Below are 57,052 nucleotides of genomic sequence, written 5' to 3' on the forward strand. Positions count from 1 at the left end.
GAACAGCGCCAGCGCGGGCGTCATCATGAGGACCAGCGCCGTGCAGCCTAGCAGAAAGGCGGTATCGCCCGGTTCAATTCCTCTCATCAGCGCTTCCTCCAACTTTTACATCTTCGATTCCGAGGCCGGACTATGGTCGCGTAACGGATTCTATGAACTGCGGATCTTTCCTACTCTTTGCGGGCTGGGATGTTTTTTTACCGATCTCAAACAGTTGTGTATCTTCTGTGGCTAATCCGCCGTCCTGATCAGATGAGGCGCCGCAAAAGATCAATGCCGATGACAATTAGCAGCAGCGCATAGGTAAACTGCAAGGTTCGCTCGTTCATCTTGTGGCTGGCACTCACGCCGATCGGCGCGGCAACCATGACTGTCGGAACCATCACCAGGAATATGATAACGTCGACATAGCCGAGTGAGTAAGACGGAAGCTCCTTGGCATTCCAACCGCTGATGATGGCTCCGATTGAGGCCGCCGTGCCGGTGATCAGACCGGTCGCGGCAGAAATCGCGAGCGCGCGTTCCAGACGCATATTGAAGGCCGAGAGGATCGGTGTTGTTAGCGTGCCGCCGCTGGTGCCGGTCATCGCAGCGATTAAGCCGACGACCGAAGAGAGGCCGACCATCTTTGCGCCCTCTGGCGGCCGCTGGCCGAAAAAAAAGCGCCCGTGATTGAACGCGATGTAGAGACCTACCAGGACGATATAGATCGAAAACAGGGCCTGCAAAATCTCGGTCGACCCGAATGGCAGCAGGATCGATCCGATCACAACGCCGACAAGAAGGCCGACGGCCCAGGTCTTGAAAAATCCCACATCTAAATCGCCGAGCTTGTAGTGCTTGCGGCTCGAACTGATGGCGCTCGGTATGACGAGTGCCATTGAGGTCGCGGTTGCTACATGCATCATCACCGGATGGGCAACGCCGAGCCAGGGGAACAGGTAGATGAAGATCGGCATGCGGATGGTGCCTCCGCCGATACCGAACAAGCCCGCGAAGAAGCCCGATATCAACCCAACCACTATGAAAATCACGACGCGTAGGAGAACGTCATCCATCCGGTGGCCTCCTCTGCTCTTGCTTTCGAGCGCTGGTGCGGGTGATGCCTGCCGGCCCATGCCGGAACGGGTGCCTTAGCAGAGAGGGGGTAAACCGGCGCGCAGCCGTCACCTGCAATCGTTGAGCGCCAGATCGGTCGACAAACGCAACCAGCCTCGCCCGCTCTCTGCGCTCGGCTATTCCACGCCCAAGGCCCATCCCGCCAACCTCAGCAAGGCGCTCCAGCTTCGAACCGGATTATAGTCGAAGCAACGGCAGAGGCCGCATTCGTCATCGACCTACTCGTCTCTGAAGCATGCGATGTGAAATGACCGGGCCGCGGGCTTACCGCTCACGTCAAATGTATGCACCTGCATCTGACTTGGATCTTGCGTCAGTCCAACGGTTATGAAGCCGGGTTGGACTTCCTCTTCCATCGCGCTGCCGATCGTGCCCGCGAAGTTAGTCTTGGCCTCGCCCTGCAGCGGGATCTTCCAGCTGATCAGATATTCGTTGTCGCCCTTCTTTTCGCACTTGTCGATCATATAGCCACGCGCGATCGTGCCGTCGGATTTGATCACACAAGCCAATCGATTTTCGAACTTTGCCACGGTGCTTCTCCTGTTTTTTCCGCGCCGTCCGATGAGCCGGGGCATCTTCTGCCCTACGTCCTCGGCGCCAAATCACGGTGAGATCATCGTTACGGCGATGGACCTCAGGTTCATTGCCGTAACGATGAAGGGTCAGATCAACTAACGCGCATTCGGCCTGCGTCGCCGGCGGTCACAGCACGCCCGGAAACAGCACGCCTTCGATTTGTCCGACGAACAGCGCCAGCCCCATGCCAGCCACCACGCCGCCCGCTAGGCGCACATTCATTTGGCGAGCAGGGTGGCTGACCATCACCCAGCGGGTTACGAGACCAGCGAACAGGGCGATGGCCAATTGGATAAGGGTGAAGCCAGTGAGATAGGCGACGAGCGGCATCTCCTGCGCGCCTAGGATCGACCCGCCGTACGCCCACCCATGAAACAGCCCTGCGCCCGCAAAGAGCGTGCCGAGCATGATAGCGGGAAGCTGGCGATTGGTGGCGATGATTGCGCCGAGCAGCAACACAGTCGCAGCGATGACCAGTTCGGCGACGGGCAAGTTGATGCCGGCGACATGCACCAGGCATCCCCCAACGGCTCCGACGACGAAGGAGACCGCCAGCGGCCACAGGCGGCCAGCCAAGGCGGCTGCAATACCGACGGCGACGACGAAGGCGAAGTGGTCAATACCAATCACCGGGTGCCCCAGACCGGAAAGCAGGCCGTCCCCGAATGTCATCGGAGTCTGACCGCCTGTCGGGTGATGGGCGAATGCCGGGGTGCCCGCCAGAAAGAGAGACGCTGCACAGGCGGCACGTATAGCGTGAGAGCGATAGTTTGCCATGATAAGTCTACCTCTTTGGGTCCTACACGGCTTCGAGCCGGTCCCGGACGGTGCGAATTTGGCGGGCGAGTTCTTCCTCGGTCACCAGACCTCGACTGAGCATGATGTGCGCGAGTGAGAGCAGCTGGCGTTCGGGGTTGGGGATCTCGCTGTACACCGTCTCCAGCTCGTCCTCAGCGTGACGGCGCTCAAGCGAATCTAGCGCGCCGACCGCCGACAGAGCGTCGCAGGTCGCATCGAGGCAGACCTTCCATGGCGGTTCCGGGTTGGTCACCGACCAACGCGCCGCCAGCCGGTCCCAGGTTTGATCCTCGTCCTGAAGCGCCTCGAGCAACTCGACAGGCCTCAGGTCAACGTGCTGCCCCTCGCCGTGACCGTGAGCGGCGCCGCTCGCCCCACTCATCGCGCTGCCTCCGCCGGCCTGCCGCCGCTATGCACCGGCCGGCTGGCCTTATGGATCGGCCTGGGCCCGTCCGATGTCCTGCCGGGCTTCGGTTGAGCAATGCCGATCATGCAGTCGCGCGTGACGATTTCGGCGAGTTGATCCTCCGACCAGCCCTCCGTGCCCTCGGGCCGCACGGGCAGGACCATGAAGCGGCTCTTCGCGTTGGAATCTTCCACCCGCACCTCGACTTCGGACGGAATGACCAATCCGAACTCCGCCAGCACCTGGCGTGGCCAGCGAACGATCCTGCGGCGGTAATTGGGCGCGCGGTACCAATAGGGCGAGTGGCCCAGCAGGGGACGTGGATAGCAGGAGCACAGCGTGCAGACGATGACGTGATGCAGCGTCGGCGTGTTTTCCAACACGGTCAGGTGCATATAGTCGCTGGTGGTGCCAAAGCCGCTCGGCTCGGCCCAGTCGACGCCCACTTCCTTGCTGGCATTCAGCGGGTCGGAAAAAACCCGGGCCTTGTATTCGGGGTCCAGCCAGGCCTTTGCGACCATGCGCGAACCTGCGGCCGGCGATCTTGCATCGTTCCATTCGGAAAAAACGCGGTGATCTTCGGCAGTGAACAGGCCTTTCTCGATGGCCAGTTCACGAACGGCTAGCTCCAGAACTTCGAAGTCGGAAATCTCATCAACCATCGGGGCGGCTCCCGGATGGTCGTGACCATCGTCGTGCGAATGGTCGTGGTCGCCATGATTGTGTGTCGTCGCCATATCCTGCTCCTATGACTAGGGCTAAGTCTTCAGTTACTCGACGGGCTCGAGCCACATGTCCGGATATTCGCTTTGAAGCGTGTCGTTTTCGAACGGATATTCCGCCCAAAGCTCCTTCTGTGGAAAGCGGACGATGTAATATTGCTGCTGTGGCTGATCGTAGCGGTCCCAAGCCTCGTCGGCGGGAACAAGGTCCGGATAAGTCAGAGCAGCGATCGTGCCCGTCATGTTCCGGGCATACATCTGTGTCCGGGTGTAGAAGATCGCCGGCAAATCCTTCACGCGTACCTTGTCGCCCACTTTGAAGCGGCCCGGCAGGGTCTCACCCGTGGGCTCCCATGGCGGCTTTGGTCCGTAGTCGGGACGCCCGCCGGTCCGGGCCCGACCGGGGTTTCCGTTATGGGTGGTAATGTTGACGTGAGCGCCCGCGCTCACGTTTGACCTAGCGTGTCCGTCGCGGGCGGCGTTGACGCCCAGCCGCTCCCGAACCTCAGCAATCTTCTCCTGCAGCTCGAGCAGCGAAATGTAGTTCTTGTCGACCAGCATCTTCGCTGCGCCCCAGATCCAGCGCGCATTGTAAGGAAAGCCATAGTAAAGCGTCATGCCGATATCATTGGCATAGCGGCGGCGCCGTTCTTCGGCGTTCCACATGCCCCTGAATCCTAATACCTCGCAGGTGATGTAGACGTTGTTCTCCCACTCCTCATCCTCTTTCTCTTCGAATATTTGAGGAGGGCATGGCTGTCCGCCGACATCATGTGTCGGCCAGATATAGGATTCGTAAAGCGTGTGCGGGACCTCATAGGGCCAATCCCGCTCTTTATGGATCGCCGGCATCAATTGCGTACCGGTTTCGTAGATATGCCGGGTTTCTGAGGGTGACGGCATCGCGCTATCTCCGTTGTTTCGAGTCGAAACTGGCAGCTCTGCATCGATCGCGATCATTCGCTTGAGCAACGCCACAATGTTGCGTCGCCAGCCCGATCTCGCACGGAGCGAACCCACTCCCGCCAAAGCTGCTGGTGGCGTCTTTTTTTTCTAGGAGGGGTGAACCACGCGCTAAATACGCAACTTCACTAATGCCGAGAAATAGCGACAAATTCATTGAGAATTGACTGTTGCGTCTCGAAGCCAAGCACCCCCTCCGACTACCCCTCGCGGGAGAGCGTCATGCGGCCAGCTTCATTCCTGGATCGCGCATGCAAGAACGAAACTGCTCCTGACTGGAGGGCGAAGCATCATGATTGCCCTGCTTCCTGTCTCACGCTGCGGAGCGCGCATAATCAGAACTCGGCGCGAACACCCAGACGCAGCGTACGCGGTTCGACCACACGGCTCAGGCGGCCTTCAACCGGCCCGTCTTGGTCAAACGATGGGATATAGGACTCGTAGAAATAGACTATGTCCTTGTCCCGGCTGTTCAGGATGTTGAGCAGCTCGCCATAGACCTGGAACCGTCCGATCTTCCGCGCCGCGCGAAAGTTGAACACGGTGCTTCCGCCATCTCTGACGCTATTGTCCTCGATCAGCGGATAGGGCCCAAGATGGCGTAGACGCAGGCTGGCCTCCCATGGGTCAAGCACAAGAGCGATGCCGGCAGACGCCGCATCCTCGAACGCATTGGGGATCCGGTCGCCATTGTCATACCGTGAGCGGCTGGCCGTGTAGTTGCCGTCAATCGCCAGCCAGCGCAGCGGCCGCCAGAACGCAATCAGTTCATAGCCGCGCCGCTTGCTCGCGCCGGTCGGCTCGACGGCGTTAGAATCGCCGACGAAGCGCAGCTCGCTGTCCACGTCCAGCCACCAATACGTGGCGGTCACCGTCAGCGAGGACAATTGCCAGCGCGCGCCCACTTCCTTGCCCTCGCCGCGCACCAGCACCGGCACGGGCGTTTCGATATTCACCGCGCCGCGAACGTCGTTGGAGTGAAAACCCCGCCCCCAATTGCCGTACAATTCCAGGTTCGGCGTCAGCGAATAGGCGACCGAGGCCTTGGGGGAGAGGATGGAATCATGCCCATTCCCCGTGCCGGCCTGCGCTGCGGCCTCGTCGCGTGCACGGACGGAATAATGGTAATAATCACCGCGCAGGCCGCCGATCAGCCGAAGGCCAGCCAGCGGCTCCCACGTCGCCTCGCCATAAAGCGCGGCCGACGCTTCCTCGACATGGTACCGGCCGAGCGAGAACAGAAACCGGCGCTCACTCGTGCGCGACACACCGACATTACCGATATGATCATATCGCGCCTCTGTGCCGAGCGTGAGCGTCAGCGCCTGGGACACCGTCCAGTGCTTCTCGCCGCGACCACCGATGATCCATCGCCGGTCGAATTGGCGGATCTGCGCGCTGGTCCCGTCCGGGTCGGTATAGGTCGGGTTGGACGTCATCGCCCAGTCGTAGAACTGGCCATAGATGTTCGCGCGCCAGTCCGTCTGGCGGAACGCGATATTGCCGACCAGCCGTGTGGTGCGCCCGCGTGCGGACGGATCGGGCGAACAGAAGACATCGGGGCAGATCGGCGATCCGATGACTCGCTCGGGGATCTGCTCAGTTGGACGCCATGTCGCGTGATAGGCATTGAGCGACGCTTCGATCGTTCCCTCGCCAAGTGGCGCGACATATTTGGCAAAGCCGGACGCGTGGCGAAGATGCTCTGGCTCCTGCCACGGCCCGTCATAGATTTTCGCTTGGCCGGCGAGCGTCAGCTTGCCCGCGCCAAGCCCGTCGGTCGTCCCGCCCGCCGCCAGCCGAGCATAGCCATAGGAACCGCCTTCCAGCGACACCCACGGGGCATCGAAGCTCTCGATCGTCGTCATATAGGCCGCGCCGGCCAGCGCGAAGTCGCCGCCATCGGCGCGGTACGGCCCTTTGCGGAAATCCTCCCGCGCAATGATCTCCGGGATCAGGCCGTTGAGGTCGAGATAGCCCTGACCGTGGCCATGGGTCCTCAGGTTCATCTGCACGCCATCGATGTAGGTGGTGAAGTCCGACCCGTGATCCAGGTTGAAGCCGCGCAGAAAGTACTGGTTGGCCTTGCCGCTGCCGGAATGCTGCGCGGCCACCATGCCGGGCACTGCTTCAAGCAGTTCCGAGACGCGCAGCAGCGGCCTCACCAGCAGGTCCGCACCAGCCACAGTCCCCTCGCTGGCGGCATGGGCAACGCCGATCTTCGCCTCCCCGCGACCAAAGACCACGATATCGGCACCCGCCGGCTCGGTCGACGCCGGCGTCGGCTTGGCTGCTGGCTGTCCGCTCAGCTGAGCCTCGGCCGGTACGGTGAAAGCGCAAGCCAACGCCGCCAGACACCCCCTGAAGATAGTCTTCATCGACCTTCCTTGGTGTGGGAAAGAGTTCAGCGATTGTGCCCCGCCGATCTCGTGCTTCGATGATTCGACAGGAGAGGAGAGAGGTTCCCAGCGACGATCAATGTAGTACGACAAAGGATGACTCCGCGCGCTAGGAGGAGAAATTCGGCGTTAGGCAGTATGTTCATCAACGCAGTGCGCTGTTCGTTAAGCTTAATCGTCGAATACTTCTCAACGAGCATATGATACTCGTCGATTCGTGACTTTACGTATGATTACAGATAACCTTTCTGAAATACGCGCTCCTAAATCCCCCTATTGTTCTCTTTGGAGGCTGGTGGGAGGGTTGAGCCTCTTCAACGATGCGGTTCACCTAGCAAGGCCAACTCACGTCTTCATGTGAGTGCCGCTTTCCTTCCACTTGAAATGCTATCGCCACAAAAGCGGCATGAGGATGGGCATTCCGCAACCATTTCGCCATTGATCAAGAGGCGCGATCGTCATTGCCTACTGCTTAGCAAGGGAAAGCTGCGACCCCGGGGCCATTACAGCGTCTGTCAGGTCCCGCGCCGATGCGGAACTTTAGCGGCTATGCGGGATACGTTCATGAAGCTCGCGCGGCCCGACGCTTTTAGATTTACCCGCCACCACCCGCCAAGACCGCTGCCCCACAGCCTTCTTTCCCTGCCATCGCGCTCGCCGCCACGTTCATCAGCTGCTTCCATCAGCGAGTCCGCTGATGGAAGCGACTGCCGCACCGACCCGCTAGAAGCCACAGGCCAAGCTGAAAACCGTATCGCTTCACCTTCGTCTTTCAGGGAGCCCTTTAGGGCCAAGAGCGCGCGCAGGAGCGCGTCATGCCTTCTTTACGCCTCGGTGCGGCTGGTTGGCGCCGGCCTGCGTGAGGGTGCGGTCGAGTAGCTGTTCGTAGATTGGCCTGCCTCCCAGCCCGCGCGCCACTAGGCTGGCGGACAAGCAGGTGGCAACGAGCGGCAGCGTGACTGCGTAGGCGCCGGTCAGCTCTAGTGTCAGCACCACCCCGACCATCGGCGAGCGGACTGAAGCGGTGAACAGCCCGCCCATCGCAGCGATGGCAAATGCGCTGGAAACTGGAGTGCCTGATGGAACGATCATGTGAACCGCCCCGGCAAAAGCCAGTCCGATGCAGGCCGCCAGAGATAGGATGGGCGCGAAGATACCACCGGGCGCGCCGACCGAATAGCTAGCAATTGTGGTGCAGAAGCGGATTGCCGACAACACCAGCAGCGCGAATGTGCCGGGGTTCGCGCGGGCCCACTCAGGGATTAATGCCTCTCCGCCGGTCACTGCGTCCGGCATCAGCGCCAGCAGCACGCCGACCGTCAGTCCGACCGCAGCGGGGTAGAGATATGGTGCTCTCTTTCCCAACGCGCCCGCCAGGGCAAGGGCACGGAGAATGCCGGCGTTGAGCAGAACGCCGATCCCGCCCAGCAAGCATCCGAGCAGGACGAATAGCGGAAGGGTGCTGAGCGGCATCTCGGTTGCCGGCATGGAGAGATCTGCACCTGTGCCGCCGATCAGCTGGGTCATGACTGTCGCCAACAACGCCGCCAGGATAACCGCCATGTAGGTGTCAAATCGATAGGGAAACTGGCGCCTCGTCTCCTCGATCACGAACAGAACCCCGGCAACGGGTGCATTGAAGGCACAGGCAAGGCCAGCCGCCGCTCCAGATGCGAGCAGGCCACTTTGCCCGGTCGCGTCCAGTCTGAATCGCCCCGCAAGCATGGACGCGATCGATGCGCCGATATGGATCGTTGGCCCTTCGCGCCCCAGCACTAGGCCCCCACCGATCGCGGCGATTCCGCCGAAGAACTTGACCGGCAGCACCCTTGCCCCATGCACTTGCCGGAGCCCAGCCATCGCCCCTTCCACTTCCTGAACGCCGCTGCCACCGGCTTCCGGCGCGAGATGGCGGACCAACGCCACTGCTGTGACCGTCGCGATCATCGTGAGGAGCGCAGCTGTCGTCACCAGCAGGAAGCCACCCAGCTGCGACCGAAGCAGCATTGGCCATTGCTGAAGCGAATTGAGCGAGAGGTGGAACAACGATCCGATGGTGCCGGTCACCACCCCCACTATCGTCGCGAGGACAAGATAGTGGAACAAAGCTCCACGAGCTTCGGCTGCCGATTTTGCCGGAATAGGGTCGTTCATGTGCCCACCCCATGAGTTCACATCGTTGCGGCAGCAGGCACCAACGTTGCTTAACTCCACTGGTTCATCGGGCGGGCCGATGCACGGTGAAGTGAATGCCCGCGCGCTGCCCGTTTCAAATGTCGTTGATCACAGCCAGAAGGTGAACGTGGCGGCGCGCGCCAAGGCAGAGAAGAAGACGGAGGTAGTAAGGGATCGCGTTAACGGAGCGATCCGCGCCGAACCTAAACCGTTCTCGCCCCCTACTAGGCTCAGCTGCTCACAGCGCGCCTTGAGCGCAATGGATGAGTGGCGGCTTTCACAATGATTGTGGAGGGAAGCGGACGCCGCCCGAAGGGTCGTTCCGACTGAACTTCCTGCGTCGCCGATAGCTGAACCATACCGATCTCGCGCCGTGCAACGCGAGCTGACGCGGCTGGAATAAGCGATAAGCGCTTCTTGTCTGCTCTCCAGTCCTCGTCCTAGATCGCTTTGCTGATGCGGTCGCGAGTGCTCCGGCGCGCTGTAGGCCGTCAGCCCCTAACCCGCCCGAAAACAGTCGGGCGAACGATGAGCCGCCGCGCCAGATGCAGGGCTTGGCGGGAGCGGGATAACTCGCGAGCCCCAGCTATCTTCGCTGTCATCTGCTCCTAGACCGGCAGCTTGGGGCTTTCGCCACCTCGGCCCGCAGACGTCGGAACCGCAGCGCATGGGCGCGGTCGGTTGATCTACCTATTCTTGCGGGTTCGAGGCAGGAGTAGTGTGATGAGCGTAGCCGAAGGTGACCGTTGTCAATGCGGGCACCACGCCGGGAGTGCTAGGTGGAGAACGACCGTGCTCGACATGTCCAACCCTCCGCCCTGAACCAAGGACGCCCTCACCCTCCGCTATGCGCATGTCCTGCGGACAAGCTGGCCGGTCTGATCGAGTTCGGTCAGGCAACCCGCCCGATCTCAATCCCCGCGGGTTGAACTTGATCGCTGGGGTGACGAAACACCATCTCTTCGATGATCTGTTCCCCGAATAGCACCGTATCTTCAACCAGCAGGTATTCCTGACTGCAGGGATAAGCGCTTCCTTCCCGGGTGCCGGAATAATGGCGGCGTCCCGGGGAAGGCACCGACTTGGACAGGAGAATTCTTCAATGTCGTGGTCAATTATTAGGGCGTCGCGTCCGCTTGCCGCCTTCACTTTTTCATTGATGCTCGGCACCGCCGTGGCCGCTCAGGAACAGACGACCTCGCTCGGTGGTGGCTCGCAGAAGGCGCCTTTGTCGGCGGCGGCATCCGACCCGCGCGTGATGGGCTGGATGCAGGGATTTCCCCCGCCCAAGGACAAGCTGATCATGCAGCCGCAATCCGATTACTTCAGCTTTCCCAAGCTGCGCTGGTCGGTCTGCCACATTCGCCAGCTGCTGCCGACGGTGGAGATCAACCGTGGCCTGAAAGACGCCATTCCGCTGACGTATCTGCCGCCGGCGGAGCTTGCACGAACGGCAAAGACGATCAACGCGCTGGCGTTCACCCCGCTCAATTCGAACAAGCCGATGACATGGGAGCAATCGCTTGGCGTCAACTACACCGATGGCATGTTGATCTTCCACAAGGGGCGGGTTGTCTATGAGTGGTATTCCGGCTGCCTGGAGCCGGACGGCAAGCATGCCGCCATGTCGATGACCAAGTCCATGACCGGGCTGTTGGCGGAAATCCTGGTCGCGGAGGGTAAGCTCGATCCGAATGCACTGGTGACCCGCTACGTGCCGGAAGTGGCAAAGAGCGCCTTCGGCACCGCGACGGTGCGCGAAGTGATGAACATGACGACCGGGCTGGATTACTCGGAGGATTACGCCGATCCCAACGCAGGGGTATGGAAATATGCCGCTGCCACCAGCCCCCTGCCAAAGCCCGCCGGATACAAGGGGCCGAACGGCTATTTCGAGTTTCTGGAACAGATCAAGCCGGAGGGGAAGAACGGCGAGGCCTTTCACTACAAGACGCCGAATGCTGACATGCTCGGCTGGATCATTTCGCGCGTTAGCGGCAAATCCGTAGCGAACCTTGCGTCCGACCGGCTGTGGCGGCGGATGGGCGCGGAGCAGGACGCCTATATGACGGTGGACGCCTATGGCACGCCGTTTGCCGGCGGCGGGCTTAGTGCGGGATTGCGCGATGTCGGCCGGATCGGGCTCCTCGTGCTGAACGAGGGGGTGATCAACGGCGAGCGGCTGTTCCCCGCCGCGGCGGTGCAGGCGCTCCGGGCTGGGGGCGATCCGAAGAAGTTCGGAACGGAATATCCAGCGCTCATTGGTGGTAGCTACACCGGCCTGTGGTGGATCTATCCGGGCAACGGCAAGATCATCGCTGCACGCGGCGTCTATGGCCAGACGATCTATGTCGACTTCGACACCGACATGGTGCTCGTCAGGTTCGCGTCGATGCCGAACGCCGCCAACAATCTGAACGACCCGACGTCACTGCCGGCGTATCGCGCGGTCGCCGCGTATCTGAGATCGCTGCCTCATAGGTGACACGTGGGACGCCGTATTGGTAAGGGTCAGGACGCGCAGATGTTCTTCCGCATGCCGCGAGGGCGATTCTGCCTGCTTTCTCTTAGTTCTTTCAGCAAGAACACAGCACGCCGGCTCGATTTTTAATAGATGAACGGCGGCTTTCGGGATTAAGCGTCGGCCGGCCGAACGACTGAAATTGGGCGCTTTGCAGACCTAGCACTTCTCACAATCAGCGCGGCGGTTCTAGGTACGGGAGCGGACCGGCGGCTTTCCGTGGAGAGCATCCCGGTACGGGGCTTTCGGTAAGTGAAGCCGGGCTGCCGAAGCAGCACTGATACCAGCGCGCCTGCATGTCGCTCGGCTTCACGCCGCTTTGGCAAGTCTCCACCTGAGCTCTCGGGCTTCGTGGCGATCCTTTCGGCCATATGGACGAGCTTGGCGGCTCAGCGTTCCTACGGCAACGCTAAGCAACTCAGCCCGGCCCAGGGTCGGAGTGTAGCTGCCGCCTCCGGCGGTTGCGCTCGTTCAAGCTCGAAGTGAACTTCGAGCTTGAACGAGCGCTGCGATGAATAGCACTTCTATGCCACGCGACTTAGCAAGCCAGAGTCCGGCCTAACGAGACGTCCGAGTTACGTAAACACTGTACCGTGCCGAACCCAGGGCCAGGGCCGAATGTTTACGAAAGATCTCTACTGAGAGCATGGTTTCAACGATTTAATGAGGAAATACGCGCATTTCGAGACAATGTTTACGGTATCCACCGTCACATACTGTCAGTAACGCGCCGGGCAACCGAGTGACGATGGACGGGGCAGTGCCGGGCTGAAGGGCCTGCCTGCCCCGTTTCCTTTTTGGTGGCCCTTTCCTCTTCTCTCTCCGGCCCCGATCGCGCGCTCGGGCGACAAGCCCGGAGCAAGCTTCCGATCGAGAGAGAAGCTGCAAAGCCGGCCCGTGTCAGGTCGGCTCCCGTCCGACGGCATCCCCGCCAATCACCTCCACATCATCAGCGGTCATCGCACCGACGGCTGCGTTATGCCCCGCCGGATCGTTTGATCGCCGTCAATGCCTGTTCCTTCGCGCTCGATAAGGTGCGCCGAGAAGGAGTTTTGCGCGTGATGAGGCATGATCGCTCTGCCGGGCTTGTGGTCGCGTTCTCGCGCGGATGGCAGGTCGTGCAGGAGGTGGACCTGATGCGCATCGTCGCTGATCATGCGAGCGTCGCGGCGCTGTGCGATGCGCTGGAGAAATGCGCCGACGCCCTCCCCGCCCGGCCCGATGAAGCCACCGCCGCGCGTCTGTGCGCGGGGCTGGAGCGAGTGACCGCCGCGAGCCAGGCCGACGAATGGGCGCTCGCCACGCTGCTACGATCGATCGCCACCGACGATCTCCCCGTCGCGCTGCTTCGGCTGATCGATGCACGACGGTCGGCCAACGCCGGCTATGCGCAAGAGCTTCTCGGCGCGCTTCGGCCCGGTGACGGCGACCAGCATACCGATCCACATGTGCTGGGCTATATGCTGCGTTGCTTCTTCACCGGCTGCCGATCCTCGATCGAGCTGGAACAACTCGCAATCCTGGCAGTGGCGCATCATCGCCTCACCCCGGACGGCCGGGCGTTGCTGGTCGACGCACTAAGCAGGCGCGCGGCTTAGACCGCGCCGCCCGTTAACCGTCGCTCGTCAGGCCGCCTGGGCGCGCTGTTCGAGTGCACCCTGGTCGGCGATGGTGATTCCCCGGCCGCCCGGCAGCGCGATCACGCCCGCGATCTTCAACTTCGTCATCTGACGGCTAACCGTCTCGATCGTCAGCCCCAGCACGTCGGCGATCTGCCCACGCGTCAGCGGCAGGTCAAAGGTGAGCGGCCCACCGGGCGTGGCGCGGCAGCCGGTCGTGCCGGCGCGAGAAGCCATGTCGAGCAGGAAGCCCGCGATCTTCTCCTCCGCCGACTTGCGCGCCAGCGTCAACATCCGCCCGCGCGCCTCGTTCAGGGCGCGCAGCGTGCGCTGAAGCAGCAGATGCTCCATCCGCGCATGATCCTCCAGCACCCGCTCGAAGGCGAGCCGCGGAAAAACGCACAATTCGGCATCGGTCAGCGCGGTGACCGTGAAATCGGCCTGATCGGCATAGGGATGGCCAACGAAATCGGCCGCATAGAGCAGGCCGACGATCTGCTCGCGCCCGTCTGCGGTCGAGGCAACGAGCTTCAACACGCCGGACAATAGATTGGCACAGATGACGCTCTCGTCGCCCGCCCAGACGACGGTCGATCCGCGCGGCACGCGGCGGCGCTGCCCAATCGAATTGAGCGCGACGAGTTCCTCGTCGTCGAGGCTACCGCACAGCGCCTGATCGCGCACGGCGCAATCCGCGCAAATGTCCCTGGAGAGCATGGCCGGCGCTATAGATCGGCGGCGCCCCGCTGTCGCCCCTGCCCCACATGCAAAACAGGCCGACGCGGTTGCAGCGCGTCGGTCCGTCTTTTCGCACTTAACGGCGCGCCGGCGCCTCTTCGTCATCCTCGATCGGCAGATGGAATTCATGCCAGATGCCGTTGAGGATGCCAAAGCCCACCGCGAGGCCGAGGCCGAGGACCCAGGTGAAATACCACATGATATCAGCCTCCTGTCAGTAGAAGTCGGGGTTGGTGCGAACGTCTTCCGTCGTCACCCGGCCGAACATCACCTTGTATGCCCAGGCGGTGTAGGCGAGCACGATCGGCAGGAAGACGGCTGTCACGAACAGCATGATGCCCAGCGTCCGCTGCGTCGACGACGCGTTCCACACCGTCAGGCTGGAATGCGCGTCGATGCTGGACGGCAGGATGAACGGGAACATCGAACAGCCGACGGTGGCGATGATCCCGAGCGCGGCGGAGGAAGACCCCGCGAACGCCAGCGCCTCTGCCCCGCGGCGAATGCCGACAAATGCCAGCGCCGCGCCGGCAAAGCCCATCAGCGGCGCTGCCACCATCCAGGGATAAAGCGCAAAGTTGGTCAGCCAGCCGCCGGACACCTGCTCGGCGGTGGTGCGCAGCGGATTGGACGGCCCAAACGGATCGACCACGCTGGTGATGCGATAGCCGACATTGCCATAAGCGACGAAGGCGTAGCCGGCGGCGAACAGCAGGATGGTGGCGATCGCCGCGATGCTGCCGATGGCTCGCGCACGGTCGTGCACCGCGCCGCGCTCGACCTTGATCGCCAGCCACGCCGCGCCATGCAGCACCAACATCGCGAGCGACAGCAGGCCGCACAGCAGCGTGAAGGGGGTGAACAGGTCAAGGAAGCTGCCCTCGTAGAAAGAACGCAGGTCGCTATCGATGCGGAAGGGGGCGCCCTGAAGGACGTTGCCTACCGCCACACCAAACACCAGCGCGGGCACGAAGCCGCCGACGAACAGCGCCCAGTCCCAGCGCGTCCGCCATGCGGGGTCGGGCCGCTTGGACCGATATTTGAACCCGACCGGGCGCAGGATCAGCGCCGACAGCACCACGAACATCGCCAGGTAGAAGCCTGAGAAACTGACGGCATAGACATGCGGCCACGCCGCGAAGATCGCACCGCCACCCAGAATGAACCACACTTGGTTCCCCTCCCAGGTGGGGCCGACGCTGTTGATGACCATGCGCCGCTCGGCATCGGTCTTGGCGACCCAGGGTAGCAGCGCCGCTACCCCAAGATCATACCCGTCGGTCAGCGCGAAACCGATAAGCAGCACGCCCATCAGCGCCCACCAGATGACGCGCAGCGTCTCATAGTCGAACATGGTTCGATCCTTTCGTTCAGGCGGTAAGGGGCACGGCGGGGATTGCCCCCGGTGCGGGCTGATCCGGCTCACGCTCGTCCGGGCCGTGCTTGATCGCGGCGAGGACCAGGCGCACCTCAATCACTGCCAGCGCGCCATACAGCGCGGTGAAGCCCGCAATCGTGGTCCACAAGGCGCCACGTGTCAGCGTACTATGCGCCAGGAAGGTCGGCAGGACGCCCTCGATCGCCCATGGCTGGCGGCCTAGCTCCGCGACGACCCAGCCCATCTCCGCCGCAATCCACGGCAAGGGTATGGCGGCCACCGCAAGCTTCAGGAACCAGCGGCTGTGCAGATGCAGACGTAGCGAGCACAGGACGAACGCCGCACCGAACAGTGCAATCATGGCAAAGCCAATCAGCGCCATGACGCGGAAGCTCCAGAACATCAGCCCGACGTCAGGCACCGTGTCCCAGGCCGCAGCCTCGATCTGCGCCGGCGTGGCGGTACGCGGATCGTCCAGATGCCGCTTCAGCAGCAGGGCATAGCCGAGGTCGCGCTTGTGCGCCTCGAACCGGGCGCGCTGCTCGGCATTGGTGGGATCGGTCTTGAGCCGCTCGACGGCGTCATAGGCGACGATGCCCGACGTGATCCGATCCTGCGCCTTCAGCACCAGTTCGGACATGCCGGCGACAGTACCGTCCAGGCTGCGGGTGGCGATCAGCCCCAGCAGCCACGGGATCTCGACCTTGTAGCGGGTCTCGCGCGCAACGGAGTCGGGATAACCGATCAGCGTCAGCCCGCTGGGCCCAGGCTCAGTGTGCCAGACCGCCTCGATCGCGGCGAGCTTCATCTTCTGGTTATCGGTCAGCGCATAGCCGCTCTCATCGCCCAGCACGACGACTGACAGCGAGGAGGCAAGGCCAAAGGCTGCCGCCACTGTCATCGAACGGCGAGCGACGGGGATGAAGCGGCCCTTCAACAGATAATAGGCCGACACGCCCAGCACGAGCGTGGAGGCGATGACATAGCCTGCGCTGACGGTGTGGACGAACTTGGCCTGTGCGATCGGATTGAACAGCACCGCGCCGAAATCGCTCACTTCCATCCGCATCGTCTCGGGATTGAAGGTCGCGCCGACCGGATTCTGCATCCAGCCGTTGGCGATCAGGATCCACAAGGCCGACAGGTTGGTGCCCAGCGCCACCAGGAAAGTGACGATCAGATGGCCCAGCTTCGACAGCCGTTCCCAGCCGAAGAACATGATGCCGACCATCGTCGCTTCGAGGAAGAAGGCCATTAGCCCTTCGATCGCCAGCGGCGCGCCAAAGATGTCGCCGACATAATGCGAAAAGTAGGACCAGTTGGTGCCGAACTGGAATTCCATGGTGAGGCCGGTCGCCACACCCAGCGCAAAATTGATGCCGAAGATCTTGCCCCAGAAGCGCGTCGCCACCCGCCAGACTGGGCGGTTCGTCATCACATAGATCGACTCCATGATGACGAGCATGAACGACAGGCCGAGGGTAAGCGGCACAAAGAGAAAGTGGTACAGCGCGGTCAGCGCGAATTGCAGCCGCGACAGGTCTGTGACCCCGAGGTCCATTGAAATGTCTCCCCCGTGGGGACGGAAAGCCGACCCCTGGATGGGGGCGCGGTAGGACCATGGCGCACGCGCAACATTGACCGTGGTCAAAGACGGCGACCTGTTCCGCGCCGACCTGCCGGGAATGACCTCGACCTCATCGACCAAGACCATGGCGCGCACGCGCGGCCGCTGGCTCACTGCCGCCGCCGGCAAGGGGGCAGGACGCGCCGGCGCCGTGCTGTTGCTGGATACGGTGGCCGCGATCGGCTTTGCCGGCGGGCTGGCGGGGGGCGTGGTGGCAGTCCCGCACGGCATCGCCGCCGTTCTTCCCTGGGCATTGCTGGTCGCCATCTCCGGGGCCGCGCGCGGGCTTTGCGCGATGGCGGCGGCGCGGATCGGCGCGGCGGCGGCGGAGCGTGCCAAGGCGCAGGTTCGCGCCCGCGTGATCGACGCCGCGCTCCATCGTGCGCCCGGCGCGGCGACCACGATGGGCGGCTGGATTACCGCCGCCGTCGACGAGGTGGAGGCGCTCGACGGCCATGTCGCGCGCTTCCTGCCGGCGCGACTTGCCGCGGTGCTGGCCCCGTTGCTGGTGCTTGGCGCGACGGCGATCGCCAGCCCGGTGGCGGCCGCGATCCTGCTGGCGACGCTGATCCCGTTCGTCATTGCCATGGCGCTGGCTGGCGGCGCGGCAGCGGACGAATCCCGCAGGCAGTTCGTGGCGCTGTCCCGCCTTTCCAGCCGGTTCGCCGACCGGGTGCGCGCCCTGCCGGTGGTGCTCGCCTTCGGGGCCGAACAGCGGGAGGCGGCGGCACTGGGCCGCGCAGCGGACGAACTGGCCAAACGGACGATGCGCGTGCTGCGCGTCGCCTTCCTCACCTCCGCCGCGCTCGAATTCTTCGCCGCGCTGTCGGTCGCGATGGTGGCGGTCTATTGCGGCTTCAACCTGCTCGGCCAGTTGCCCTTTCCGGTGCCGGAGCAGCTCGACCTCGGCCGCGCCTTCTTCGTGCTGGCGCTCGCCCCCGAATTCTACGGTCCGATGCGCCGGCTGGCGGCCGCCTACCACGACAAGCAGTCGGCGGAGACGGCGGCGGAGCGGCTGATGGCACTCCCTGCCCCATCGGCCACGCCGCGCCCCCGCCGGGTCGCGGCGCCTCCGGCGCTGGCGTTTGTCGGTGTTTCCATCCGCTATCCGGAAAGTGACCGGCCCGCCGTTGCGCGCGCCTCGTTCACAGTGGAGCCGGGCCAGACCGTTGCGCTCGTCGGACCTTCCGGCAGTGGCAAGTCGAGCCTGCTGCACCTCCTGCTCGGCCTTGCTCCACTGGAGAGCGGCACGGTGCTGGTAGACGGCGTTCCGCTCGATTCGATCGGGACGATCGCGCCGCTGGCGAGCTGGGCTGGCCAGCACCCGCTGCTCCTCGCCGGCACCATCCGCGACAATGTGCTGCTGGCGAACCGGCCGGCCACCCCGCAGCAGCTCGCTGTCGCGGTGGAGGCGGCCGGGCTCGGCCCCATGCTGGCGCGCCGGCCGAACGGGCTGGAAAGCGTCATTGACCCGCGCGGCAGCGGGCTTTCAGGGGGTGAGCGGCGGCGGATCGCCCTCGCACGCGCCCTGCTGAAACCGGCGCCGGTACTGCTGCTGGATGAGCCAACCGCACACCTCGACCACGCCAGTGAAACCGCGCTGATCGCCACCATCGCTGCGGCCTGCCGTGGGCGCACCACGCTGATCGCCACGCATAGCGAGCGCCTTGCCGCCATTGCCGATCATGTCGTCCGCCTGGGAGATACCGAATGATCCTCGACCAGTTGATCGCCGCCGAACGGCGGGCGCAGCGCCGCCTGCTCGTCCGCGCGGCGGCGTTCGCGGCGCTGGTCGCCGCCGCCTCGGTCGTTCTCCTCGGCCTGTCTGGGTGGTTCATCACCGCGGCGGCCATCGCCGGTGCTGCCGGGCCAGCGGCGGCGCTAGCCTTCAATTACATGCTGCCCTCCGCCGGCATCCGCCTGCTGGCGATCGTCCGCACGGGCGCCCGTTACGGCGAGCGGCTGGCGAGCCATGAGGCCGCGTTTGGCGCGCTCGCACGCATTCGACCCGCGCTGTACCGCGCACTGGGTAGCGCTCCGATCGAGCAGTCACTGGCGCTCGGCACCGGCGAGGCGACTGCGCGCCTGGTTGACGACGTGGGCGCTATCGAGACGCGCTTCGTGCGCTTGTCCGCCCCCTGGGGCGTGGCCGCCGCGCTCGGAGCGGGGCTGTGCCTGATCATTCTGGGCGGGCTTCCTGCCGCGCTGTCGACCGCCGCCTGCGCTGGCGCGACGCTGCTGGGTGCTGCCGGTCTGTCGCGTCGCATGGATGAGCCCGGCCGCGCCGTTCAGCAGGCGGCGGGCACGCTGCGGGAGGAAGTCGCACGGCTGGTCGATGCCGCTCCCGAACTGCGCTGCTTCGGGCTGGAGGCATGGGCCGCCGAGCGGATCAATGTCGAGGCAGCCGCTCTCGGCAAGGCGCAGCGTGCGCATGGAAACGCGGCGGGCTGGTTCGAATGGCTCCACGCGACCGGCATCGGCATCGCCACCGGCAGCACGCTGGTGCTCGCCGCCCCGGCGGGCGCGCCGATAGCCGCGCTCGCCGCGCTGGCCGCCGCGATGACACTCGATGGTCTTGGCCCGGTGCTGCGCGCGATGATCGAACAAGGTCGCGTGCGCGAGGCGGAGGCGCGGCTCGATACCGTGTTGAGGGCAGGCGCCCCGGCGATCGTCGCGTCGCCGATCGACAGCAGCGCACCCACGATCATGCTAACGGCGCCGCTTTCCACCACCCTTTGTCCGGGCGATCGCATCGCGTTGGTCGGCCCCTCCGGCGCGGGCAAGACGACGGTGCTGGAAACGCTGCTCGGCTTGCGTCCCCTCGCGCGCGGTCAGATCACGTTCGACGGCGAAGATGCCGCGACCATTTCCCCTGCGCGGCTGCGGCACTACTTCGCGTGGGCGCCGCAGGATGCTGAGCTGCTCTCGGGCACGGTGCGCGACAATCTGCTGCTGGCGGATCCCGCAGCGACGGATGAGACGCTGTGGCATGCGCTGTTCGACGCTTCCATGGACGGTCGGGTGCGCGCGCTGGGCGGGCTGGACGCATGGGTGGGAGAGAATGGCGCGCGATTATCGGGCGGCGAGCGCCGCCGCCTGGCACTCGCCCGCGCCTATGTCAGCCCGGCCCCATGGCTGCTGCTCGACGAACCGAGCGAGGGACTGGATGCGGTAACCGAACAGATGGTCGCGACCCGCCTGACCGATCGGCTGGATCGTACCGGCCGGGGACTGCTGCTGGTCAGTCATCGCCGGGCGATGGTCGCCGGCTGCGATCGTCGGATCGAACTGGCGCCCGGCAACGACTTCCGCGCGCTACGGGCAGCCTGAGCCGGATGCGCGCGCCGCGGCTCAACCGGCGATGCGCGCCAACCCGGCGGGGTCGAGCAGGCGTACCTGCCGCCCACCCGGCAGCGCTATGAGCCCGGCGGATTTCAGCGCCGTCATCTGTCGGCTCACCGTCTCGATCGTCAGCCCGAGTATTTCGCCCACCGCGCCGCGTCCCATCGGCAGCTCCACCTGGTCGCCGGTGCCCAGCCGGCGATGCATATCGAGCAGGAAGGCGGCGACCTTCTCGGGTGCATGGCGCCGGCCCAGCATCAGCATCCATCGGCGCGCCTCCGTCAGCGTTCCCATCGCCTGCCGCAGCAACAGCGCCTCTGCGCCCGGTTGCGCGGTCAGCGCGGGCTCCAGCGCGCGGCGCGAATAGAGGCACAGGTCAGCATCGACCAGCGCGATCACTGTCTCGCTCGCCTGTTCCACGAACAGTTCGCCGACGAAATCACCGGGGAAGAGCAGGCCGACGATCTGCGTCCGTCCATCCAGATCCTCGCGCACGACCTTCAGCACGCCCGATACCAGATTGGCGCACACGCTGCTGGGGTCGCCGGCCCAGATCAGCACCTGCCCTGCGTGCAGCGTGCGTCGTCGTCCGATCGCATGCAGCGCGGAGAGTGCGCCGTCGGTGAAGCTTGCACATACCGCGACCTCGCGCGCGGCGCAGGCCATGCAGCGTGGGGTGGCGCAGCCGGGATCGTTCGCCGCAAGGCGCACCGCCGTCACACCGCGCTGCTGAAGCGGGCGGGCTCCTGTCCTCGATAGGCGTCGAGCGTGGCAGCGATCACCCGCGAGTACGGCCGCGCGCCTTCCTCCAGCACCAGCCGGTCGCCCTCCCACCGAGCCAGCCCACGCTCAACAAACGGAAGCAGCCGCGAGCGCAGCGCGGTGCGCTCGGGATAGTCGGACAGCTCCGCTACGCCGCGCGCGAGGATCGCCTCGATGGCTCGGCCGCGCATCCGATCTTCCGCGCTGCGCCACAGCCCGCGAGTCGTCGCAAACCGACCCGAACCGATCGCCAGATGATAGCGTCCGGTGTTCTTCTCATTCTGTAGCAGTCGATCGGGAAACTCGCTGATCGCACTGGCACCCAGCCCGATGAGCGTTGCGGCCTGATCCTCGGTGAACCCCTGGAAATTGCGCCGCAGCGTGCCCGCCTCGGCCGCCATCGCCAGGGCGTCCTCTGGTCGGGCGAAATGATCGAAGCCGACCGCCCGGTATCCGGCGCCGGTCAATGTGTCGTGCGCCAGTTCGGCGTGGCGAAACCGCGCCGCTGCGTCGGGCAACATGCTGCCGTCGATCCGCCGCTGCCGCGCGATCAGATGCGGCACATGCGCATAGCCGAAAACGGCGAGCCGCTCCGGCGCCATGGCGAGGGCAGTGTCCAGAGTCGCACGCAGGCTGTCATCGGTTTGCCCGGGCAGGCCGTACATCAGGTCAAAGTTGATTGAGGAGATGCCGCCATCGCGCAGGATGGAGACCGCCTCTTTGATTTGCGCCTCGGGCTGAACCCGTCCGATCGCCGCCTGGATCGCGGGATCGAACGTCTGCACGCCAAGGCTGCCGCGGGTGACCCCCGCGGCTCGCAGGACGGCCGCCCATTCGCTGCCGAACCCGCGCGGATCGATCTCCACGGACAGGATCGCATGGTCGCAGCGAAACGCCGCGCGGACATGTTCGACAAGGTCACTGAAGGCATCTGCGGAGATGGCGTTGGGGCTCCCGCCACCAAAGGCAATTCGTCCGATCCGACCGCGCCCGTTCAGCCGACGCGCGACGAGCGTGATCTCCTCGCGCAGCTGCGCCATATAGTTCGACAGCCGCGCGCTCCGGTTCGCCGCGCCGGTGTTGCACCCGCAGTACCAGCAGATCTCCCGACAATAGGGGATGTGCAGATAAAGCGAGATCGCCTCGTCCGGTGCGACACGATCGAGCGCTGCCGCCATGTCATCATGCCCCACCGTGTCGCCGAACTCGGCGGCGGTTGGATAGCTGGTGTAGCGCGGTACCGCGCGGGCGAGCAGGTCGGGATGATAGGTCCACATGCTCGCGGCGTGCGCGACCGCGCATCGCCAATCCTTGATCGCGGTCAAAAACTTGTTTGGCGGCGATCAACGCCCGCCCCGCATCGCCGCCCTAGGCCGCTTGCATTCGAACACATGATGCAAGGGGAACGACGATGACGAAGCGGATGCTGGCGGTGCTGGGCGCGATGCTCGCCGGCGTGGCGGCGATGCCCGCTGAGGCGCAGGACGACGCGGCCGAGCGGATCGGCACGCGGGCCGGTGACGTACTGCTGCGGGCGCGCGCCATCACGGTCGCGCCGAACGAGCGGTCAGGAAGCATCCTGCCCGCCTTCCCAGGCGAAAAGGTGCTGATCGACAACAGCGTCATGCCCGAACTCGACCTTACCTATATGGCGACGGACAACATCGGCTTCGAACTGATCGCCTCGACTACCAAGCACCACGCCGATGGGCGCAGCGGCACCACCGGCTCGATCGGGCGCTTGGCATCCACCTGGGTGCTGCCGCCAACGCTGACCGTGCAATATCACTTCATGCCGCGGTCCACGGTGCGGCCCTATGTCGGTGCCGGGATCAACTACACGATCTTCTGGAACGAAAAGGCGTCGTCCGGCCTCGAGGACGCGGTCGGCCGCACCCGCGTGCACATGAGCGACAGCGTCGGCTGGGCCGCACAGGCGGGGATCGACATCGACCTGTGGCGCAAGGTGTTCCTCAACCTCGACGTCAAATACATCGATATCGACACGACCGCCCGGCTCGATACCGCCGCGATCGGTACGCAGAGGGTGCGGCTGAACGTGGATCCGCTGGTCTTCGGTATTGGGCTGGGCCTGCGTCTCTGACCCGCGCCGCCTTCCTTACCGACGCTCCAGCCGTGGCAGTCCATCCGGGCTGCCACGATGGGGCAGGTAATGCCGCTCACCCCGCCGGCAGAGTGTAGCCGACCGTCGCCTGCGCCACGATGCCGGCCTCGCTGCCTTGCCAGATCCTGACGTCCACCGTCACCAGCCGCCGCCCCATCTTCAGGATGCTCGCGTCCGCAACGATCCGCTCGAATCGGCATGCGCGAAGAAAGCTCATCGTCAGCGTGTGCGTGACCGCCATCAGCATCGGGCCGGTGTGCGCCAGGATGACGGCATAGGCGACATGATCGGCCAGCGTCATCAGCGTGGGGCCTGAGACGATATTGCCCGGCCGCGCCATCGCCGGGGTCGGATCCAGGATCATCCGCGCGCTATGGCGCCCAAGCGCCTCAACGACGCCTGCCTCACCCGTCCGGCCGGGAAAGGCTCCCGCAAGCAGCGCGCGCAGTTCTTTCACCGACAGAATCGGTTCGCCTTGTCCTTCGCCCCGCGCTGTGTCGCCCTGCCCCATTTCCAAAATCCTCCGTGACGGCCGGTCATCCGGCTCCCGATCCGGCTTTGGCAAAGCGGTAGCAGGCCGAGAAGGGGTTTTGCGCTTCATGGGCGGCGCGTCTCGCACCAGGGAAAGGTGCGGCATTCGCCATTGCGCAAGGGGCGGGTCAGGCTGTAACCGGCCGATTGGTCCGGAAACGAAAAAGGGGCGGCTTTCGCCACCCCTTGTTTCCTCCAAACATCCCTTTTGGGGAAGTTGGCGCGCCCGGAACGATTCGAACGTCCGACCCTCAGATTCGTAGTCTGATGCTCTATCCAGCTGAGCTACGGGCGCGTTGGAGTGGCGCTGATAGAAGCGACTTTTGGATTAGGCAAGAGCGTTGCGCATAACTTTTTCGCTACCTAACACATTCTCATGCCGCTTCGTGCTCTCCCCGCCCCGCTCGCCCTCCTGTTCATCCTTGCTGGGTGCACCTCACAGGCCAACTATCCCTCGCTCCTCCCGCGCCCTGCGGAAACGCAAAGCTTGGAGGAACCAGCACCGGTCGCGCCTGAGCCGCCGCAACCGAATCCAGCACTGGATGCGCAGATCGCCACCGCGCTTGCGACGCTTGCGGAGCGGGTCAGCGCCTTTGACGCGGCGGCCAACCGTGCGGAGCGACAGATCAAGGGCGCGCGCGGTGCTGCGGTCGGCAGCGATGCCTGGCTCGACGCGCAGGTCACACTGGCCGAACTCGATTCGCTGCGCTCGTCGACCGGCGATCTGGCCATTCAGCTCGATGATCTGGCGCAGGAGCGTGCGGTGACGCTCGGAACTGAATATCCGCCGCTGACCGCGGCTTCGGCGCAGGTGCGCGCCGCGGTGGCCGCGCAGGTCGCGCGAATCACGGCGTTGCAGGGGCAACTCGCCCCCGCTTGAGGGCGCCCGCCCCGGCCTTAGCGTGCAGCTTCGGCCAAGGGGCGAAGCGCACCGTTGCGCAGGTACATGGCGGTGACGGTAATTTCGGTTACCCCGTTCCCGACATGCACTGCCGTTACCTTGGGCGACGGTTTACGGCCGAGGATGAAATCCAGCAGCGTCACCTTCGGGTCGCCCGATGCGCCGCCACCATCAGATTTATCGGTCTCGCCATTGCCATTCATGTCGTGGCGCAGGTCGACCGCATAGGTGCCCGGTGCCGACACCGGCAGGCAGATCCGCACCGGACCGGCACTGGGCGTCGGCACTTCGACGCGGGTGAGCCAGCCCTTCTTCTCGAACCAGGTTGACGTAGTGCCGCCAAAGGTGCGCGCACGAAGCGCCCCGGCGCGGTTCTTCAGTCCCACGACGTTCACCAGGATCGACGGTTCGTTCCCGGCGGCGCAGCGCGCCGCATAGGGGCCCAGGATGGTGCCCTTGCCCTGCGCCGCCACTGACGGGGCAAGCAGCAGGAGAGCGGCCGAAGCAATGATACGCACGGTTTTCATACCTCTCCTTTGCATCATCTCGTGGCGCAATCAGGGCGATTCATCGACGAAACCGGACGGCAGCAAGGCGACACCGCTTTTGCGGCGCCATGCGAGCAGGAGGATGGCGTAGAGCGTCAGTCCCGCCACCAGCGCGGCGAGCGGCATCCGGTGCAGTGCCAGCACCGCGCCCATCGCCACCGCGCCGATCGTCAGCGGAATGGCGGTGACTCCGGGCTGCGGCACGATTCCGAAGGCGCGGCGAAGCACGATCCGCCGCACGCCCGCGCGAAGCGAATAGCCGCCGAGGACCGCGCCCGCAGCACCGGTCATCCCCAGCGGCCGGATCAGCATCATCGCCAGCGCCCCTGCGGTCGCCACGCCCAGCAACGTCACCATCAAGCCGAGCCGCGGCCGGCGATAGGCGAAGATCAGATCCGCCACGCCAAAACTGTTCTGTACGATCTCGGCACTGGTCAGCAGTGCCAACGCGGCCGCCCCAGCGCCAAACCCGGCACCGAACAGCCCCAGCAGCGGCTCGCCTACCGCCACGAACACGATCAGCAGCGGTATTTGAACTACAAGCAACAGGCGGATGGCGGTCCTTATCGCCCGCCCCGCCTCAATCTCGCCCGCCTGCGCCACCGTTCGCGCCACCAGCGGCACCAGCATCCCGTCGATGCTCTGGCGCACCTGCCGCGGCACGATCGCGATCTGCTTCACCACGCCATAGACGCCGGCGGCGGACTGACCGAGCAGCACGCCGACCAGCCACAGGTCGAGCCGCGCGACCAACCCGTCGCTAACCTCGCTCGTCATGGTAGGCACGCCCTTCGCCGCCATCGCCCGCAGCCGCGCCGCCTCCGGGTGATATGGTGTGCAGCTCGGCGGCAGCACGCGCCGCGCGGAAGCGAGCGCGTAGGTCAGCACGACGATTGAGGCGACCAGATAGGAAAGCGGCAGCCCCATGCCCCGCGCGCCCGCCCCCCACGCCAGCAGCGCGACCGCAATGCCCACCCATGGCTGGATCACGCTTTTGCCGATCACGTCATAACGGATCGCCCGTCCCCAGCGGGTGGCGGCGAGCAGCAGTTCGATCAGCACCTGGATGAGAATGGTCGGCGCCAGCAGGAGCAATGCGGTCGCCGTGTGCCGCGCCAGCACCGGTTCGGGCACCAGCAACGCCCCCGCAGCGACCAGTGCCGACAGGATCGCCGATGTTCCACCCGCCAGCAACGCTGCGTCCATCACCACATGCCGTGGCGGTCGGCCGGGTTCGCGCTCGTCAATCCAGTGGTAGATCAGCCACCGCCCGCCCATGCCGCCGGCCGTCACTCCCAGCTCGACCACCGCCAGCGCGATCGCATAGGCGCCGAGCAGCGACGCGCCGTACAATTGCGCGCCCGCGAACAGGAAGCCGAAGCGGGCGACGAAGCGGATTACAAAGCCGAGCGCATTTGCCCCGCCGCCGCGCAGGATCAATCGTCCCGCGCGGTCGCCCGGCGGCTGAATGGCGTCAGGCGCTGACGGGAGCACCGGGACCGAGCGCCGCCTGCTCGATGAACAGCGACTGATAAGCGGCGATCATCGGCTCCATGCCAAACGCCTCGATCCGGTGCGGGCCAGCACTGCCAAGCCGTTCGGCCAGCGCCGTGTCTTTGATCAGACGATCGATCCCGTGTTGGATGCCGTGGACATCAGGCGTGACGCACCAGCCCGCCACGTCATGTCCCACCAGCTCACGCGAACCAAAGCGGCAGTCGGTGACCAGCGTCGGCCGGCCAAGCGCCAGCGCCTCCCCCGCGGTGGTCGGAAACCCCTCCCACCGCGACGGCAACACCACCAGCGCAGCGCGCGCCATCCAGGCCCATGGATTGTCGTCAAACCCGACGAAGCTGACGTGGTCGGCAATGCCCAGCGCGGCCGCCCGCCGCCGCAAGTCGCCCTCGCGCGATCCACGGCCGACGATCACCAGATCGTGCGTGCCTCGCGCTTGCCCTGCCGCGTAAGCGGTCAACAGCATGTCGTGGCCCTTCTGATATTCCAGACGGCCGACCGACAGGATGAACGGCCGTGCGTCGGGCGCACGCGGGATGGCGGCTGTGGCCTCGCGGCGGACGCGCGCCGCGTCGATCGGATTGCGGATCACCCGCAGCCGCGCGCGATCCAGCGCCAGATCCTCGATCAGCCCGTCCGCCATATGCTGCGAATTGGCCAGCAGCACATCCGCCGCACGATAGGCGCGCGCGGTGTGCCAGGCGACCAGCCGCCGAGCCATCGGCGATTTCAGCTCGTCACCGATCACCGCCAGCGTGTTGTTGCCTTCCCGTGCGATCCAGCGCGGCCGCGCCGGGCCAAGCCCGCTCAGGGCAAGCTGAGTGATCAGCGTCGTTCCCTTCAGGAAGCTCATCACCACGTCGGGCTGCCAGTCGCGGATCATTCTCCGAAACGCGATCGGCGCTTGCAGCGTCCCCGCGATCAGCCGGTCGGGTCGATAGAAACCGGCATTCGGCCCTTCGAAGACGAACCGGCGTTCCCCTTCGGGCGCCACCATCAGTCGGGCCGGGTCGACGTCCTTGACGAAGGGGCCTGCGGCGCGAAGCAGACCGATGCGCACATCCACCAAGGTCGGATCGCAGCGGTTCGCGAGATGGACGGCGACGCGTTCTGCTCCACCACCATGGAGCGACGTCAGCAACAGCAGGACGCGTGTCGGAACGATCCGCCGCCTGTCATCCTCCTCGCCACGCCCCATCGTGTTTCCTTGGCTACCCCCGCACGCTACAACCAACCCGCTCACGTGCCGCAAGGTCCGGAAAAAATCCCGGTACTGTCGCACTTTGTTGGGGGGTGGTCCCGGGTTGGTCAAGCATCAGCTGCTCGTCGGCGCGGCCGAATTCTGGAGTGCGGCGGCGGCAGACATCGCTGGCGCGCGCGATCGCGTGCTCGTGCAGGCAATGACCTTCGAGGCGGATGCCGCCGGCACCGCCGTATTCGATGCCATTGCCGCCAGCACCGCGGCCGATCGCCGCATCCTGGTCGACAGCTACTCGCGGATGGTCGTCAACGACCGCTTCGTGCTGTCCCCGCGCCGGCTGACCGACCGGGCATTTCGCGCCGAAGTACGCGCCACGCGCCTGCTTTTCCGCGATGCCGGCCGCCATGGCGTCGCCGTCCGGCGCACCAATCCGGTCGGCCGCAACCCGCTTCGTTATGGCGTGCGCAACCACAAGAAGCTGCTGATCGTGGACGATATCGCTTATCTCGGCGGCCTCAACTTCAGCGACCACAATTTCGCCTGGCACGACATGATGGTCAGGATGGAGGACGCTACCGCAGCCGCCTTCCTCGCCGATGATTTCGCCGCCACCTGGACCGGGACCCCGCGCCCCGCGCTTCATGCGCGCGCGGCACTCACCCTCGCCGCGCTGGATGGCCGCACCAACCACCGCGGCTATGCCCCCTTGGCCGATGCCATCGCCGCCGCGCACCGCAGCATCGTGGTGATCAGCCCCTACCCCAGCTTCCCCTTCATGGACTGGCTGGACGCAGCGGCCCGCCGCGGTGTCGCAGTGCAAATCCTCACCCCCCGTGACAGCAACAAGCCAATCGTGCGCCACGCGCTGCTCGCCCGCGCGCCCGTCGCCTACCTTACCATCCGCCTGACGCCCGGCATGACCCACCTGAAGGCGATGTTGATCGACGACAGCGTGCTGGTGACCGGATCGACCAACTTCGATTTCGCCAGCTACGTCGCCAATGAGGAATATCTTGCGCTGATCCGCGACGAGGCGCTCGTGGCGGATTTCAGCGCCCGCGTACTCGATCCCGCACATCGTGCGAGCGAGGACGGCGCGCCGCTCCGCCCGAGCCGCCTGCGCGGCGCTGCGGCCACCGCTGGCCTGCGGATCGCCGCCGCGGCCATCGCTCCGCTGGCGCGCGCGAGGCGGACCGTCACGGACTGGGATTGACCCGCTCACGCGACCAGCTGCGCGTTCCCGTCGTCACGCGGCTGCGCTCGCCAATTGTCGGCAAAGCTCGCTTGATGGACGCAGCTCACCGTGCAGAACGGCGCACACGCCTTCACCGTCGCATATTCGCGCGCCACGTCGTCGCGCGAATAGATTTCCAGCGGAATGGCCGGCGTCCCGCGCCGCTGCGAGCAATAATGCACCAGCCCGTCTTCGCAGACATACAGGTACCGCCCGCCCGCGCGGCATCGCCAGCCGTTCGGCCGGCCATCCATCAGATTGCGCTGGAACGTCCAGTAGTTGAAGCGGTGCGGAATGCCGCCCTCGCGCATCAGCCGGGCATAAACGGCCCGCTGCGTCGGCGAGAGCGGCGCCAGCGTCCCGCTATCATCGTGCATCACGCCCACGGTGTGCGAAAAGCCGTGCCCGCGCGCCACCTGCGCCACCTCGATCGCGTCCTGCGTCCGTTCCTCGCTGATCCCCAGCACCGAATTGATGTTCACCGCGAACTGAGCATGGTCGGCCAGAAGCTGTAGCTTCCCGCGCAGCGACTTCAGCGTCTTCTTCGACACCTCGTCCGGCTCCACGCCATCGATCGAGATCTGCAGCGCGTTGAGCCCGGCGGCATTCATCGCCTCGATCCGCTCGCGCGTCAGGAGAAAGCCGTTGGTGATCGTCGTGACAACCATGTCGCGCGCACGGGCATGGGCAATCACCGCCTCATGCGCCGGGTTGGTCAGCGGCTCGCCGCCGGTCAGCGTCAGAACGCGGGTGCCCAGATCCGCCAGCCGATCCACCCGCGCCCGCAGCACATCGGCAGCGATCGGCTTCGAAACCTTGTCGAATTCATTGCAATAGGTGCAGTCTAGATTGCAGTATCGCGTGACGACCAGATGGGCGAGCAGAGGGCGATGCGGCTCAAGCAGCGCCGTCGACACATAGCGCGCCACATCGCGCAGCTGCGCCCTAGCCATTCGGACGGGCGCCTGAACCGTCTCGTTGCTGGTGGATCATCGCTCCCCCTTCCTGGCTTACGGGTTCCAGCGCCGGTCTCGATGCCGGCCCTTGGTACTCAAACAGGATCGTAACTGTGCGCGGCGTTCACAAGAGGGGAAAAGTACGCGTCTGCGAAACGACCGGTTTACATGAGAAGCGCCACAAATCGGTGAGCGCCCAGCGATACGGTGATCGCCACCGGGCTAAGTCGCTGCGCACCAGAAAAGCCGAGAGGACCGCGTGCGCTGCTTCGCAGCAAGCCAGCGATAGCCGGTCCGGCAAGTGGTGGGCGCTGACGGGTTCGAACCGCCGACCTACTCGGTGTAAACGAGCCGCTCTACCAGCTGAGCTAAGCGCCCCCTTGCGGGAGGACGCTCCTTTAGCGTGCCCGACGGATCGCGCAAGGCTCCTAGAAGCGCTGCTCGAACCAGACCCGCCCACCACGCGGCCCTCACTCAGATGATCGGCAGCCCCAGCGTGCGCGCCATGGCGACGTAGCGGCGCATTACGTCGAGCCCGCTTTCGGTAAGCGACATGAACGCGCGGCGACGGTCGAACGGATCGGGCCGACGCTCGAACAGGCCAGCTTCGGTCAGCCGGGCGATCCAGCGGAGCGCGGTGGTAGGGGCGACGGCCGCCGCGATGCACAGGCTGGAGACGGATACGTGCGCGCGCTCCAGATGCGCGCGTACAGATCCAGCATCATGTCCCAAGCGGGATCCTCAAACAGCCCCGGCCCGACATAGCGATCGCGCAGTCGGCGCGATCGTACGATCTGCCGGATGTCAGCCGCTGTAATCGAATCGATGCGCTGCTCCGCCGCATAATCGAAGCTGGGCTCCGCCACGATTGCAGTCCGGATCCGCTCATCGTGCTTGGACAGCCGCGCCAGCAGTGTTTCACGCCGCTCGACAATCCATCATCCGAAATGGATGACAATTAACGTGCTCTTTTGCATCCAATCTGGATGGGTTCAAATCAATCCAGCGCCTTGACGATCTCCTCGACCATCTTCTTCGCATCCGCCAGCAGCATCATCGTGTTGTCACGATAGAATACTTCATTGTCGACGCCGGCATAGCCTACGCCGCCCATCGAACGCTTCACGAACAATACCGTCTTGGCCTTTTCCACGTCGAGTACAGGCATGCCGTAGATCGGCGATGTCTTGTCGGTCTTCGCCGCAGGGTTGGTCACGTCATTGGCACCGATGACGAATGCTACGTCGGTCTGCGCGAACTCGGAATTGATATCCTCCAGCTCGAACACCTCGTCATAAGGCACGTTGGCCTCGGCGAGCAGCACGTTCATATGCCCGGGCATACGGCCGGCAACTGGGTGGATTGCGTATTTTACGCGAACGCCCTGCTCCTTCAGCTTGTCCGCCATTTCGCGCAGGATGTGCTGCGCCTGCGCGACGGCCATGCCGTAGCCAGGCACGATGATGACCTGTTCGGCCTGGCTCATCAGGAAGGCGGCGTCCTCGGCCGAACCGCGCTTCCACGGCCGGTCGATCTGCGCCCCGCCACCGCCGCCGGACGATGCCTCCGCGCCGAAGCCGCCCGCGATCACGCTGATGAAGCTGCGGTTCATCGCGCGGCACATGATGTAGCTCAGGATCGCGCCCGAGCTGCCGACCAGCGCGCCGGTGATGATCATGGCGGTGTTGTGCAGCGTGAAGCCCATCGCCGCCGCCGCCCAGCCGGAATAGCTGTTCAGCATCGACACCACGACCGGCATGTCCGCGCCCCCGATCGGGATGATCAGCAGGAAACCGATCGCGAAGGACAGCGCGACGACGATCCAGAAATCGAACGGCGATTGCGTCAGCCAGAAGGAAAAGGAGAACCACACGATCATCAGAGCCACGCCCAGATTGATCGCGTGGCGCGCGGGCAGCATGATCGGCGCGCCGCCCATGTTGCCGTTGAGCTTCAGGAAGGCGATGACCGATCCGGAGAAGGTAATCGCACCGATCGCGACGCCGAGGATCATCTCGATCCGGCTGACGCCATGGATTGCGGCAAAGGGCGCGCCGATCAGCGGCGTCACCAGATCAGCGATGCCGAAGGCGACCGGGTTCAGGAAAGCGGCGATCGCCACCAGCACCGCGGCCAGGCCGACGAGGCTGTGGAACGCGGCGACCAGCTGCGGCATCGCGGTCATCGCGATGCGCCGCGCGGTCACCACGCCGATCACCGCGCCTAGCCCGATCGCCAGCAGGATCTCGATCACCGACAGCGTGTCGACCCGCCGCAGCACCGCGGCGTAATCGTATCCGGCCACCTCGCCCACCGCGAGAACTGGCATCGTCGGCACGTGCGTCACCAATGTGGTCACCACTGCGATCGCCATGCCGATCATGCCGTAGCGATTGCCACGGCGGCTGCTTTCGGGGCTCGACAGCCCGCGCAGCGCCATGATGAAGCACACGCCCGATATCAGGTAGGCCAGCGCCACCCAGGGATTGTCCGCGACGTGTTCCACTATCCTCTACCCCCTAATCGTCATCCCGGGTTCGTCACCCCGGCGGTCGCCAGGATCGCCCTTCCCGAGCGCGTCTTTGTTGGACGAGGCCCCGCCTCGTTGGTGCGGGGCCGCTTGTAATCGTCAGTGCTTGGCGACCGCGGGCCGCTCCTTCTTCTTGTACATCGCCAGCATGCGCTGGGTGACGGCGAACCCGCCGAAGATGTTGATGCTGGCCAGCACCACACCCAGCAGGCCGAGCCACTTGGAGGTCGGCGATCCGCTCGCCGCGGCCGCGATCAGCGCACCGACAATGATGACCGACGAGATCGCGTTGGTCACCGCCATCAGCGGCGTGTGAAGCGCAGGCGTGACCGACCAGACCACGAAATAGCCGACGAAGCACGCCAGCACGAAGATCGACAGGATCGCGATGAATGACATGATCTACTCCTGATCCTTCCGCGCGCGGAAGGGCTGACCTCCGGCGACATGCCGGTGGTGGAGATGCGCCCCGCTGGACGCCGATATTTTCGCAATAATGCCCCGGCGCCCCGCGCCGCGGCTCCCCTCCCCATCATGGGGAGGAGCGATCACGACAGCAGCCTGGGATTGACGATCTGGCCGTCGCGGGTCAGCCGCACGGCGTCGCCGATTTCCTCGTCCAGCACGGGCCGGCCGGCATCCTTGTCCCAGAAGGCGGACAGGAAGTTGAACAGGTTGCGTGAAAACAGCGCGGAGGCATCCGCCGCCAGCCGCGATGGCACGTTGCGATGGCCGACGATCTTCACGCCGTGGCGCTCGACCACCTGGCCGGCGACCGCGCCCTCGACGTTTCCGCCCTGCTCCACCGCCAGATCGATGATGACGCTGCCCGGTCGCATGGTCGCGATCTGCGCATCGCTGACGAGGCGCGGCGCGGGCCGGCCCGGGATCAGCGCGGTGGTGATCACGATGTCCTGCTTGGCGATGTGGCTGGATACCAGTTCGGCCTGTGCCTTCTGATATTCCTCGCTCATCTCGGTCGCATAGCCGCCCGAGCCTTCGCCCTCGATCCCCTTCACATTCTCGACGAAGATCGGCTTGGCGCCGAGCGAGAGGATCTGCTCCTTGGTCGCCGATCGCACGTCGGTCGCGGATACCTGCGCGCCCAGCCGGCGGGCGGTGGCGATCGCCTGCAGGCCGGCGACGCCCACGCCCATGACGAAGAGCTTGGCGGCGGATACCGTGCCTGCCGCAGTCATCATCATCGGAAAGGCGCGGTCATATTCCGCCGCTGCGTCCAGCACTGCCTTATATCCCGACAGGTTGGACTGCGACGACAGGATGTCCATCGATTGCGCGCGGGTGATTCGCGGCATGAATTCCATCGCCAGCGCCTCGAGCCCGGCGGCGGCATAGGCGTCGACGCGGGCACGCCCGCCCTGTTCGCCCGTACCGAAGGGGTTCAGCCCTGCGACCAGCCACGCGCCGCGCTTGGCATTGGCGATGGAGGCGGGATCCGGTCCCTGGACAGCCAGGATGATATCCGCTCCGTCGACCACCGCGCCCCGCTCGGCCACCGTGGCGCCCGCATCGCGGTACGCCTGGTCGGCGATCGAGGCGCTGGCGCCGGCGCCAGCCTCCACGGCCAGATCAGCGCCTAGCTGAATGAACTTCTTCACCGTTTCCGGTGTCGCCGCCACTCGCCGTTCGCCGTCCGCCCCCTCCTTGAGGACAGCGATCTTCATGGCTTAGGCGATCAGCCAGACGACAAACGCGGCCAATGCCACGCAGCCGATCGTTCCCCACTTCAGCATGCCCATGACTCTGCCATAGGTTGCTTCATGCGCCGTCATGTCGTCATGGTGATTTGCGCTGTGCTGGGCCATTGTCTTCCTCTTTCCACTGCTTTGAAGTTCGTCTTAGTCCGGTCGGCGCCTTCGCCTCAAGCCTGCTTAAGCGAGCTTTTACTTGCATGCCATAAAGTGGGGCACTGGATGAAACGGGACGAATCATGACGCGAAACGGCCAGCGCATGCTGATGCTGATCGATGACGAGCCCGCGCAGCGCCGGCTGGTGGCGGCGCTTGCCTCGCGTGGGGGGTGGCGCACCCTGTTCGCAGGCGATGCCGAAACAGCGATTGCGACGCTCGGCACGCAGGAGGGGATGCAGCTCGACGCGATCCTGTTCGACCATTGGGGAGAGGATGCGGATGCGTCCGCGCTGATCGCCGAATTGCGTTCGCGTCGCCCGGCCCTGCCGGTGCTGGTGGTGACCGCCAATGGCTCGGTGGCGCATGCGGTGAATGCGATGCGCGCCGGCGCGACCGATTTTCTGGTGAAGCCGCTGGCGCCTGAGCGCCTGCTCCAGGCGCTCGACGCCGCCGTCGCCGATACGGCCGCGGGTGAGCTTCGCCCGCTCACAGAGAAGATCCCGGCAATGCTGGGCTTCGACGAGATCGTCGGCTCGGCGCCGCAGTTCCGCGCCGCGCTCGCCATCGCTGCCAAGGCTGCGCGCGCCCGCGTCGCCGTCCTCATCGAGGGCGAAAGCGGGGTCGGCAAGGAAGTGGTGGCAGAGGCTGTCCATGCCGCCAGCCCGCGCGCGAAGAAGCCGATGCTGACGGTGAATTGCGGCTCGCTGCCTGCGAATCAGCTCGACAGCGAATTATTCGGCCATGAAACGGGCGCCTTCGCCGGCGCCTTCGATCGCAAGGTCGGAAAGTTCGTCGAAGCCGATGGTGGCACGCTGTTAATCGACGAGATCGGCGAAATGCCGCTCGAAACACAAGGCCGGCTGCTCGACACCCTTCAGACCGGCATGGTCCACCCGCTGGGCGGGCGCCACCCGCGCGAGGTGGACGTGCGAGTCATCGTCGCCACCAATCGGCGGCTGGCGGAAGAGGTGGAGGCCGGGAATTTCCGCGAGGACCTGTATTTCCGCCTCAACATCGCACCTGTCACGATCCCGCCGCTGCGCGAACGGGCGCAGGATATCCCGGCGCTCGCCCGCCACTTGCTGGCGCGAATCGCGCTTCAGCCCGGTTTGCGTCAGCTTGGCGTCACGGACGACGCGCTCGGGCTGCTGATGGATTACGACTGGCCCGGCAACGTGCGCCAGCTCCAGAACGCCTTGTTCCGCGCCGCAGTGCTGTGTGAAGGCGACGCGCTGACCCGCGCCGATTTCCCGCAGATCGCGACCCTCAACACCCGCCGCGTCCGCGCGCCGCAACCACAGCATATGGCCACCTCGGGCGGCGTGGAGCTGTTCCGCCCCGACGGCAATCTGCGCATGCTCGAAGAAATCGAGGCGGACGTGATTCGGCTCGCCATCGGCCATTACCGCGGTCGCATGACGGAGGTCGCGCGCCGGCTCGGCATCGGCCGGTCGACGCTGTACCGCAAGCTGGGCGAGCTGGGCATCGACAACGCGGCCTGAGCCGCACGACGCCCAGCCGGCCTCGCTTTTTATCCGCCCGTCCGAACCTCCTCCTTGCGCAGACGCTCGGCAAGCGCGCGCTCCGACGCTTCGGCATAGCTGCGGCAGGCGCCGGGATTGCTGAGATAGCGTGTCTTGGCACCACCCTGGTCCGCATGCGCGGTGATCAGGATGTCACACCGCATTTTCTTCATCGTCGCGTAAGTCTGCGCGAAGGCGGTGCGAATCCCTGCGCTGGTCGGCGCGCTGTACCGATATCCGTCGGCCGAGACGGGATTGAGGCTGGAGGCGAAGACAACCGTCCGGCACGTGGCACCTTCGCACGCCGGCCAGCTCCAACTCACGCTGCCGGCGGTATGCCCCGCGGTCTGATGCGCGGTCACCGTCACCTTGCCCAGCGTCAGCCCCTCGCCATTCGAGATCGTGCGCACCTTGGCCACCGGCGGAAAGCTGTGATCATAGGCCAGTTGCGGATCATCCTTGTCCAGCCGCCCGCTCTTCAAGCCCGCGGCCGCCCGGTTGCCCGCAACCACCGTCGCGCCAGTATCGCGCACCAGTGCCGCCAGCCCGCCGGCATGGTCGAAATGCGGCTCGGTGCTCAGGATGAACTTGATGTCCTGCGGCTTGAAACCAAGCTGGCGAACATTGTCGAGGATGCGCGGCGCGGCTTGCGGCAAGGCGGCATCGACCAGGATCAGCCCCGCCCCCGTGTCGATCAGCGCGACGCTCAAGCCGCCGAATCCGACCAGGTAGGTCGTGCCGAAGACCTTTTCGGGTGCGCGCGGCGCCAGCCACGTCGCTTCACGGTCGCGCGCCAGCGGTCGGGTGAGTGGATCGGGCGTCTGCTGCGGGGCAGTTGCCTGCTGCGCACTCGCGGTGCCGGTCAGCAGCAGGGCAGCAATCAGAATACCGGGTCGGCGCACCATTGGTTGATCTCCTCTGTGCTGCCTTGTCGCCGCGCCGGGCGACCACGACAAGAGGAGGTCACAGAGAAAGGCTCAGCGATGCGCCATCCCGTCGCGGCCGCCCTGTGCAGGCCGCAAGGGATTACTTGCCGCTGCCCTCGCTCGCGTTGATCCGCGCCCAACGCGCCTTGCGCTCGGCCTGCCGGTACGCCTGGTTCTGCCGCAGCCGGTCAAACCCGGCGACCTTCTTCTTGGCCAGCTCCGGGCCCAGTTCCGGGAACATCGCGTCCACCATCTGCGCGCGCTCCAGCCGCTCGCGGTACATCGTCGGCGTCATGTCGCCGCTGCTCGGAACGGCAGGATTGAACGACGGATCATTCTGGCCGCCGAAGGTGCCGATCGGCGTGGGCGCTCCGGGCGCCGTGCCGGGAACAGCCAATGTCGCACTCTGCGCGAGGGCGCCACCACCGGAAAGAAGCAAGGCTGCGGCCAGTACAATCTTCATCGGACCTCTCCTGCAGGGATCACCCGTTTCTACTCAAACCCTCATATACCTAACCTGTTCCGATTTTCCGGGGTCGTCAACGCCTTGGTTTCACAGGCGAAGCGGAGCGGACTGCGCCTCGCTGCCGCGCGGAGCGTCCTCGATCGCGCGCACCCACTCGGGCAGGTCCGCCAGGCTCTCCAGCTCGCGAAAGCGGGCGGCATCCTGCGGGGGCGCTGCCACCTCATGCGCCCAGGCGCCCTCCTGCGGTACATACGCCGCCCAGGCGCCGGCCGCGAGCGCAGGCAGCACGTCCGATCGCATCGAATCGCCCGCCATCAGCGCGTACTCCGGTGCCACGCCATACCGCTCGAACAGCCGGGTAAAGGTCTCCTCCTTCTTGTCGCTGACGATCTCCACGCCGTGGAACATCTCGCCCAGCCCCGATGCCGCCAGCTTCATCTCCTGGTGCAACAGATCCCCCTTGGTGACGAGCACCAGCCGGGCCGTTTCCGCCAGCGCGCGCAGCGTATCCTCGATCCCGTCCAGCAGCTCGACCGGATGCGCCAGAAGCGCGCGCCCCGCCTCCAGCACCGCCACGATCGCGTCTGCATTGGCGCCGAATTCCAGCGCCGTCTCGATCATCGACAGCGTGAAGCTCTTCGCGCCATAGCCATAGAGCGGCAGGTTGCGCACCTCGACCGCCGCCAGCCGGTCGCGCGCGATCCCCGCCTCGGCGAACGGCGCCAGCATCGCCACGAACGCATCCTCCGCCGCCGCGAAGAAGCGCATGTTGTGCCACAGCGTGTCGTCGGCATCGAGGCAGATGAGGTCGATCGGCATGGCGCGCCTCATACTAGCGATGCGCCGGCGCCGACCAGCCGGTCCGAACGGCGGGAACCATCACGGCGGCGGCGGCGTACATCCACCACCGGGATCGGTTGACGCGCCCTGCGCCGTCATTTATTGACACCCCTGTCAGTAAGGAGCCCAACTCAATGGCCGCTAAGCTTCCCCCCTTCCCCGGCAGCACTGGCCGGCGTGACTGGAACACTGCGTTTGACGCGATCAAGAAGCTGATGAGCAACGGTGACGATACCGTTCAGGTTTTCCGGATCATGCGCGCGCTGAACGTCGGCAGCACCGAATGGGGCTATGCCAAGCTGCTGAGCACCGAAGAAGGTGGCCGGATCGCGCGTGAGCAGGCCGAATTGTCCGAACGCTTTTCAGATCGCGCGTGGGTCGACAGCTTCGCCCCGGGCACAGTCGGCGCCGCCTATCGCGATTTCCTCGACAGCACCGGCTATTCGGCCGACGGCCTCGTCGCGGTCAGCCGCGAAGGCAATGAGAATGTCGAGATCAACCATCCCTATGCCTGGTTCGGCCGCCGCACGCGCGACATCCACGACATCTGGCACGTGCTGACCGGCTACAAGGCTGATGAAAGCCTTGGCGAAGCGGCGCTGGTCGCGTTCAGCTACGCCCAGGTCGGCGGCGCCGGCTGGGCCTTCATCGGGTCGGCCGCCGCGCTCAAGAGCCTGCGCGTGACCAAGGGTACGCTGTTCGCCCGCGCGGTGCTCGAAGGATATCAGCGCGGGAAGGCAGCCAAATGGCTGGCTGGCGAGGATTATCTGAAGCTGATGGACGAGCCGCTCGGCGCCGCGCGCAAGCGTCTGGGCCTGACCGAGCCGGTACTGTACCGCCGCGCCCAGGCCGAACTCGGCGAGGAAATGGCCTCCTACCTCAGCCAGCAGCGCGAGAAGTCGGAAGAACAGCAAATGCCGCTCGCCGCCTGAACCGGCAGCGGCGCTGCCTCAGCGACCGAAACGCAAAAAAGCGGGCGCCCGGATGGGCCGCCCGCTTTTTTCTTGCTGAACCCGATCGTCCTGCCGCCGCGCAACGTGAGACGTTGCTCGCTCGGCGCAGGTGACGGCAAAGGCAATGTGACCGCCCATCATCCGGCCATGCATTACGCGCGCTATGCGGCGTGCCCGTGCGGGGCATCGGATATGGAGGGGGAAGCATAGAGCACGGCAGCACACATCGGTCGCTACCGGGAGGTCATCGGTGGTGTCAGCGCACAGCTTGGTAAGGCCAGCCGCTGACCACCGGTTTCGGTTCAGTCTTCGGCGGAACGTTGCGCCGCGGTGGCGGCTTCGCGTTGGAGCCGCTGGGTGCTGACCCGTTCGGCGCGATCGGCCATGGCATCCCATGCCCGCGCTGCCCGTTCTGATCGCTCGCGAACATTGTCGAGCGTGGCGCCCTGCGCATTGGCCGTCTCGACGGCGGCGCGAGCGCGATAGGTGACGGCATCATCGGCCATGATATCGCTCCTGTTGAAAGCGGGCCGGCCACAGGCCGACCCGCATGCAATTACTCGGCGGCTTCGAGACCGACGGCGCTTGCGCGGCCGCGACGATCCGTCTCCATCTCGTAGCTCACGCGCTGGTTCTGCTGCAGCGTGGCGAAGCCAGCGCGCTCAACGGCAGAAATGTGCACGAACGCATCCGCGCCGCCATTGTCCGGCGCGATGAAGCCGAAGCCCTTGTCCATGTTGAAAAACTTTACGGTGCCGATCTGAGCCATGTACTTATTCCTTCATTTTTGGCTGGCCGATCCAAAGAGCGGATCGTCCGGTGCCGCGGCAGCAGGGAAAGAAGGAAGAAGGTGCCGCAAAGCGCCAAAGACCGTTCGATTTGCGACTGTAGCTCGTCCTATATAGAAAATAATGTTGGAAATAGCCAGCCCCCTCGCCCGGCGGTATATTCTGGCGATATCATTGCGAAATTGTCCGCGCTCCCCATGTAGAATTCATCCGCGGCCATTCTGATCTGTAGGCGCCGCTGGCTGAGAGACCGACGTGCTTTCGCTTACGGATGGAAGGCCGCGCGATGGACCTCAACGAACTCTATTTCCGCCATCAGGTATCGGTCGCCCGTGCCGCGTCTGCGCTGACCTGCGAGGCGCGCTATGCGCACCGTGGCCTGGCGGCCGGTTATGCCCGCCGCATCGCTGATCTGCAGTCCGGTAGCGAGATTGTCGCGCTGGCGCCCACAACGCTGCCGCGCCCGGTCCGCGGACGCCGCAGCCACTGATCCGAAGGCCGCGCGCCGGGCCGAACGCTCGGCGGCGCAACAGATCGCTTTCGCCTTCTCCCAAGCCACAGTAGAGCCGCGGCGATGATCCGCCGGCTCGTGCTGACCGATGTTCGCAGCCATTCCGCGCTGGCGCTCTCTCCGGGAGCGGGCTTCGTGCTGCTCACCGGCCCCAATGGGGCGGGCAAGACCAATGTGCTGGAGGCGGTATCCCTGCTCGCGCCGGGTCGCGGGCTGCGCCGCGCTGGCCTTGGCGACATTGCCCGCCGCGACGGCCCCGGCGGCTTTGGGATCGCCGCCACTTTGGACGACACCACGGAGATCGCGACCGGAACGCTCGCCAGCGCGCCCGAACGCCGAGTCATCCGGATCAACGGCGCCCCGTCGCCCGGCAATGCACTCGCTGAATGGCTGTCGATCCTTTGGCTCACCCCAGCGATGGATCGCCTTTTCGTCGAGCCGGCGAGCGAGCGCCGCCGCTTCCTTGATCGGCTGACGCTCGCACTGGTGCCCGGCCACGCCACCGAATCGAGCCGCTACGACGCGGCGATGCGCGCGCGGAACAAGCTTCTGACCGAGCCATTCCCCGATCGCGAATGGCTGTCGGCGCTGGAGGCACAGATGGCGCAGCATGGCGCGGCGATTGATGCTGCCCGGCGCGAGGCCGTGACGGCGGTGTCGGCGCAACTCGCCGGCATGGAGGCGGGCGACTTTCCCCGCGCCGCGCTCGCGCTGGAGGGGTGGAGCGGTGATGGCGACGCGCTGCTCGCCGCGCTCGCCGTCGGGCGTGCACGTGATGCCGCGGCCGGACGGACATTGGTCGGCCCGCACCGCGCCGACCTTCTCGTGACCCACAGTGACAAGCAGATCCCGGCCGCGCAGGCATCCACCGGCGAGCAAAAGGCGCTGTTGCTGGCGATCGTACTGGCCCATGCAACGCTGGTCGGCGCGCGGCGCGGACAGCCGCCGATCCTGCTGCTCGACGAGGTCGCCGCGCATCTCGATCCCGCCCGCCGCGCCGCGTTGTTCGATCGTCTCAGCGGGCATGCGCAGGTGTGGATGACCGGCACCGAGCCGGCTCTGTTCGCCGCGATCGGCGAGGACGCGACCCGCATCGCGCTGGGCTAGGCGGCGCTGGACTGGGCGCCTGCCACGCCAGCCGCTTGAGGTATAATCGCTGGACGCGCCCGTCTTGTGCGTTACCATCCCGCTCATGGAGAGGAACACGCACCGCCCGGCGCACGCCGGCGAGTGGCGTCTCGGCTGGCCTGTGGTCGTCGCGGCGATGATCGGCATTGGCACCGGCCCCGGCCTGTTCCAGAATTTGTCCAGCCTGTTCATCGCTGGCCCGGTCGGCGAATTCGGCTGGAGCCGCGGTGACATCGCCACTGCCGCCGGCCTCGGCCTGCTCGGCGGCCTCACCGTTCCCTTCTTCGGCCGCCTCGCCGATCGCATCGGGGTGAAGGCGATCATCGTCCTGGCAATGCTGCTGCTCGGGCTGGTCTATGCCGGTATGGCGTCGCTCACCGGTCCCCTGTGGCAATATCAGCTGCTCGTCTTTGGCCTCGCGCTCACCGTGCCGGGCACCAGCGCGATTGTTTATGGCAAGCTGATTGCCCAGCGGTTCAACGCGCGGCGCGGCATTGCGCTGGGTGTCGCCACCTCCGGCATCTCCATCTCCTCACTCACCCTTGCACCGTTGCTAGGGCTGGTGATTGGCGCTTACGGGTGGCGCGCCGGCTTCGTCGCGCTTGGCCTGATGGTGGCGGTGCTTGCGCTTCCGGCCGTGCTGTTCCTGCTGCGCCACGAACAGACCGCACCCACCCGGCGCGACCCGAACGCCCCGGAGGCGACGATCCCGGTCGAGGGGATGACCGGCGCGGAAACCCGCCGCGACAGCCGCTACTGGCGGCTTGGCGCCACTGCCGCGCTCATCAACATCGCCAGCGTCGGCCTCGTCACCTCGCTGGTCCCGCTCGGCACCGATCGCGGGCTCACGCCGGCGTCAGCGGCGCTGCTGGTCACTGCCTTTGCCGCCAGCCAGGTGGTCGGCCGGCTGGTGATGGGCGTTCTGGTCGACCGCTATCGCCCGCAAGCCACCGCCGCCGCCTTCGCCACCCTTTCCGCGCTCGCGTTCGTCGGGCTGCATCTGCCTGCCCCCGGCCTGCCGCTGATGCTGGCGCTGGTCTTCCTCGCCGGGCTGATGAACGGCGCGGAACATGATTTGCTACCCTATCTCGCCACCCGCCTGTTCGGGCTGCGCGCCTTTGGCGAGCTTTATGGCCTGTTGGTAATGATCGGGCTGTTCGGCACGGCGACGGGGATCACGGCATTCGGGCGACTGTTCGATTCGACCGGCAGCTACAATACCGCGCTCACCATGGCGGCGATCGCGCTTGGCGTGGCGGCGGTTTTGTTTCTCACCTTGCGCGAACGTCCGCTCCCCCATGCTCAGGCTCAGGCGCACGCGCAACCGGCCTGAACGCGCGCCATTTTGCTTTCGTTGCGGCGTCGCAATGCCTATATGCTTGGCATGGCAGATCAGCAGAATTCGAACGACTACGGCGCTTCCTCGATCAAGGTGCTGAAGGGCCTGGACGCGGTGCGCAAGCGGCCGGGCATGTACATCGGCGATACCGACGATGGATCGGGCCTCCACCACATGGTGTTCGAGGTTTCGGACAATGCCATCGACGAGGCGCTGGCCGGCCATTGCGACCGGATCGACATCTCGCTGAACCCCGACGGCTCGGTCAGCGTCACCGACAATGGGCGCGGCATCCCGACCGGCATCCACCCGGAGGAGGGCGTGTCCGCGGCCGAGGTCATCATGACCCAGCTGCACGCCGGCGGTAAGTTCGAGAACACGTCGAACGACAATGCCTACAAGGTGTCGGGCGGCCTGCACGGCGTCGGCGTCTCGGTCGTCAACGCGCTGTCCGAATATCTCGATCTCACCATCTGGCGCGACGGCGAGGAGCATTTCATGCGCTTCGCCCATGGCGATGCCGTGGCCCCGCTGAAGGTCGTGGGCAAGGCCGCGGAGGGCCAGAAGGGCACCCGCGTCACCTTCCTGCCCTCGCCCGCCACGTTCAAGATCACCGAGTTCGATTTCGACAAGCTCGAGCATCGCTATCGTGAGCTCGCCTTCCTCAACTCGGGCGTTCGCCTGTTCCTCACCGACGCACGGCATGAGGAGCCCAAGACCGTCGAGCTCTATTACGAGGGCGGTATCGCCGCCTTCGTGAAGTGGCTCGATCGTACCAAGGCGCCGCTGTTCCCCGAGCCGATCGCCATTTCCGGCCAGCGCGATGACATCGGCATCGACGTCGCGCTGCAGTGGAACGACAGCTATTACGAAAACGTCCTCTGCTTCACCAACAACATCCCGCAGCGTGACGGTGGCACCCACCTCGCGGCGTTCCGCTCGGCGCTGACGCGTACGCTCAACGCCTATGCCGACAAGTCGGGGATGCTGAAGAAGGAGAAGATCTCCCTTACCGGCGACGACATGCGCGAGGGTCTGACCGCAATCGTCTCGGTCAAGCTGCCTGATCCGAAATTCTCGTCGCAGACCAAGGACAAGCTCGTCAGTAGCGAGGTCCGCCAGCCGCTCGAAAGCCTGCTCGCCGACAAGATGGCTGACTGGCTGGAGGAAAACCCGCAGAACGCGCGCCAGATCATCCAGAAGGTGATCGACGCCGCCGCCGCACGCGAGGCTGCGCGCAAGGCGCGTGACGCCAGCCGCAAGACGGTGATGGGCGCGATCGGCGGCCTGCCGGGCAAGCTGCACGACTGCCGCGAGAAGAATCCGGCCAAGTCCGAACTGTTCATCGTGGAGGGCGATTCGGCAGGCGGTTCCGCCAAGTCGGGTCGCAACAGCGAGTTTCAGGCGATCCTGCCGATCCGCGGCAAGATCCTGAACGTCGAGCGTGTGCGCGAAGACCGCATGCTCTCGTCGAAGGAGATCATTTCGCTGATCCAGGCGATGGGCACCGGCATCCGCGACGATTTCAACGTCGAGAAGCTGCGCTATCACAAGATCGTCATCATGACCGACGCAGACGTCGATGGCGCGCACATCCGCACGCTGCTGCTGACCTTCTTCTACCGTCAGATGCCCGAGCTGATCAAAGCCGGGCACCTCTATATCGCCCAGCCGCCGCTCTATAAGGCGACCCGCGGCAAGGCGGTCGAGTATCTGAAGGACGAGGCGGCGCTGGACGATTACCTCGTCCGCAACGGCACGCAGGCGACGACGCTGGACGGCATCGGCACCGGCGAACCGCTGTTCAACCTCGTCGAGCACGCCCGCCGGATGCGCACGCTGATGCGCTACGTGCCGCGCCGCTATGATCCTGTGATCATCGAGACGCTGGCACTGGGCGGCGCACTCGATCCGCTGATCGACCCGGCCGAACGCGCAGCGCGTCTCGCCGAAGTCACCCGTCGCCTCGACCAGGGCGATCCCGAGGCGCGTTGGACGGCGCAGATGACGACCGAGGGCGGCTTCCACTTCCAGCGCTTCTGGCGCGGGGTGACCGATCACCACATCGTCGAGGCGGCGTTCGTTTCCTCGGCCGAGGCGCGCAAGCTCCACGGCCTCGCCGCGGAACATGCCGAACTTTACGTCAACGCGCGCAAGCTCGTCTCGCTGAAGGGCGGCGATCGTGTCGAGGAGCCGACCCCGGCGAGCACGCTGGACGGCGCGATCGAGGACGATGGTGAAGGCGATGAGACGCTGGTGATCGGCAAGGGCGAAACCCTTGTCGCCCGCCCGTCGCAGCTGCTGGAGGCGATCCTCGCCGCCGGCCGCAAGGGCCTCGCGATCCAGCGCTACAAGGGCCTCGGTGAAATGAACGCCGAGCAGCTGTGGGAAACCACGCTCGATCCCAACAACCGCTCGATGCTGAAGGTCGAGATCGTCCAGGCCGACGTGGCGGACGAGATCTTCACCCGCCTGATGGGCGACGTGGTCGAGCCGCGCCGTGAGTTCATTCAGGACAATGCGCTCAACGTCGCCAACCTCGACGTCTGATCGCCGGGTACGCGGGGCGGCCAACCAGCCGCCCCGCCTCCTGCACCCAGCCTATTCCAGCTTTATCCCCGCAACGTCCCGGCTGATTACCGCCGGTGGCGCCCCCATGACGCGGAACGTTTGCCACCCCCGCCAGTCCTAGCGGGATGAACGACGACGACATCCTCGATCCCGACGCCCCCGGCCGCGCCATTCCCTCGGGCCGCATCGCCCGGCTCGGCACCTTCGGCAAGCTCGCCGGCGGGGTCGCTGGCGGAATGCTGGCGGAAGGCGCGCGCCGCCTCGCCGCCGGGGAGCGCCCCAGGCTAGGCGATCTCGTCCTGACGCCGGCCAACGCCACCCGCGTTGCCGATCGCCTGTCGCATTTGCGCGGCGCGGCGATGAAGCTTGGCCAGATGATCTCCATGGACGCGGGCGACATGCTCCCGCCGGAGCTCTCCACCATTCTCGCCCGGCTGCGCAAGCAGGCCTATCGCATGCCCCCGCAGCAGCTGGACAAGGTGCTGAAGGCCGAATGGGGCGCCGACTGGCGCCGCCGCTTCGCCCGCTTTGAGGCAAGCCCGATCGCCGCCGCCTCGATCGGCCAGGTCCACCGCGCCACGCTGCCTGACGGCCGCCGCCTCGCCATCAAGGTGCAATATCCCGGCGTCGCCGACAGCATCGACGCTGATGTCGACAATGTCGCGACACTGCTGCGCGTCTCCAGCCTGCTGCCCGCCACGCTGGACATCGCGCCGCTGCTTCGGGAGGCCAAGCGCCAGCTGCGCGAGGAGGCCGATTATCTGCGCGAGGGGGAGCAGATGCGCGCCTATCGCGATCGGCTTGCGGGCGACGATCGCTATGTCGTCCCCAGCCTTGAACCTGCGCTCACCACCCGTCGCGTCCTCGCCATGGAGTTCATCGAAGGGCGCCCGATCGAGGCGCTGGCCGATGCGGATCAGCCCGCGCGCGATACGGCGATGACGGCATTGATCAGCCTCGTGCTGCGCGAATTGTTCGACTTCCGGGTCATGCAGACCGACCCCAATTTTGCCAATTACCGCTGGCAGCCCGACACCGGTCGGCTCGTCCTGCTCGATTTCGGCGCGACCCGCGACGTGCCGGCCGATACCTCGCTCGCCTATACCCGGCTGCTCCGCGCCGGCCTCGCCCGCGATCTGGACCGGATGCGCGAGGTGGCGATCGAAACCGGCTTCATCGGTGCGGACGCCGCTGCCGCGCACCGCCCCGCCGTCGATCGCATGATCGCGGCGGTCGACGCGACGATCCACCGGCCCGGCCCGTTCGACTTTGGCGACCGCGCCTTTGTCCCCGTGATCCGTGCCGAGGCGAAGGCGATGATCGACGATCGCGCTACCTGGCACGTTCCCGATGTCGAAACCCTCTTCGTCCAGCGAAAGGTCAGCGGCACCGCCCTCCTCGCCGCGCGGCTGAAGGCAAGGGTCGACGTACGCACGCTGGCCGCCGACGCCACCCAGCCGCAGCCGCCCGCTCCCTGACCGGACGCTCCATCATCGGCATTGCGAGCGTGGTCACGATCCGGATCACGCCCTCGCCCGGCGTACACCTCCCCCTCGACATCTCCCGGCGATCTCCGCAATCTGGCGCGGCTGCCCCGGCGGCATCCCCACCCCCTCGCGCCAGGGAACACGCCGCGTGCCCGCCAGATTTGTCCCGATTGTCCTAGCCTCTCTCGCGTTTCTCCCGGCCGCGCTGCTGCCGCTCGCCGCCCTTGCCGCGCCTGCTTCGTTCGACAGCGCGCTGGCCGACTTCCGCCAGACGCATCGCCGGGCGGCGGCGGAGGCGGGGATCGTCGGCAGCAGCTTCTATTTCCTGCGTGACGGGCGCACCGCCGTCGCCGATCACATCGGCTATCAGGATGCGCGCACGGCAACGCCGGTCGATGCACGGACGATCTTCCACTGGGCCTCGATCACCAAGACGATGACCGGCATTGCGATCATGCAATTGCGCGATCGCGGCCTCCTGTCGCTCGACGACCCGATCACCCGCTATGTGCCCGAGCTCGCCGCCGTCCATAATCCGTACGGCAGCAACGATGCGATCACGCTGCGACATTTGATGAGCCATTCCGCCGGCTATGGCGGCCCCACCTGGCCATGGCGCGAGGCGGCGTGGCAACCGTTCGAGCCCGCGCGCTGGTCGCAGCTCGTCGCCATGCTCCCCTACACAAAGGTCCAGTTCCGTCCCGGCAGCCGCTTCAGCTATTCCAATCCCGGCATCGTCTATCTCGGCCAGGTGATCGAACGCCTCTCGGGCGAGGATTATGAGGTCTATGTCGACAAGAACATCCTGCGTCCGCTCGGCATGTACGACAGCTATTTCGACCGGACGCCGCCGCACCTCCTGCCGCACCGCTCGCACAGCTATCTGATCCGCGATGGCAAGCGGGTGGAGGCGCCGTTCGATGCCGATACCGGCGTCACCGTGTCGAACGGCGGGCTGAACGCCCCCATGCCGGACATGGCGAAATACGCCGCCTTCCTGCTCGGCGATCCCGCCGCCGCGGCGCGGCATGATCTGGTCCTGAAACGCTCCTCGCTGCAGGAAATGTGGGCGCCGCAGGTGCCGGCGGGTGATGATTATTCGCAGGGCCGCATGGCCGCGACGACGCAGAGCGGCCTGTCCTTCTTCGTCGACCAGGGGCGCGATGGCGTGACGTTCATCGGCCACAATGGCGACCAGAACGGCTTTCGCGCCTATCTCAGCCTCTGCCCAGCGCGGCGCGCCGGCAGCCTGCTCGCCTTCAACACCGAAACCCGCGCTGTGGAGAACACGCCGGCCAACCGCGACACCGCCGAATCGCGCATCGCATTGGCCACCGATCGCCTGTGCGAGGCGCTACCGCCTTCACCCCAGGCCGAGCCATGAACCCGTAAACGACCGAAGCTGCGGGGAACGAGCGTTCACCTTAGCCACGCGGCGACAAAAGAGAACATCGTCGGCTTCGTCCCGCTCAGGCCAAAGGGCTAGATCCCGACCCCCGCTTTATTGAGGAGTATGTCCAGGCGGAACACGTGGGCGGGAGCCGACAGAATCTCGTTCATGCGCGCTTTGTCGCGGAAGATATCGCCGCCTCCACCCGCCACATGCGCGTCCCGGCCGGCGATGCTCGGAAACGCCTCGAAGATCCCGAACGTCGTGGGCGAGTAACGGACGGCGAACCACGGCCCGGTCGCCGGCTCGTCCAGCACGCATCCGTAGATGTCGTTCAGCATCCGCACGACCTCGTCTTCCTTGCCCGGCTTGGCTTCGATGTGGATGTAGAACGCCTTGTGCCCCTCTCCCCCATTCTCCCCGGTCACGATGACACCGCGATGAGGAGCGCTCGCTGCCAATTGGGGGTGCGGGATCGGCCCCGGCGCGCTCGCAAGGTCTTCGGGGCGGGTTGAAGGCGGCGTGGCGTTGGTCATGGGTCGCACCTGTGCATAGTGGCGGCGCTACGCGGCTCGCCGAAGCGATACGGTAGACTGTCGCCCGGCCGCCACCATTGCGAAGAGCGTTGCTGCCTTCCACTTATTGCAAGTCAGCAACGGTGCTAGCGTCGCCCTCGATGCACTTCCCTTCCACCCGCACCCTCCAGGCCTTTGTGGCGGCGGCGCGTCTTGGCAGCCTTGCCGCCGCAAGTGAGCGTGTCGCGATGTCGGTACCGGCATTGTCGCGCCGAATCGCCGCGCTGGAAAAGGAGCTGGGTGTCCGCCTTCTGGAGCGTGTGCCCCGCGGTGTGGTGCTGACCAGCGCCGGCCACAGCTATCTCGCGCACGCCGCCGCCGTGCTTGATCGGCTCCAGGCCGCGGCGGCGGAATTGCAGCAGGACGCCATGGTCGTGCGGGTAACGACGATCCCGGCGTTCGCGACCCGCTGGCTGCTACCCCGCCTGCCGGCATTCAGCGCCCCGCATCCCGGCATCGAGGTGGACGTGCGGACCTCGATCGCCTTTGAGCGGCTCGACGCAGGCGAGTACGACCTGGCGATCCGGCTGGCGCTCGATCACGAGATGCCGAGAGCGCCGTTGCTGCCGATCCACCTCATGCCCGTGTGGAGTGCTGCGCATCCGCGCTCGATCACATCACCCGCGGATGTGCTGCATCATCCGCTGCTCGGGCCCGATCATCGGCCGGAGTTCTGGCAGGAATGGCTCCGCGCCGCCGGGTTGGACGAGCCGGCGGCCCGGCCGCGCGACGTCGACGCGCTACTGTTATACGAGCGGACGTTGAGCGGTGCGGGCGTCGCAATCGGCATCGAGCCGCTCATATCAGGTCTGCTCGACGATGGGCGTCTGAAGGCGCTCACCGCGCACCGGCTACGGTCAGCGCGCAGCTTCTTCCTTGTCGAACCTGCCGAGCCGCGCACCCATGCCGTGCGCCTCTTTCGCGCATGGCTGCAAGGCCAGGCGCAGGGTCAACCCCAAGCATAGACGATCCCGAAGCCGCAACGTCCACCGCAACGCCCATCACTCACCTGAGCGCCGGTGTGGGTTGCGCTTCCGTCCATCCCCTTCGATGAACCGACGACTTACTTGTCGCCGGCATCTCCGAGACGATCGAGCCATGCCTGCGCTTGCTTCGGCTCGCCCACCGCTTCCGGCCCGACCGGCCCGCGAGACGCGACAAACTCCTGGTGAAGTTCGAATGGCGGCATCCCCAATCGGGTCCGCGCCCCGTCAATTTCCTCGCCAAGCTCGTTCAGATGGTCGACTGTCGGAGCAACCGCCGCCCGCATCGAACGGTCGCGATTGTGGTCGAAGAGACCCCATTTCCCCGAGGCCGTTATCCGCAATGCCGCGACCAGCGCCGCCGCATAGTCCGTTTCAAGTTCGGCCCTGTGCTCGTCGAGACGAGCAAGCCGGTCAGCCTTTGCCATGGCCGCTCCCTAGGTCCCCACATCATCGCCTGCAATCACGCGCATCGGAAAGATGCGGCATGAAGTGATCGCTTGGGCTGGCCTGAACGCTTGTACGCACCCGGGCACTCGCCAAAAACTCAGGCCTGCGCCGCCACGTCCCGACGATGTCAGCAGGGCACGGCTCGGAATGTCGCTCTGGCTCAAGGATGGGAAAGCACCAGGCGAATGGCGGCCGCGGGTCGCTGAGGTAATTTAACCGTTCCTCCCCACGGGAAACGGATGCTGCCCGTCTGCTCTGGAGATCGGCTCGACCGACCGTTTACGACTGAGATCGCGTGGACAGGATATCGTCCACTATCGGCATCTTCTGCCAGACCGGCCTTGCTAAGACTTTGGTCGAATGAGGAACGAGTCGGTCTCGGCAATCTGAACCGCGTGGATCAACCGATCCGCACCAAAAGTGTACGATGTCGAGCGGGTCGTCCATCTCGGGCCTCCAGCAGGCGGGGGGCGTGTCGAATGATCACGGGTGTCGTGTTCATCCACGACGATCAAGACGCCACTGCCGTGGCGACCCATACTATAGCCAAAAGTGCGACCATAGAAATGACTGCGATCGTCGGACCACCACCTCAGCCATTCTTCTTTGCCGGACGCTATGCGCTCTCCATTTAAGAAGGCGACAACATCTTCTGCAAAAAATGGTTCGATCCTCGATTGCTCTTTTATCGCTGCATCCGCCAGAACTTCACCGGCTATCCACACATGTTTCGGCGGTGGCGGTGGCGTGCTTGAAACGGCCGGCACCGCGAGCATCGTTGCCGACAAGGCAAGCGACAGGCGCAAATTCCAGCAAGTTGCCATTCTCATAGGCCCCAGATCCGCGCAATATTCCGAGGTGTAACACTGGCTCAGAACCACCCCTCTTGTCATTCACAAGGTTTTCGGTGACCGTCTGCTTCCGGACCTTTCCGTTCGATCCGCCTGTCCGGCTGTCCGACCTGAACCGCGCTCAATTCCCTGCGGCAGCGATCCACGGCAATACCTTGTCCAATGGCAGCCGCTCCGCCGTGCCGCGATGCCCGTTCACCGTCCGCGCCGCGAACAACGAATTGATCACCGCTTCCTCGGTCGCCTCCGCCGCCGCCTGGAACAGCGGCGACATTGCCTCGTTGCGCAGCTCGGCTCCCACCGCTGCCGGCGCTTCGGCCTTCTTGCCCTCCTCGCGGCGCACCGCCGCATGGGTCGAAAAGGCGATCGCATAATCGCCCGATCCGTTGGAGAATGATGACCCCGTCCGGCCGATCCCGATGAACGCGCGCTCGGCGATGCGACGCAGGTTGCGGTCCGACAGCGGCGCATCGGTCGCAATCACGATGACGACGGAGCCGTCCGCCGTGCCCCGCTCCACACGCCCGGCGAACTCATGCCGGCCCAGCCGCTGGCCGACGGGAACACCGGCAATGTTCAGCACGCCGCCGTAATTGCTCTGTACCAGCACGCCTAATGTCCAGCCGCCCATCGCAGCGGGCAGCTTGCGGGATGCGGTGCCGATCCCGCCCTTATATTCGAAGGCCACCGTGCCGGTCCCTGCCCCGACCGATCCTTCCGCCACCGGCCCCTCTCGCGCAGCGTCGATCGCGCGACGTGCATCCGCAATCGTCACCCTCCGCCGCCGGATGTCGTTGAGGAAGCCGTCGTTGGTTTCGCCCACCACGGCATTAACCGAACGGACTGTTTCATTCCCCGGCTGCGCCAGCGTCCATTCGACCGCCGCCGCCATGGCCTCCGGCACGTTCAGCGTATTGGTCAGCAGGATCGGCGTCTCGATCTCGCCCAGCTCCACGACCTGCGTCGATCCGGCGAATTTGCCAAAGGCGTTATAGGCGACGAACCCCGCCGGCACGCGCGATCGGAACACATTCCCGCCGTGCGGCAGGATCGCCGTCACGCCGGTGTGGACATCCTTGCCCTCCTCGATCGTGACATGGCCGACGCGAATGCCCGGCACATCGGTGATCGCGTTGAGCGGCCCGGCCGGCAGCACGCCGATCTCGATCCCGGCCGCGCGTGCGCGCGGCGCCTGCGCTTGGCCGGGCTGGCCCGCCACCGCGTCCGCGCCCAGGCCTGAGGAGGTGATCGCCAGCAGCCCCGCCGCCGCCATGCCCTTGGCCAACTTCATATCCTCGTCCCCCCGTGCCGCGCGGTCGGGTGACGCCTTGGCGGCTTCATCATCGGCCGCCGCTTCCCGTTCCCGCTCCATTGCTCACCTATGGAAAGGATCGCCGCCTCTGGCCAAGTCCAAATGCGCCATGCCCTGAAACCTAGCGCCCTACCCCAAAGCGCGGCTAGGCTGTCCGCGATAAGACAATAGGAGAGCGGACCATGGCGTATAAACCCTTTGACCTCACCGGGCGCGTCGCGTTGATCACCGGCGGCAATGGCGGGATCGGCATCGGCATGGCGGATGCACTGGCGCAGGCCGGGGCGGATGTGGTCATCTGGGGCAACAATCCGGCGAAGAACGAGGCGGCGGAGGCACGGCTGTCCGCGCATGGCACACGGGTGCTGGTGGATCGGGTCGACGTCGCGGACGAGGCGGCGGTCGATGCCGGCGTCGACCGCGCGATCGCCAGCTTCGGCCGGCTCGATTTCGTCGCCGCCAACGCGGGCGTCGGTGAAGGCGCCGAAAGCTTCGACACGATGAGCACCGATTTGTGGCGCCGCGTCCTGGCGGTCAATCTCGACGGTGTGTTCTGGACGCTGCGCGCGGCCGCCCGCCACATGGTCGCGCGGGCCAAGGACGGCGATTCCGGCGGCTCGCTGCTCGCCACCTCCTCCACCTCCGCCGTACATGGCGCGCCGCGCAACCAGGCCTATGCCGCGACCAAGGGCGCGCTGCTGCCAATGATGCGCGGCCTTGCGGTGGAATATGCCCGCCACGGCATCCGCGCCAACGCGATCCTCCCCGGCTGGATCGCCACTGACATGACCGCGCGCGCGCAGGGCAATGATCGCTTCAATGACAAGGTCATTTCCCGCGTGCCGATGCGCCGCTGGGGTGAGCCGGAGGATTTCGGCGGTCTCGCCGTCTATCTCGCCTCGGACGCATCGCGCTTCCACACGGGCGACACGTTCACGGTCGACGGCGGCTATACGATCTTCTGATCGCGTCGGCGGCAAAATGGGCCTGTCCGAGGTATCTGGCCAGGACAGGCCGGGGGCAGGCTGATCATCGCCGGTTCGGTTGCCGTTGAGGCCGAATGCAGGCCGCAGACAGGCCGCAGGTGTCGCGCCGCAGGCCGCCCGTTCGCGACAGGGTGGCGGGCGGTAGCGCGATCTCCTACATGGCCGCGCATGACCGAAATCACCGTCGCCGCGCTTCAGCTCGCCTTTTCCGCCGACATGGACGCCAATATCGCCAACGTCTCGCGCCTGGTGCGCGAAGCGGCGTCGCGCGGTGCCCAGGTCATCCTTCCGCCCGAACTGTTCGAGGGCGAATATTTCTGCCGGGTCGAGGATGAGGGGCTGTTCGCCAACGCGCGGCCGACTGCCGAGCATCCGGCAGTTCTTGCCATGCAGTCTCTCGCATCCGAGCTAAAGGTCTCGATCCCCACCAGTTTCTTCGAGGCGGATGGCCCGCACCATTACAACAGCCTGGCGATGATCGGCCCCGACGGGAAGGTGCAGGGCGTCTATCGCAAGAGCCACATTCCCGATGGTCCGGGCTATGAAGAGAAATTCTATTTCCGCCCCGGCAATACCGGCTTCAAGGTCTGGGACGGCCCGGCCGAGAGCAAGGGCGCGAAGCTGGGCGTCGGCATCTGCTGGGACCAATGGTACCCCGAAACGGCGCGCGCGATGATGCTCATGGGCGCAGAAGTTCTGTTCTATCCCACCGCGATAGGCAGCGAACCTCATGACACGTCGCTGGACACCGCCCGCCTATGGCGACGCGCAATGGTAGGCCACGCTGTGTCGAATGTCGTGCCCGTCGTCGCCGCTAATCGCATCGGCGTCGAACATGATCAGACCTTCTACGGCACCAGCTTCATCTGCGACGAACGCGGTGACATCCTGGCGGAGCTTGGCCGTGACGAAGAAGGCGTCATCGCTGCCACCATCGATATCGACCGCGTGAAGCGCCATCGCGCCGCCTTCGGCTTCTTCCGCGATCGCCGGCCGGAATTGTACGGCCGGCTGACCGCGGACATTTGAAGCGAGGCGTCAGCGCCGGCTGAGGCTGGCGGCCAGTTCCACATGGGTAGACCACCGGAACTGGCCCACCGGCTGGATCCAGTCGATCTGCCAGCCGCCTTCGACCATGGTCTTCACGTCGCGGGCGAAGCTGCTGGGATTGCACGAAACATAGGCCAGCTTCGGCGCCTTTGAATTCGCCAGCGCCGCGGCCTGCTCCTTGGCACCCGCACGCGGCGGATCGATCACGATCGCGCCGAACCGGTCCAGCTCCGCCGGGGTCAGCGGCCGGCGGTACAGGTCGCGATGTTCCGTGAACACCAACCGATGCGCCCGCCCCGCAGCCGACTTCAGCGCGGTGATCGCCTCGCGCCCAGCCTCCGCCGCATAGACACGGCCCGGCATTGCCAGCGCAAAAGTGCCGAGCCCGGCGAACAGGTCCGCGACCACTCCGGCCTCTCCGACCACCTCCCGCACCGCGGCCACCAACGCGGCCTCCCCTTCGCGCGTGGCTTGCAGGAACGAAGCCGGCGGTAGGGGAACGGCAACCCCACCCAGCGTGATCGTCACCGCCTCGGGCTCCCACCGCGTCTCCGGGCCATATCCCTCGTCAAAGGCGATCCGCGCCAGTCGATTGGCTTCGGCAAAGGCGGTGATCGCCTCGGCCGCCGCCAGTCCATCGGGCATGATCCCGTTGATCAACAGGTCGACGCCTTGGTCTGCCAGGGTGAGGTGAATGTCGAGCCGACGACGCGGGCGGAGCACATGGATCAGGCGCCGCAGTGGCGCCACCAACGCAAACAGCTCGGGCGCCAGCACATGGCATTCCGTGAGGTCGACGATCGCATGGCTCTTCTCCATCGAAAAGCCGATCCGGCCTGAGCTTTCCGCATGAAGCGTGGCGCGGCGCCGGGTACGCGGCGGCGACAAGGCCGGCAGACGGATCATTGCCTCCAGTCCTTGCGACGCCAATGCTCCGGCAACCCGGTCGACGATGAACTGGCTCCAGCTCGCATCGTCCAGATGCTGCAACTGGCAGCCCCCACATTCGGGAAAGTGCCGGCAGGGTGGCACCTGTCGATGCGGCCCCGCCTCCACCTCGCCGTTGGGCAGCAGGCGGTCGCCCGGTGCTGCAAAGGGTATATGGCGACCGTCGGCCGTCACGCCCTCGCCACGCGCCGCGACCCTCACGACCTCATCAACATCACTCACAGCAGTCACTCACAAGATATTGCTCAAACGACGAAATCTGCCGCGAGCGAGATATGGTTCACCAAGTCGTCGGCAAGGAACGCAGGTCCTGCGCGCCGCGCCGCCTCGGTGTGAAGCCACACCCCTTGGACCGCCGCCTCCATTGGCTCAAGCCCCGTCGCCAGTCTCGCGCCGATGAGCCCGGCCAGAACGTCGCCGGTTCCAGCAGTCGAGAGCCAGCTCGTGCCGCCATCGTGGACGACGGCACGTCCGTCCGGCGCGGCAATTACTGTGTCCGCGCCCTTGTACACGACCACCGAGCCGGCCCGCTGCGCCGCTGAGATGGCGCGATCTATCTTGCTCCCCGCTTCACTGCCGAACATGGCCACAAATTCCCCGGCGTGCGGGGTCAGGATGGCCGGTCCCTGCAGCCTACGCTCGCCCATGCAATGCAGCGCGTCGCCATCCACCACTAGCGGCCGGCCCGCGCCGAGCGCCGCCTCCAGTCGCTCCCGCGCCCGGTCATCGCGCCCCAGCCCCGGCCCGACAACAATTGCCCTGATTCGATCGTCAGTCAGCGCCTCGGGCGTGAACCGTCGCCGGACAATGGCGTGCGGCAGCCGGTCGGTGGCACTCCCCAGCAGCAGCACATAGCCAGCGCCGCCCCGCCCCGCCGCCGTTGCCGCCAGCGCGCCGGCGCCAGGCATCGCCCCGGCAACCACGGCCACCATGCCGCGCGAATATTTGTGGGCCGACGCATCCGGCGCGCGGATCACGGGCGCAGAAGACACGCGAGCATTGCTCCGCGCCTCCAATCCGATCTCGAGCAGCCGAATAGCCCCGCACCGCGCGGCGGACGGCTGAAGCACATGCGCCGGCTTGACGGCCCCCATCGCGAGCGTGAGATCGACCCGCGGCAAATCGGACAGGCACGCCCCATCGTCGGTCGACACCCCGCTTGGCACGTCCACGGCGATCGACATGCGCGTGGCCTGGAGCAAGCGCCGCAGCGGCACCGCGACCGCGTCGCCAAGCGGGCGCGACAGCCCGATGCCGAACACCGCATCCAGAACGATCGGTGCCGGGGCCGCCTCGGCCAGCGGCTCTATCAACCCCTCCCATCGGCCACAAGCAGCGCTCGCCTGCGGCGTGGTGGCGGGAGCGATGCTCGCGACCCGTACCGGCAATCCGGCGCGGCGCAGGGCGGCTGCTGCGAC

53 protein-coding genes and 2 tRNA genes (1 of these 55 cut by a window edge) are annotated in these 57,052 nt (G+C 65.6%); 18 read left to right on the forward strand and 37 right to left on the reverse strand.

Features of this window, described 5'->3' with window-relative positions; translation table 11 throughout:
- Positions 1–248 precede the first annotated feature (248 nt).
- The 8 genes from K0S66_RS13030 to clcA all read right to left on the reverse strand — a co-directional run bounded on the left by K0S66_RS13030 (position 249) and on the right by clcA (position 9,137).
- Positions 249–1,058: a sulfite exporter TauE/SafE family protein gene (locus tag K0S66_RS13030; RefSeq protein ID WP_301075890.1), complete on the reverse strand. Its 810-nt coding sequence runs from the start codon at positions 1,056–1,058 to the stop codon at positions 249–251.
- Between the two features lie 279 nt (positions 1,059–1,337).
- A complete protein-coding gene (locus K0S66_RS13035) occupies positions 1,338–1,649 on the reverse strand; it encodes a hypothetical protein (RefSeq protein ID WP_046408931.1) in 312 nt (103 codons plus the stop codon).
- Between the two features lie 172 nt (positions 1,650–1,821).
- Positions 1,822–2,472 carry a HupE/UreJ family protein gene (locus K0S66_RS13040; RefSeq protein ID WP_301075891.1) on the reverse strand — a complete coding sequence of 217 codons (651 nt, stop codon included), beginning with the start codon at positions 2,470–2,472 and terminating at the stop codon, positions 1,822–1,824.
- Between the two features lie 22 nt (positions 2,473–2,494).
- On the reverse strand, positions 2,495–2,875 hold the full coding sequence (locus K0S66_RS13045) for a hypothetical protein (RefSeq protein ID WP_301075892.1): 381 nt from the start codon (positions 2,873–2,875) through the stop codon (positions 2,495–2,497).
- Entirely contained in the window at positions 2,872–3,636 is a 765-nt protein-coding gene (gene scnC / locus K0S66_RS13050; RefSeq protein ID WP_301075893.1) for a thiocyanate hydrolase subunit gamma, read from the reverse strand. The genes K0S66_RS13045 and scnC overlap by 4 nt, the downstream gene beginning before the upstream one ends.
- Positions 3,637–3,669: 33 nt before the next feature.
- On the reverse strand, positions 3,670–4,581 hold the full coding sequence (locus K0S66_RS13055) for an SH3-like domain-containing protein (RefSeq protein WP_301075894.1): 912 nt from the start codon (positions 4,579–4,581) through the stop codon (positions 3,670–3,672).
- Positions 4,582–4,919: 338 nt separating this feature from the next.
- Positions 4,920–6,962, reverse strand: a complete 2,043-nt coding sequence (locus K0S66_RS13060; protein ID WP_301075895.1) for a TonB-dependent receptor — start codon at positions 6,960–6,962, stop codon at positions 4,920–4,922.
- An 834-nt stretch (positions 6,963–7,796) separates the two neighbouring features.
- Positions 7,797–9,137, reverse strand: a complete 1,341-nt coding sequence (clcA, locus tag K0S66_RS13065) for a H(+)/Cl(-) exchange transporter ClcA (protein WP_301075896.1) — start codon at positions 9,135–9,137, stop codon at positions 7,797–7,799.
- A gap of 1,123 nt (positions 9,138–10,260) precedes the next feature.
- Between clcA and K0S66_RS13070 the strand changes: the two genes are divergently transcribed.
- Together K0S66_RS13070 and K0S66_RS13075 are read left to right on the forward strand one after the other, a co-directional pair.
- Positions 10,261–11,643, forward strand: coding sequence for a serine hydrolase (locus K0S66_RS13070; RefSeq protein ID WP_301075898.1), 1,383 nt, complete (start codon positions 10,261–10,263; stop codon positions 11,641–11,643).
- A 1,097-nt stretch (positions 11,644–12,740) separates the two neighbouring features.
- Complete coding sequence (locus K0S66_RS13075; protein ID WP_301075899.1) at positions 12,741–13,277, forward strand: hypothetical protein; 537 nt, start codon at positions 12,741–12,743, stop codon at positions 13,275–13,277.
- A 27-nt stretch (positions 13,278–13,304) separates the two neighbouring features.
- Here the strand turns inward: K0S66_RS13075 and K0S66_RS13080 are convergent, their stop codons facing one another.
- From K0S66_RS13080 to K0S66_RS13095, 4 genes are all read right to left on the reverse strand, one after another.
- Entirely contained in the window at positions 13,305–14,015 is a 711-nt protein-coding gene (locus K0S66_RS13080; RefSeq protein ID WP_301075900.1) for a Crp/Fnr family transcriptional regulator, read from the reverse strand.
- 97 nt (positions 14,016–14,112) lie between these two features.
- Positions 14,113–14,235: a cytochrome bd-I oxidase subunit CydX gene (cydX, locus tag K0S66_RS13085; protein WP_301075901.1), complete on the reverse strand. Its 123-nt coding sequence runs from the start codon at positions 14,233–14,235 to the stop codon at positions 14,113–14,115.
- 15 nt (positions 14,236–14,250) lie between these two features.
- On the reverse strand, positions 14,251–15,390 hold the full coding sequence (gene cydB / locus K0S66_RS13090) for a cytochrome d ubiquinol oxidase subunit II (RefSeq protein ID WP_301075902.1): 1,140 nt from the start codon (positions 15,388–15,390) through the stop codon (positions 14,251–14,253).
- 16 nt (positions 15,391–15,406) lie between these two features.
- Positions 15,407–16,975: a cytochrome ubiquinol oxidase subunit I gene (locus tag K0S66_RS13095; RefSeq protein ID WP_301075903.1), complete on the reverse strand. Its 1,569-nt coding sequence runs from the start codon at positions 16,973–16,975 to the stop codon at positions 15,407–15,409.
- 151 nt (positions 16,976–17,126) lie between these two features.
- Between K0S66_RS13095 and cydD the strand changes: the two genes are divergently transcribed.
- Both cydD and K0S66_RS13105 read left to right on the forward strand, forming a co-directional pair.
- Entirely contained in the window at positions 17,127–18,755 is a 1,629-nt protein-coding gene (gene cydD / locus K0S66_RS13100) for a thiol reductant ABC exporter subunit CydD (RefSeq protein WP_301075962.1), read from the forward strand.
- Positions 18,752–20,371 (forward strand): ATP-binding cassette domain-containing protein, encoded by a 1,620-nt coding sequence (locus K0S66_RS13105; RefSeq protein ID WP_301075904.1) that lies wholly within the window; start codon positions 18,752–18,754, stop codon positions 20,369–20,371. The genes cydD and K0S66_RS13105 overlap by 4 nt, the downstream gene beginning before the upstream one ends.
- A gap of 21 nt (positions 20,372–20,392) precedes the next feature.
- On the opposite strand, the gene K0S66_RS13110 is transcribed toward K0S66_RS13105, so the two are convergent.
- Both K0S66_RS13110 and hemN read right to left on the reverse strand, forming a co-directional pair.
- Complete coding sequence (locus K0S66_RS13110; RefSeq protein ID WP_301075906.1) at positions 20,393–21,049, reverse strand: helix-turn-helix domain-containing protein; 657 nt, start codon at positions 21,047–21,049, stop codon at positions 20,393–20,395.
- A 50-nt stretch (positions 21,050–21,099) separates the two neighbouring features.
- Positions 21,100–22,422, reverse strand: a complete 1,323-nt coding sequence (gene hemN, locus K0S66_RS13115; protein ID WP_301075963.1) for an oxygen-independent coproporphyrinogen III oxidase — start codon at positions 22,420–22,422, stop codon at positions 21,100–21,102.
- Positions 22,423–22,556: 134 nt separating this feature from the next.
- Between hemN and K0S66_RS13120 the strand changes: the two genes are divergently transcribed.
- Positions 22,557–23,249, forward strand: a complete 693-nt coding sequence (locus K0S66_RS13120; protein ID WP_301075908.1) for an OmpW family outer membrane protein — start codon at positions 22,557–22,559, stop codon at positions 23,247–23,249.
- Positions 23,250–23,325: 76 nt separating this feature from the next.
- Here K0S66_RS13120 and K0S66_RS13125 read toward each other — a convergent pair whose 3' ends face one another.
- The gene (locus K0S66_RS13125; protein WP_301075909.1) at positions 23,326–23,781 is read right to left on the reverse strand and encodes a PaaI family thioesterase; all 456 of its coding nucleotides are present in this window, start codon (positions 23,779–23,781) and stop codon (positions 23,326–23,328) included.
- A gap of 238 nt (positions 23,782–24,019) precedes the next feature.
- A tRNA-Arg gene (locus tag K0S66_RS13130) sits at positions 24,020–24,096 on the reverse strand.
- A gap of 81 nt (positions 24,097–24,177) precedes the next feature.
- Between K0S66_RS13130 and K0S66_RS13135 the strand changes: the two genes are divergently transcribed.
- Positions 24,178–24,681, forward strand: a complete 504-nt coding sequence (locus K0S66_RS13135) for a hypothetical protein (protein ID WP_301075910.1) — start codon at positions 24,178–24,180, stop codon at positions 24,679–24,681.
- 17 nt (positions 24,682–24,698) lie between these two features.
- Here the strand turns inward: K0S66_RS13135 and K0S66_RS13140 are convergent, their stop codons facing one another.
- The 3 genes from K0S66_RS13140 to K0S66_RS13150 are packed head-to-tail and all read right to left on the reverse strand — an operon-like array spanning position 24,699 to position 27,963.
- Entirely contained in the window at positions 24,699–25,229 is a 531-nt protein-coding gene (locus tag K0S66_RS13140; RefSeq protein WP_301075912.1) for a DUF2141 domain-containing protein, read from the reverse strand.
- Between the two features lie 30 nt (positions 25,230–25,259).
- Positions 25,260–26,744: a lipopolysaccharide biosynthesis protein gene (locus K0S66_RS13145; protein WP_301075913.1), complete on the reverse strand. Its 1,485-nt coding sequence runs from the start codon at positions 26,742–26,744 to the stop codon at positions 25,260–25,262.
- On the reverse strand, positions 26,725–27,963 hold the full coding sequence (locus K0S66_RS13150; protein WP_301075914.1) for a glycosyltransferase: 1,239 nt from the start codon (positions 27,961–27,963) through the stop codon (positions 26,725–26,727). The genes K0S66_RS13145 and K0S66_RS13150 overlap by 20 nt, the downstream gene beginning before the upstream one ends.
- Before the next feature lie 88 nt (positions 27,964–28,051).
- Between K0S66_RS13150 and K0S66_RS13155 the strand changes: the two genes are divergently transcribed.
- Positions 28,052–29,179, forward strand: coding sequence for a phosphatidylserine/phosphatidylglycerophosphate/cardiolipin synthase family protein (locus K0S66_RS13155; protein ID WP_301075915.1), 1,128 nt, complete (start codon positions 28,052–28,054; stop codon positions 29,177–29,179).
- A 5-nt stretch (positions 29,180–29,184) separates the two neighbouring features.
- On the opposite strand, the gene K0S66_RS13160 is transcribed toward K0S66_RS13155, so the two are convergent.
- The 7 genes from K0S66_RS13160 to K0S66_RS13190 form a co-directional block, all read right to left on the reverse strand.
- A complete protein-coding gene (locus K0S66_RS13160) occupies positions 29,185–30,153 on the reverse strand; it encodes a radical SAM protein (protein WP_301075916.1) in 969 nt (322 codons plus the stop codon).
- 305 nt (positions 30,154–30,458) lie between these two features.
- Positions 30,459–30,534, reverse strand: a tRNA-Val gene (locus K0S66_RS13165).
- A 96-nt stretch (positions 30,535–30,630) separates the two neighbouring features.
- The gene (locus K0S66_RS13170; protein WP_366520835.1) at positions 30,631–30,888 is read right to left on the reverse strand and encodes a winged helix DNA-binding protein; all 258 of its coding nucleotides are present in this window, start codon (positions 30,886–30,888) and stop codon (positions 30,631–30,633) included.
- 265 nt (positions 30,889–31,153) lie between these two features.
- Positions 31,154–32,662 (reverse strand): NAD(P)(+) transhydrogenase (Re/Si-specific) subunit beta, encoded by a 1,509-nt coding sequence (locus tag K0S66_RS13175; RefSeq protein WP_301075917.1) that lies wholly within the window; start codon positions 32,660–32,662, stop codon positions 31,154–31,156.
- Between the two features lie 123 nt (positions 32,663–32,785).
- Positions 32,786–33,085 carry an NAD(P) transhydrogenase subunit alpha gene (locus tag K0S66_RS13180; RefSeq protein WP_301075918.1) on the reverse strand — a complete coding sequence of 100 codons (300 nt, stop codon included), beginning with the start codon at positions 33,083–33,085 and terminating at the stop codon, positions 32,786–32,788.
- Positions 33,086–33,234: 149 nt separating this feature from the next.
- On the reverse strand, positions 33,235–34,371 hold the full coding sequence (locus K0S66_RS13185; RefSeq protein ID WP_301075919.1) for an NAD(P) transhydrogenase subunit alpha: 1,137 nt from the start codon (positions 34,369–34,371) through the stop codon (positions 33,235–33,237).
- Between the two features lie 3 nt (positions 34,372–34,374).
- Positions 34,375–34,512, reverse strand: a complete 138-nt coding sequence (locus K0S66_RS13190) for an aa3-type cytochrome c oxidase subunit IV (RefSeq protein WP_301075920.1) — start codon at positions 34,510–34,512, stop codon at positions 34,375–34,377.
- Between the two features lie 125 nt (positions 34,513–34,637).
- Between K0S66_RS13190 and K0S66_RS13195 the strand changes: the two genes are divergently transcribed.
- The gene (locus K0S66_RS13195; RefSeq protein ID WP_301075921.1) at positions 34,638–36,059 is read left to right on the forward strand and encodes a sigma-54 dependent transcriptional regulator; all 1,422 of its coding nucleotides are present in this window, start codon (positions 34,638–34,640) and stop codon (positions 36,057–36,059) included.
- Between the two features lie 29 nt (positions 36,060–36,088).
- Here the strand turns inward: K0S66_RS13195 and bla are convergent, their stop codons facing one another.
- The 3 genes from bla to K0S66_RS13210 form a co-directional block, all read right to left on the reverse strand.
- Positions 36,089–36,985, reverse strand: a complete 897-nt coding sequence (gene bla, locus K0S66_RS13200) for a subclass B3 metallo-beta-lactamase (RefSeq protein ID WP_301075922.1) — start codon at positions 36,983–36,985, stop codon at positions 36,089–36,091.
- A gap of 121 nt (positions 36,986–37,106) precedes the next feature.
- Positions 37,107–37,469 carry a hypothetical protein gene (locus K0S66_RS13205; protein ID WP_301075923.1) on the reverse strand — a complete coding sequence of 121 codons (363 nt, stop codon included), beginning with the start codon at positions 37,467–37,469 and terminating at the stop codon, positions 37,107–37,109.
- 90 nt (positions 37,470–37,559) lie between these two features.
- On the reverse strand, positions 37,560–38,291 hold the full coding sequence (locus K0S66_RS13210; RefSeq protein WP_301075924.1) for an HAD family hydrolase: 732 nt from the start codon (positions 38,289–38,291) through the stop codon (positions 37,560–37,562).
- Between the two features lie 155 nt (positions 38,292–38,446).
- On the opposite strand from K0S66_RS13210, the gene K0S66_RS13215 reads away from it, so the two are divergent.
- A complete protein-coding gene (locus K0S66_RS13215; RefSeq protein ID WP_301075925.1) occupies positions 38,447–39,244 on the forward strand; it encodes a Coq4 family protein in 798 nt (265 codons plus the stop codon).
- A gap of 323 nt (positions 39,245–39,567) precedes the next feature.
- Here the strand turns inward: K0S66_RS13215 and K0S66_RS13220 are convergent, their stop codons facing one another.
- Both K0S66_RS13220 and K0S66_RS13225 read right to left on the reverse strand, forming a co-directional pair.
- Positions 39,568–39,771, reverse strand: coding sequence for a hypothetical protein (locus tag K0S66_RS13220; protein ID WP_301075926.1), 204 nt, complete (start codon positions 39,769–39,771; stop codon positions 39,568–39,570).
- A gap of 50 nt (positions 39,772–39,821) precedes the next feature.
- The gene (locus K0S66_RS13225; protein WP_301075927.1) at positions 39,822–40,034 is read right to left on the reverse strand and encodes a cold-shock protein; all 213 of its coding nucleotides are present in this window, start codon (positions 40,032–40,034) and stop codon (positions 39,822–39,824) included.
- A 290-nt stretch (positions 40,035–40,324) separates the two neighbouring features.
- On the opposite strand from K0S66_RS13225, the gene K0S66_RS13230 reads away from it, so the two are divergent.
- From K0S66_RS13230 to K0S66_RS13255, 6 genes are all read left to right on the forward strand, one after another.
- Entirely contained in the window at positions 40,325–40,543 is a 219-nt protein-coding gene (locus K0S66_RS13230; protein ID WP_301075928.1) for a hypothetical protein, read from the forward strand.
- Between the two features lie 84 nt (positions 40,544–40,627).
- Positions 40,628–41,671, forward strand: a complete 1,044-nt coding sequence (gene recF, locus K0S66_RS13235; RefSeq protein ID WP_301075929.1) for a DNA replication/repair protein RecF — start codon at positions 40,628–40,630, stop codon at positions 41,669–41,671.
- 85 nt (positions 41,672–41,756) lie between these two features.
- Complete coding sequence (locus tag K0S66_RS13240) at positions 41,757–43,025, forward strand: MFS transporter (RefSeq protein ID WP_301075930.1); 1,269 nt, start codon at positions 41,757–41,759, stop codon at positions 43,023–43,025.
- A gap of 51 nt (positions 43,026–43,076) precedes the next feature.
- Positions 43,077–45,581, forward strand: a complete 2,505-nt coding sequence (gyrB, locus tag K0S66_RS13245) for a DNA topoisomerase (ATP-hydrolyzing) subunit B (protein ID WP_301075931.1) — start codon at positions 43,077–43,079, stop codon at positions 45,579–45,581.
- A gap of 146 nt (positions 45,582–45,727) precedes the next feature.
- Entirely contained in the window at positions 45,728–47,080 is a 1,353-nt protein-coding gene (locus tag K0S66_RS13250; protein ID WP_301075932.1) for an AarF/ABC1/UbiB kinase family protein, read from the forward strand.
- A 157-nt stretch (positions 47,081–47,237) separates the two neighbouring features.
- Complete coding sequence (locus K0S66_RS13255) at positions 47,238–48,473, forward strand: serine hydrolase domain-containing protein (protein WP_301075933.1); 1,236 nt, start codon at positions 47,238–47,240, stop codon at positions 48,471–48,473.
- 98 nt (positions 48,474–48,571) lie between these two features.
- Here the strand turns inward: K0S66_RS13255 and K0S66_RS13260 are convergent, their stop codons facing one another.
- On the reverse strand, positions 48,572–49,015 hold the full coding sequence (locus tag K0S66_RS13260) for a hypothetical protein (RefSeq protein WP_301075934.1): 444 nt from the start codon (positions 49,013–49,015) through the stop codon (positions 48,572–48,574).
- A gap of 140 nt (positions 49,016–49,155) precedes the next feature.
- Here K0S66_RS13260 and K0S66_RS13265 point away from each other — a divergent pair, with 140 nt between their 5' ends.
- Positions 49,156–50,019 (forward strand): LysR substrate-binding domain-containing protein, encoded by an 864-nt coding sequence (locus tag K0S66_RS13265; protein WP_301075935.1) that lies wholly within the window; start codon positions 49,156–49,158, stop codon positions 50,017–50,019.
- A 98-nt stretch (positions 50,020–50,117) separates the two neighbouring features.
- Here the strand turns inward: K0S66_RS13265 and K0S66_RS13270 are convergent, their stop codons facing one another.
- From K0S66_RS13270 to K0S66_RS13280, 3 genes are all read right to left on the reverse strand, one after another.
- A complete protein-coding gene (locus tag K0S66_RS13270) occupies positions 50,118–50,465 on the reverse strand; it encodes a hypothetical protein (protein ID WP_301075936.1) in 348 nt (115 codons plus the stop codon).
- Between the two features lie 366 nt (positions 50,466–50,831).
- Positions 50,832–51,293 carry a hypothetical protein gene (locus K0S66_RS13275; protein ID WP_301075937.1) on the reverse strand — a complete coding sequence of 154 codons (462 nt, stop codon included), beginning with the start codon at positions 51,291–51,293 and terminating at the stop codon, positions 50,832–50,834.
- 166 nt (positions 51,294–51,459) lie between these two features.
- Positions 51,460–52,611, reverse strand: coding sequence for a P1 family peptidase (locus K0S66_RS13280; protein WP_301075964.1), 1,152 nt, complete (start codon positions 52,609–52,611; stop codon positions 51,460–51,462).
- A gap of 221 nt (positions 52,612–52,832) precedes the next feature.
- Here K0S66_RS13280 and K0S66_RS13285 point away from each other — a divergent pair, with 221 nt between their 5' ends.
- Positions 52,833–53,615 carry an SDR family oxidoreductase gene (locus K0S66_RS13285; protein WP_301075938.1) on the forward strand — a complete coding sequence of 261 codons (783 nt, stop codon included), beginning with the start codon at positions 52,833–52,835 and terminating at the stop codon, positions 53,613–53,615.
- 189 nt (positions 53,616–53,804) lie between these two features.
- The gene (aguB, locus tag K0S66_RS13290; protein WP_301075939.1) at positions 53,805–54,665 is read left to right on the forward strand and encodes an N-carbamoylputrescine amidase; all 861 of its coding nucleotides are present in this window, start codon (positions 53,805–53,807) and stop codon (positions 54,663–54,665) included.
- Positions 54,666–54,674: 9 nt separating this feature from the next.
- Here aguB and K0S66_RS13295 read toward each other — a convergent pair whose 3' ends face one another.
- Together K0S66_RS13295 and K0S66_RS13300 are read right to left on the reverse strand one after the other, a co-directional pair.
- Entirely contained in the window at positions 54,675–55,856 is a 1,182-nt protein-coding gene (locus tag K0S66_RS13295; protein ID WP_301075965.1) for a class I SAM-dependent RNA methyltransferase, read from the reverse strand.
- 23 nt (positions 55,857–55,879) lie between these two features.
- Positions 55,880–57,052, reverse strand: partial view of an NAD(P)H-hydrate dehydratase gene (locus K0S66_RS13300; RefSeq protein WP_301075940.1) — the 3' portion only. 201 nt of this gene lie beyond the right edge of the window; the window shows 1,173 of its 1,374 coding nt (coding positions 202–1,374); its start codon lies beyond the right edge, outside the window — the gene reads right to left on this strand; its stop codon occupies positions 55,880–55,882.

The organism is Sphingomonas sp. (assembly GCF_029239295.1).
GTDB lineage: Bacteria > Pseudomonadota > Alphaproteobacteria > Sphingomonadales > Sphingomonadaceae > Sphingomonas.

Coding starts and splice junctions, on each gene's coding strand:
- K0S66_RS13030 (WP_301075890.1), bottom strand. CDS start 1,058: ATGGATGACGTTCTCCTACGCGTCGTGATTTTCATAGTGGTTGGGTTG.
- K0S66_RS13040 (WP_301075891.1), bottom strand. CDS start 2,472: ATGGCAAACTATCGCTCTCACGCTATACGTGCCGCCTGTGCAGCGTCT.
- K0S66_RS13045 (WP_301075892.1), bottom strand. CDS start 2,875: ATGAGTGGGGCGAGCGGCGCCGCTCACGGTCACGGCGAGGGGCAGCAC.
- scnC (WP_301075893.1), bottom strand. CDS start 3,636: ATGGCGACGACACACAATCATGGCGACCACGACCATTCGCACGACGAT.
- K0S66_RS13055 (WP_301075894.1), bottom strand. CDS start 4,581: ATGATCGCGATCGATGCAGAGCTGCCAGTTTCGACTCGAAACAACGGA.
- K0S66_RS13060 (WP_301075895.1), bottom strand. CDS start 6,962: ATGAAGACTATCTTCAGGGGGTGTCTGGCGGCGTTGGCTTGCGCTTTC.
- clcA (WP_301075896.1), bottom strand. CDS start 9,137: ATGAACGACCCTATTCCGGCAAAATCGGCAGCCGAAGCTCGTGGAGCT.
- K0S66_RS13070 (WP_301075898.1), top strand. CDS start 10,261: ATGTCGTGGTCAATTATTAGGGCGTCGCGTCCGCTTGCCGCCTTCACT.
- K0S66_RS13075 (WP_301075899.1), top strand. CDS start 12,741: ATGAGGCATGATCGCTCTGCCGGGCTTGTGGTCGCGTTCTCGCGCGGA.
- K0S66_RS13080 (WP_301075900.1), bottom strand. CDS start 14,015: ATGCTCTCCAGGGACATTTGCGCGGATTGCGCCGTGCGCGATCAGGCG.
- cydX (WP_301075901.1), bottom strand. CDS start 14,235: ATGTGGTATTTCACCTGGGTCCTCGGCCTCGGCCTCGCGGTGGGCTTT.
- cydB (WP_301075902.1), bottom strand. CDS start 15,390: ATGTTCGACTATGAGACGCTGCGCGTCATCTGGTGGGCGCTGATGGGC.
- K0S66_RS13095 (WP_301075903.1), bottom strand. CDS start 16,975: ATGGACCTCGGGGTCACAGACCTGTCGCGGCTGCAATTCGCGCTGACC.
- cydD (WP_301075962.1), top strand. CDS start 17,127: ATGGCGCGCACGCGCGGCCGCTGGCTCACTGCCGCCGCCGGCAAGGGG.
- K0S66_RS13105 (WP_301075904.1), top strand. CDS start 18,752: ATGATCCTCGACCAGTTGATCGCCGCCGAACGGCGGGCGCAGCGCCGC.
- K0S66_RS13110 (WP_301075906.1), bottom strand. CDS start 21,049: ATGGCCTGCGCCGCGCGCGAGGTCGCGGTATGTGCAAGCTTCACCGAC.
- hemN (WP_301075963.1), bottom strand. CDS start 22,422: ATGTGGACCTATCATCCCGACCTGCTCGCCCGCGCGGTACCGCGCTAC.
- K0S66_RS13120 (WP_301075908.1), top strand. CDS start 22,557: ATGACGAAGCGGATGCTGGCGGTGCTGGGCGCGATGCTCGCCGGCGTG.
- K0S66_RS13125 (WP_301075909.1), bottom strand. CDS start 23,781: ATGGGGCAGGGCGACACAGCGCGGGGCGAAGGACAAGGCGAACCGATT.
- K0S66_RS13135 (WP_301075910.1), top strand. CDS start 24,178: ATGCCGCTTCGTGCTCTCCCCGCCCCGCTCGCCCTCCTGTTCATCCTT.
- K0S66_RS13140 (WP_301075912.1), bottom strand. CDS start 25,229: ATGAAAACCGTGCGTATCATTGCTTCGGCCGCTCTCCTGCTGCTTGCC.
- K0S66_RS13150 (WP_301075914.1), bottom strand. CDS start 27,963: ATGGGGCGTGGCGAGGAGGATGACAGGCGGCGGATCGTTCCGACACGC.
- K0S66_RS13160 (WP_301075916.1), bottom strand. CDS start 30,153: ATGGCTAGGGCGCAGCTGCGCGATGTGGCGCGCTATGTGTCGACGGCG.
- K0S66_RS13180 (WP_301075918.1), bottom strand. CDS start 33,085: ATGTCATTCATCGCGATCCTGTCGATCTTCGTGCTGGCGTGCTTCGTC.
- K0S66_RS13185 (WP_301075919.1), bottom strand. CDS start 34,371: ATGAAGATCGCTGTCCTCAAGGAGGGGGCGGACGGCGAACGGCGAGTG.
- K0S66_RS13190 (WP_301075920.1), bottom strand. CDS start 34,512: ATGGCCCAGCACAGCGCAAATCACCATGACGACATGACGGCGCATGAA.
- K0S66_RS13195 (WP_301075921.1), top strand. CDS start 34,638: ATGACGCGAAACGGCCAGCGCATGCTGATGCTGATCGATGACGAGCCC.
- bla (WP_301075922.1), bottom strand. CDS start 36,985: ATGGTGCGCCGACCCGGTATTCTGATTGCTGCCCTGCTGCTGACCGGC.
- K0S66_RS13205 (WP_301075923.1), bottom strand. CDS start 37,469: ATGAAGATTGTACTGGCCGCAGCCTTGCTTCTTTCCGGTGGTGGCGCC.
- K0S66_RS13210 (WP_301075924.1), bottom strand. CDS start 38,291: ATGCCGATCGACCTCATCTGCCTCGATGCCGACGACACGCTGTGGCAC.
- K0S66_RS13215 (WP_301075925.1), top strand. CDS start 38,447: ATGGCCGCTAAGCTTCCCCCCTTCCCCGGCAGCACTGGCCGGCGTGAC.
- K0S66_RS13220 (WP_301075926.1), bottom strand. CDS start 39,771: ATGGCCGATGATGCCGTCACCTATCGCGCTCGCGCCGCCGTCGAGACG.
- K0S66_RS13225 (WP_301075927.1), bottom strand. CDS start 40,034: ATGGCTCAGATCGGCACCGTAAAGTTTTTCAACATGGACAAGGGCTTC.
- K0S66_RS13230 (WP_301075928.1), top strand. CDS start 40,325: ATGGAAGGCCGCGCGATGGACCTCAACGAACTCTATTTCCGCCATCAG.
- recF (WP_301075929.1), top strand. CDS start 40,628: ATGATCCGCCGGCTCGTGCTGACCGATGTTCGCAGCCATTCCGCGCTG.
- K0S66_RS13240 (WP_301075930.1), top strand. CDS start 41,757: ATGGAGAGGAACACGCACCGCCCGGCGCACGCCGGCGAGTGGCGTCTC.
- gyrB (WP_301075931.1), top strand. CDS start 43,077: ATGGCAGATCAGCAGAATTCGAACGACTACGGCGCTTCCTCGATCAAG.
- K0S66_RS13250 (WP_301075932.1), top strand. CDS start 45,728: ATGAACGACGACGACATCCTCGATCCCGACGCCCCCGGCCGCGCCATT.
- K0S66_RS13260 (WP_301075934.1), bottom strand. CDS start 49,015: ATGACCAACGCCACGCCGCCTTCAACCCGCCCCGAAGACCTTGCGAGC.
- K0S66_RS13265 (WP_301075935.1), top strand. CDS start 49,156: ATGCACTTCCCTTCCACCCGCACCCTCCAGGCCTTTGTGGCGGCGGCG.
- K0S66_RS13270 (WP_301075936.1), bottom strand. CDS start 50,465: ATGGCAAAGGCTGACCGGCTTGCTCGTCTCGACGAGCACAGGGCCGAA.
- K0S66_RS13280 (WP_301075964.1), bottom strand. CDS start 52,611: ATGGCGGCGGCGGGGCTGCTGGCGATCACCTCCTCAGGCCTGGGCGCG.
- K0S66_RS13285 (WP_301075938.1), top strand. CDS start 52,833: ATGGCGTATAAACCCTTTGACCTCACCGGGCGCGTCGCGTTGATCACC.
- aguB (WP_301075939.1), top strand. CDS start 53,805: ATGACCGAAATCACCGTCGCCGCGCTTCAGCTCGCCTTTTCCGCCGAC.